Below are 57,671 nucleotides of genomic sequence, written 5' to 3' on the forward strand. Positions count from 1 at the left end.
TGGCCCGACGGACGCCGCTTAACGCCGGAACAGACCGAACTCTGCCTGGAAGCAGTCATGCGTTTCGAAGCAGAGAACAACGTGCCGGAAGAGAACCGCGTAGGCTACCTAGAGCAGCGTACCTGCGGAGCGGCGGCCAGCGGCGCTGGCGTAACGCCTGAAATGGCGGGCTTGGCACGGGATGCCACGCGTGATTGAAGCGGCAGTACCGGGCTTTTCAGTACGGGGCTGTTTAAGCAAAATGGCGGCAGCGCTACCCAGCCGCCAAGACGAACAGGTCGATTACCACTTGCGCGCGGGCGAGCACCGGGTTGCGCTAAACGAGCGCATTGGTGAGCCGCTTAGCTTGCGTTGGACAGGTGCCATAGCCTGTACCCACTGTGGGCGGGCGACCAAGAAGAGCTTTGCCCAGGGCCACTGTTACCCTTGCTTCAAGCGGTTAGCCCAGTGCGATACCTGCATCATGAAGCCGGAAACCTGCCACTTTTTTCAAGGTACCTGCCGTGAGCCGGAGTGGGGCGAGCGGCACTGCTTCCAACCCCACATCGTCTATTTGGCCAACTCCTCTGGGCTCAAGGTCGGCATTACCCGCAAAACCCAAATGCCTACCCGCTGGCTGGATCAAGGCGCGATTCAGGCGCTGCCGATTCTTGAAGTGGATACGCGTCAGCAGTCCGGCTTTGTCGAAATGCTGTTTAAAGAGCAGGTGGCCGACCGCACTAACTGGCGGGCCATGCTCAAAGGCGACGTCGAGATCATGGATTTAAACGCCGAGCGTGACCGTTTGCTGACTTTGCTAGCCGATGGATTGAACCAACTGCGCGAGACTCATGGCGCGGATGCTATCCGTTTGTTGGAACAGCCAGCGCAACACTTTCACTACCCCGTCAGCGTTTTCCCCAAAAAAGTGGTATCGCATAATTTTGATAAACAGCCGCTGGTGGAAGGCGTGCTGCAAGGCATAAAAGGGCAGTATTTGATCCTTGATAGCGGCGTGATTAATCTCCGCAAATTCACGGGTTACGAGATACAAGTGAGTTAAGCGGCTAGCCAGATGAGGGTGTTTTGACTAAGGTTAAGGAGTGATTTGATCCCGCCTTATGCAACGCAAGGAAGCTCCGATGCCCTGGCTTAAACTGCTTCACATTGCCGCGCTAGTGATCTGGTGCGGCTCGCTGCTTTATCTGCCCGCCTTACTCAGCCAGACGCTGCAACTGCGCAAAGACTCTGGTTTTGCCCAGGGCACGCCGCCTATGCCGCGGTTCTTCTATAACTCTATTGCTACTCCAGCTGCCCTGGTGGCGATTGCCTCAGGCACGCTGCTGTTTCTTGTTCATGGTCTGCTGGGTGGCTGGCTGATCTTAAAGCTGGGTGCCGTGGTGGCCATGGTGGCTGCGCACGGCTGTTTTGGCTGGTTAATACTGCGTCTTGAGATGGGCCACTACCGCTGGGTTAAGCCCGCCAACTGGGCCGCGCTGTGTTTAGCCCTGGCAGGCATTCTAAGCGTGCTGGGGTTTGTGTTAGCAAAACCGCTGGATTGGAGCTAACACGATGACATCTAACGTATTGTCGTTAATCCTCCACCTCGACACCCACCGCGTGTTCATACACCAGTTGGCCACCCAGCCAGCCCGCCAGGGCGATCAACGCGGCGGTGACCAGCGAGACGGCCAGCCCCCAGGGCAGAATCGCACTCGGGTCATTAAAACGCAGCAGCCAGTTCAGCGACGCCAACGAGAGCATCACCACCGCGACGATGGCATGGCTCCAGCCGGTAATCAGGCGACGAATGCGCGGTACAGTGACCAGATCGATAATGCCTGCCGTACTGGCAATCCAGCCGCCAAATGCGCCGATGCCTGCCAGCCACAGGCCAGCGCGCAACCAGAAGGGATCGCCACTCAGCAGGTAACCGATATCGCTTGCCACCAGCGCCATCAGGGCTGCGACGGGAAAGTGAATCATCACGGGATGAAGCGGGTGGCCGGCGAGAGAGGCGCGGCTTTTAATCGAGCGCTGACGAGGTTTTGCCATGGTCACTTCCTGTGGGCAGAAACAGCAATTCAAAGGGTAAGGCACACTATTCAACGCTTAACCCTACAGCGGGTCAACTCGCTTGGCATAACGCTGGCGCTCCTGGCTGGACTGTTGCTAACCGGTTGCGCAGGGGATAAGTCTATTCTAGACCCGGCTGGCCAGGCCGCGCGAGACGTGGTGATGATCTGGTGGGTGATGCTGGGGTTTGGCACCGTGGTTCTAGTGCTGGTTACGGCTTTTTGGCTGTATACCTTCAAGCGCAAAGAGGTGGTACGAACGCCTGCGGATGAGCGCAAAATAGCGCGCCGTTGGATTATAGGTGGCGGCATTGTGCTACCAGTGGCGAGCATTACCGCGCTACTGGCCTTCGGGGTGCCCACTGGACAGCGTTTATTGCCGCTGCCGTTAGCAGATCCACCGGAAGTCATCGAAGTTATCGGCCATCAGTGGTGGTGGGAAGTGCGCTACCCGGGGGCGGAAGGGGGTGAGGTGGTGACCTCTAATCAGCTCATTATGCCGGCGGGAGAGCCGGTCGATTTTCATGTTACTGGTGCTGATGTCATTCACGCCTTCTGGGTGCCGCGTCTGGGGGGAAAGATCGATATGGTTCCTGGGCGCGTTAATAAAATCCGCTTGGAAGCGGATGAACCGACGGTATTTGGCGCCCAGTGCGCAGAGTTCTGCGGTGCCCAGCATGCCCAAATGCAGCTCTATGTAGAAGCCGTCGAGCGCGACGAGTACGAGGCTTGGCTGGCCGCGCGCCAGACGGATCAACTGGCGGCGCTAGCGGTAAACGACCAACAGCATGACTCGGCCAGGGAGGCCTTTATGACCCATTGCGCGAGCTGCCACCGGGTAGCAGGACTCTCCTCTGGTAGGGAGGGGCCGGATCTTTCTGATCTTGGCAGCCGCACCAGCCTCGGGGCGGGCATTATGGCTATGGAGAAAGGAGCGATAACCCGCTGGCTTCAGCACCATCAAGACTTAAAGCCGGGCAATAAAATGCCGCCCCACGATGATATTGAGACGGCCACCTTGGAGAGCCTGGGTGCTTGGCTGGAGACGCTCACCCCATGACCACTATCAACCGTGAAGCGACCCCCGAAGGCGATAACATCAAAGGCCCCCATCAACTGCACAGCGACTTGCACGAGATCTGGGGCAACCCACGTGGCTTGCAAGCCCTCACCATTGTTAACCACACCACGCTCGGCCTACGTTTTATGGTTACCGGGATGGTGTTCTTTTTGATTGGTGGCCTGCTGGCCATGCTGGTGCGCACCCAGCTGGCGCTCCCCGATCAAGACTTTATGTCGCCGGATATCTATAACCAAGTCACCACCATGCACGGCACGGTGATGATGTTCCTGTTCGCCATCCCCATGCTGGAAGGGCTGGCGATTTATATGATCCCCAAAATGATCGGTGCCCGGGATCTGGTCTGCCCTCGGCTGACATCGCTGGGGTACTGGTGCTATCTGTTTGGCGGCATCATCCTGTCGTTTAGTTTGGTGTTAGAGATGGCGCCGGACAGCGGCTGGTTTATGTATACCCCGCTTAGCAGCAGCGAGTATTCACCGGGGTTGGGCTCCGATTTTTGGCTGCTAGGCATTACCTTTGTTGAGATCTCCGCGCTGTCTGCCGGGGTCGAGCTGGTGGTCTCGATTCTGCGTACCCGCACCCAGGGCATGGCGCTGCACAAAATGCCGCTGTTTGCCTGGTATATCCTCGCCATGGCGCTGATGATCGTGGTCGGCTTCCCGCCACTGATTCTGGGCAGCATTCTGCTGGAACTTGAGCGTGCGGTGGGAATGCCTTTTTTTGAAGTGGCGGGTGGCGGTGACCCGATTCTTTGGCAGCACCTGTTCTGGTTGTTTGGCCATCCCGAGGTGTACATCATCTTTCTGCCCGCAGCGGGCATAGTCTCCACGCTGATACCGGTGTTCGCTGGCCGTCCGATTGTTGGCTATGGCTGGGTGGTGTTTGCCATTGCCGTGACAGGCTTTATCAGTTTTGGTCTCTGGGTTCACCACATGTTTACCGTGGGCATCCCCCAGTTGGCTCAGGCGTTCTTCTCCGCCGCCAGTATGTTGGTGGCGGTGCCCACAGCGATTCAGGTGTTTGTGTGGCTGGCCACGCTATGGCTGGGTAAGCCCAAGATGAAGCTGCCGATGCTATGGATCATGGGCTTCCTGATTATCTTTGTGTGTGGCGGCCTAACCGGGGTAATGCTGGCGCTAGTGCCGTTTAACTGGCAGGTGCACGATACCCACTTTGTCGTAGCGCATATGCACTATGTGTTGGTGGGCGGAATGTTTTTCCCGCTAATTGCCGGGCTCTACTACTGGCTGCCGCTGTTTTCCGGGCGGATGCCGTCTGAAACGCTGGGTAAATGGGGTTTTTGGCTGACCTTCCTGGGCTTTAACGGCACCTTCCTGATCATGCACTGGACGGGGCTGCTGGGCATGCCGCGGCGGGTTTACTCCTATGAGACGGGCATGGGTTGGGATATTTTCAACCTGCTCTCGTCCATGAGTAGCTTTATCATGTCTGCGGGTATTGCCATGGTGCTGCTCGATTTTGCACTGCACTTCCGTTTCGGCAAACCTGCCAAGCATAACCCCTGGAATGCGGACACCCTTGAGTGGGCTAACAACATGCCGCCCAGCGCCTATAACTTTGTCAGCCTACCCAGCGTCGAGACGCGGCATCCGCTCTGGGATAATCCCGACCTGCCCCGCACCATGGCAGAAGGTCAGCATAGCCTGGCAGTGGCGACTCACGGCCGCCGGGAAATGTGGGGCACCGACCCGATAACGGGCAAAGTGCGCGAGATCATTCACCTGCCGGGTAACTCATGGTGGCCACTGTTTGCTGCCATGGCGCTGGCAGTCGTCTGTATTAGCCTACTAACGCGTCTTTATCCGTTGGCGGGCATTGCGGTGATTATTGCGGGGCTATTTCTGTTGCGCTGGTCTTGGGAGAACGGCGCGCATCCAAAAGCTGCCCCGGATGCCGAGGTAGCACCCGGCGATCCGCCGCTGCACTCGCGTACCATGGATGGGCCCGGCCTATGGGCCATGTCAATCACGCTGCTCGCCAATGGCTCGTTCTTCCTCTCGTATCTATTTGGTTGGTTTTACCTGTGGACGGTGTCCCCCGAGTGGCGGATGCCCGAGACTTCACCGCTCTCCTTGGTGGGGCTGATTCTTGCCGGGGTGGCGCTAGCCGCTGGCGCGGCAATTCTCGAAAAACTGGTGGGCGGTTTGCGCCAGGGTAAGGATACTGGCTTGGCAATCGGCATGTATTGCATCAGTGCCCTAGGCTTTGTGCAGGTAGCGATAACGCTATGGGTGCTGTTGAGTGCAGACCTGGCGGTTACCGAGACCTCCCATGATGCAATCATTATGGTCGGGCTGGCCTATGCTCTGCTACACGGCGGTTTAGGCGCCGTGCTTGTTCTGCTCCAGGGCCTGCGGGTGGGCTATGGCTATGTGGGTGCCCATGCGCCTTTCGAGCCCGCCGTGGTTGCCCAGTGGTGGCGCTATAACCTGGTGACCTTCTGGATACTCGTGGGCGCGCTTGCCGTGTTGCCTCGTGTAATAGGGAGCTAAGCTAATGTCCATCACGATGCAGCGTTTACATCTTACCCATCCGTTACATTTTGTCATTGGCTTAACGCTATGGTGTATCTGGTTCGTCGCCGTTTACGGCGGGCATGCGGTCGCGTGCGCAGTCGCGCCGCCTGCTCCCGAGCAAGGGGTTTTTAATTTAGTGAATGCCATGCTGCTTGTGGTCAGTATCGCGGCGATTGCGTTACTGGCAGCGTTAACGGTGGGCTGTTGCCGCATGGCCAAACGCCATGAAGGGCGGCTGCGCTTTAATGCTTCGGTGTCCGCCGGGCTGTATCTTTTCTCTACCTTGGGCGTTGTGTTTGCGGCAATGCCGATTATGGGCATTCCGCCTTGCCTGTAAGCGATGCCCTTAGCAAAGAGGATGAGCAGCTCTATACCCTACACGGTATGTGGTGCACCAGCTGTGCCCTAGCCGTGGAGGGCTCGCTTAAGCGTCTTGAAGGTGTGCGTGAGGTTAGCGTGCACTACCCAAGCGCAACGCTTTGCATTAGCGGCACGCCTGCTGCTACCCAGCTCTCAACACTTGCCGCAAAGGTTAAGCGCCTGGGCTATCGGCTGACAGAGCTTGAACCGGTGGGGGACGCCCATGCGCGTTTAGAAGCGGAGAGCCGCTACCTAACGCTTAGGCTGATGGTCGGCTCGTTGTTTGGCATGTGGACGATGCTGGCTTCACTATTGATATATGCGGGTGCATTGCCTTCGGAGCGGGTTGAATTGGTGTTGGCGTGGGTGTCGGGGGCATTTTCACTGCCCGTAGTGCTGTTCGCAGGCATGCCGTTTTACCGGGCTGGGTGGCGCACGCTGCTGGCCAAGCGCCCGGGTATGGACGTGCTGGTTAGCCTGGGTGTTATCGGCGCGGTGATGGTTTCGGTATGGCTGCTATGGCGCGGCTCTGCAGAGGTCTACTTCGACACGGCGGTAATGCTAATTGTGCTTTTACTCGTTGGGCGGCTGGTGGAAACGCTGTGCCGCCATCGGGGGGTAAAAGCATTGGATACCCTGACGCTGCCAGATGTGAATATAACGGTTTGGCAAGAGAAAGCCTGGACATCGCTGCCCGTAGATCACGTGAACGCGGGAATGCGCGTTGAGCTAGCGCCCGGCGAGTTGGTAGCACTTGACGGCATCCTTGAAGAGCCAGGCTGGGTCGACACCGCCTCACTGACTGGCGAAAGCCTGCCGCGGCACTTTAATGCAGGGCAGGCGATATACGCGGGCTGCCGCTATCTGGGTACCACGCCCATCGTCATGCAGGTCAGCGCTGGAGTGGGCAAACGTCGACTGGATCGGCTGTGTGATGAAATGCGCCGCTATCAGGCCAAAAAAGGCGAATTGCAGAAGCTCGCTGACCGCTTTGCCGCCTGGCTAAGCCCGCTAGCGCTGGTGCTCGCGTTACTGACACTGCCCGCTACGCTGTTATTGGGGCTGGGCTGGGAAGATGCCTTTGTGCGCGCGCTTTCGGTGTTAGTTGTGGCATGCCCCTGCGCGGTGGGGCTTGCCGTGCCGCTGGCAAGTCTGGCGGGTAGCGGCCAGGCCATGCAGCAAAGCGTGGCACTGCGCGACCCGGCAGCGCTTGAAACTCTGGCGCGCATTCGCTCGGTCGCGCTGGATAAAACCGGCACCCTAACCACCGGTAGCCATGCAGTGCTTCACTGGCAGGCGCGGGAGGGTATTGATCAGCAAGCCCTACAACGCATGCTTAGTGCCGCCGTTGCGGGTAGCGAACATCCCTTGGCACAAGCGCTAGCACGCTGGGCAAGTAGCCTCGGCGATCAACAATCGGAACCGTGCGAAGAGATCAATGAAGTGCCTGGGGAAGGGCGCCGAGTGAAGTTAAGTAGCGGCGAATGGCTGTCGGTGGGCAGCGCTAGCTGGATGGCTCGCCAGCGCATCGTTCTGCCTGACCAAGCGGAAGACGTAGCGCTGGCTTTTGCTTCTCAAGTGATGGTAGCCGATGAGGCGGGCTGGTTAGCGACGTTCTATCTCTCCGATCAACCGGTGGACGACGCCGAGCCCAGCGTAAAACATCTGTTAGCGTCCGGGTATGTGGTGGCGATGATCAGCGGTGACCGGCAGGGCGCGGTGAGTTGGCTAGGCGAGCGGGTGGGGCTTGCCCGTGAAGCTTGCTATGCCCAACGCTCGCCGGAAGCCAAGGCGCGGCTATTGCAAGGGTTGCCATCGCCGACACTCTACGTAGGGGATGGCTTAAACGATACCTTAAGCCTGGCCGCGGCAGATGTTGGCATTGCTCCGTTGAATGCCAGCGAAGCTGCCCGAGAAGGGGCTTCCGCACAGTTAATGACACCTGGAATAGGTGGGGTCGTAAAACTGCTTGGCATTGCCAAACGCACCCGGCGCATTATGGTGCAGAACCTGTTCTTTTCGGCGCTCTATAACACCTTGGCACTCGGGCTAGTGTTGCTGATGGCCATACCGCCGTTGGTCGCAGTGCTTGCCATGGCGGCTAGCTCGTTAACAGTGACCCTTAATGCTGCGAGACTAGCGTGGGCTGAACCGGATGAAGAGGATTAAGGTAAGTTGCATTAAAGCGAATAGCCAAGCGTCTGTTTAAGCCGTTCGGCATTTGTCGCTACCCAGCTTGGATCTATCGCGCCCCAGTCACGTATTTGGTAGCGGCCAATGTTGTGGCGCTCGCCGTCATCTTTAGTAAATACACACTCGATATCCAGCTCGGCCAGGGAGGCGATCGTATCCTGGGCGGTGCGCCGCGGCATGCCGGTGGCCTCAATTAATGCAGGCACGCTGGCGATACCTTGTTCGATCAAATGGGCGACATATAAGCGGCGGTAAAAACTCGATTTGGTTTTGCTAAGCACGGGCATTCGGCTTCCTTTGCAGCTAATGGATGCATGTGCCGCTTAGCTTAAATGAATAAATCCTGCTGCGCTCGTGGCGGGCGAAAATCTCGGGTGTTCAAACCCTGCTCTGTGCGATCCTGCAACTTCCACTGGCGGCTGGCACGGGCAAAGCGCTGGGCGATTAAATCCGCAAAGGCACCCTCACCGCGAAAGCGTTTACCAAACTTGGCATCGTACGCCTTACCGCCGCGACACTGGCGCATTAGGCTCATCACTTTAGCGGCGCGTTCCGGGTAGTGGGCTTCTAACCAGGCTTCAAAAAGTGGTGCCACTTCGTAGGGCAAGCGCAGCAACATCCAGGCGGCGGTGCGTGCCCCTGCGCGGCTGGCGGCTTCCAAAAGGTTTTCGATTTCATGATCCGTCAGCCCTGGGATAACCGGCGAAATCAGCGTGCCCACGGGAATGCCCGCGGTGTTCAGTTCACGAATAGCTCGTAAGCGTGCTTGAGGCGACGCTGCGCGTGGCTCTAGTGTGCGTTTCAAATTGGCATCCAGGCTGGTCAAACTGACAAATACGCGTACCAAGCGGTGTTCGGCCATCTCCGCGAGTAGCTCTAAATCGCGCAGCACCAGGGTGCTTTTAGTCACCAGCGTTACCGGATGGCGGCACTCCAACAGCAGCTCAAGCAACCGCCGAGTGGTTTGGTGTTTGGCTTCAAGCGGTTGGTAGCAGTCGGTGTTGCCGGAAAGATTGATGGGGCGGCACACATAGTTGGGATGACAAAGCTCTTCGGTTAAAAGCTCCACTAATCCGCTGCGGGCAATCAATTTGGTTTCAAAATCCAGCCCTGGCGATAAATCCCAGTAGGCGTGGGAGGGGCGGGCGTAGCAATAAACGCAGCCGTGCTCACAGCCGCGGTAGGGGTTCAGCGAGCGGTCGAAAGGTAAATCCGGTGATTTATTCCAGGAGAGCGCGCTTTTGCTCACCTCCTCACGTACTTCGGTGGCGATAGTGGTGGATGTTTCCTCCCGCCACCAACCGTCGTCTTCTGCCACGCTACGGCTGGGCGCAAAACGGTTGTGCGGATCGTAAGTTGCCCCGCGACCTTTACGCACGGCTGACACATAAGACGCTTGTTCGGGAGTCGTCATTGGCCACCTCACCTCTAAACGCTATTGATGCATGTATATGGTTATATATACAGTATATGGAGTTTGTAAAAAGACGCAAGGAGAGGGGTAGGGGCTTAAATGCTAAATTCGGGGGATGAACAGATGCTCCGTTATTCAATACTCTTAACGAGTGCGCTGGCGCCCGTACTGCGCCTGTATCGAAAGAGGCGGTTTGACCTATGGAGCTGCAACCACTTTTTGAGCTAATGGCATCCTATAACCAGTGGATGAACGTCAAGGTATACGATGCTGCAAGCAAGCTGACGACCGCTGAACTTATCGAAGAGCGTGACGCATTCTTCGGCTCAATTTTCGGCACGCTTAATCACCTCGCGGTTGCCGACACCATTTGGCTCAAGCGGTTTGCAACGCACCCTTCTTCAACAGCAAGAACGCTTGCGGTAATGATTGACCTTCCTACGCCACAGCGACTGGATCAAGTGATGTTTGATGACTTGGAGGGCTTAAAAGCGCATCGCCGATGGCTCGATACCGTGATTATTAACTGGGTGGGCGCGCTAACGGAGGACGATTTGAGCACCACGTTGAGTTATCACAATACAAAAGGAGTAGCCTCAAAACGGTGTTTTTCGAGCCTGATTTTTCACTTCTTCAATCACCAGACCCATCACCGCGGACAAGTATCTACGCTGCTCTCGCAAGCCGGTGTGGATATTGGCGTCACCGATCTGCTGGCGCTGATTCCGGATGAGATGGAAATGTGATGATTGTTTTTGTCTCCTATAAGATACAATGCTATTCTACCTTCAGGGTGTAATTTAAGAGGTGCTCATGCCAGAGATTGATGCTCTGCTAGGGCTTTCATTTTGTATGTATTTTTTTGATAACAAGCAGCACAAGCTTCCCCACCTGCACGTGAAATATGGTGGCTATGAATTGATCATCGCTATTGAGTCAGGTGAGTGCTTAGAAGGATATTTGCCCAATAAGCAACGTAAACGGGCTGAAAACCACATTGCTGAGCATCGTGAGCAGCTAATGCATATGTGGCATAAAGCAGTAAATGGTAAAAACCCAGGCAAGTTAGGTGACATATGTTAAAAATCATTGATGTGGATTTGATTGGGCCATACAAGCTTGAGCTGGTTTATAGCGATGGTTTTCATGGTGTTGCTGATCTAACAGGCTATTTTAGCAAGGCACCCTTTTCAGAGATTAAAGACTTCCAAAAGTTTTCACTAACCGCGGATGGGTCGCTCAATTGGCGTGGTAACGAGCTTTCTGCGGCCACTTTGCGTGCAGTGACAAAGGGCGTGCAGAGAACAGCAGCTACTAACTTCAACGTGCAGGAAATGGAAGACGTTATTAAGCAAGCCTCTTGGGACTCTATGCAGGAAGGGCGTCCTGACATTTTACAGGCTGCTATTCGTTCCTATGTGGAGCAGTTTGGGCATAGCCAGGTCATTGCCAAAGCAGGTATCAAAAGCCGTACCAGTGCTTATCGTTCTTTAAAGCCACAAACCACACCCAATTTCGCCACCTTGGTTCAATTGGGGCATGCAGTCATCGAATTAGCTAAAGAAAATATCAGCGGACGTTCTGAAACACAGCTATAGATTCAGGAAACTAAATGACACCTTTCTCCATCCTACTGATACGTGTATTGGCAATTTACCTCGCGCTTAATCCTCTTCTGTCAGTGTCACCGGTTCTGTTTAGCCCGGGCTCGGAAGAGTCAATAAACGAATGGCTGCCTATGTTGATAGCTGGGGTGCTAATACCCATGGCGGCGGGCGTTGTACTCTGGTTTTTCGCGCGAGCGTTGGCTAATAAAATCCATGGTGGCTCTGCCGCAGAGCCAAGCGTAAAAATTAGTGAGACAGGCTTAGTGCGAGCAGGCAGCTTTCTGATAGGCATCTATCTATTCGTTCATCACATAGGCACAACGATCAGTCAGTGGGCCTGGGGTGGTGTTATTGCCTATGGCTCGCTGCCCGTTATCGTGATCAGCGTAGGATTGATAGTAGGAGCTAACTCTATGGGTAAACTATATAAGAAGATTAAGTACGCAGGTGTTGATTCATAGCCGACGTTAAATATCCATTGCAGTGGTGCAGCCTTATCTCTATTGACGGTTTAGTTTGCTACGCTTTAGCGGCACTGCTGGCAAGCGTCCGGAGTGTAAACAGGTTAACGAGTGCTAAATGATCAAGCTAGAAAAACTTAATGCAGCGGATATTGCCGAGGTACGCAACATCGCGGTGCGCGATGATCAGCTGAAATTTGTGGGCACCGCTAAGGAGTTTCTCGCTGATAGCAATGAGGCTACGCACCTGCATGTGATTAAACACAATGACCAGGCGGTAGGATGCTTCAAAATCGATATAGCCTATGCTGATGGTTATGACTTTTGTACGGAAGGTAGCATAGGCCTACGCGCATTTATTATTGACGCCAAGCAGCAGGGCAAAGGTCTTGGTACGCTGGCGGTAAAAGCATTGTTTCCCTACCTAAAAGAGAACTATGCGAATTACCCTCGAATCTATCTGACGGTGAACACCGAGAACCCCGCAGCTTACACCTGTTACCAAAAGGCGGGCTTACATGAAACAGGTGAGCAATACTTGGGCGGGGCTGCAGGGCCTCAACATATTATGTATTGGGATATTCAGAGATCTAACCGTCGCTTCTAGCACTGGTCAGTTTGTACTGGCAATTTGGCTAGAGGTTTCGGTCATCGCATACCAATCCTATTCTGTCTACCTTTAGTAGCTAAAAATTCCCGGTTACATATTGGGAATTTCGCTTAGAGGCTAATCGATAAGTAACTCTCTCGTAAGAGGCCGCATTACATATTAGCTAATTTAGTTTAGTGACATGTGTGATAAGCGCTGCTAAAGTGCCTACTTTTTATTACGAAAAGTCGGAGAGGGATTTCATGGCGATTATCGGAATAGACTTGGGAACCACCAATAGTGCTTGTGGTGTGATGACAGATGACGGGGTCAAACTGATTCCTAATCGTCTAGGAGATCTCCTAACACCTTCCGTAGTCGGATTGGATGAAAAGGGATCAATACTTGTTGGTCGGCATGCCAAAGAGCGACTAATTCATCATGCGGATTCAACTGTAGCTTCATTCAAACGCCTAATGGGTGCTGAGCACAAAATCAAGCTGGGAAAGAAACAACTTTTTTCACCTGTGGAACTTTCAGCATTGGTTTTGAAATCGCTTAAGGAGGATGCTGAAACGTGGTTGGGTGAGCCAGTTGAGGAGGCGGTGATTAGCGTACCTGCCTATTTCAATGATAATCAGCGTCAAGCAACACGACAGGCAGGGGAGTTGGTTGGGCTTAAAGTGGAACGACTCATCAATGAACCTACGGCTGCATCACTTGCCTATGGTTTAGATGACCAACTGGAAGGAACCTTTTTAGTACTGGATATGGGCGGTGGTACCTTTGATGTCTCATTAATTGAGTATTTCGATGGTGTGATGGAAGTGCATGCCAGCGCTGGCGATAACTTCCTCGGAGGTGAAGACTTTGTCGAGGCAATGATTAGTGAAGTGCTGCGCGAGAACGAGATTGAGCGTAAACAGCTTTTCGCCCATCAGTTGCAAACGCTTTACATGCAGATGGAAACGGTCAAGCGCCGGATCAGTCAGCAGCCAGATCAGACGTTGAATATTCAGCTGGGTGAAAGCTCAATAGAATGGCGCTGTACTTCAGAGTGGTTCGAAAAAACATGTACACCATTATTATTGCGGGTGAAGCGGCCAATAGAACAGACGCTGCGCGATGCAAAAATTTCAGCGGGTCAGATAGATAATGTGATACTGGTAGGTGGTTCAACGCGATTGTCACACTTCCGCTCTATTGTTGGTCGCATGTTCGGGCGCCTACCTTCCTGCCATCTTGACCCTGACACTGTGGTTGCTCTGGGTGCTGCTATTCAAGCTGGGTTGAAATCACGCCACCAGGCCCTAGATGAGGTCGTGTTGACGGATGTCTGCCCGTATACTCTTGGCACAGGTATTCTTAATCATGATAATCCTGCCGATGGGCTTAAGTATTTCCCGATTATCGAACGTAACAGCACCGTGCCTATTAGTATTGTTCGCCAAATATGTACTGCCTATGACAACCAAGAGGAGTTAAGCGCTAAAATATATCAGGGTGAGCATCGGCTAGTTGACCGCAACGTATATCTTGGCGAGCTTGTTGTGTCTGTTCCCAAAGGTCCTCGGGGGAAAGAAGTACTCGATATTCGCTTTAGTTACGATATGAATGGGCTGCTGGAAGTAGATGCTACCGTGGTTTCCACGGGAAAGACCTATAGCAAAGTGATCGAGTTTAGCCCCGGGTCACTGTCAGAGGAGCAAAAATCAGCTTCTCGCGAAAAGCTTGCTGGCTTAAAGTTTCACCCGCGTGAAGACGAAAGAAACAGCACGATTTTAGCGCGAGCAGAGCGCTTGTATGAATCAAATTTAGGATCTAAAAGAGAAGCGATAGCCGATTTGATTGGGCAGTTTGAACGTGTATTGGATGGACAGAATCCTCATGAGATTCACAAGGCTAGAGAGAACGTCGATAGACTCCTTGACTCTTTGGACGGTGAGGATTGGTTATAATGAATGTGTGGGAGACCCTGGGGATCACATCTGATAGCGATATTAAGACGATAAAGCGCGCATACGCCAAGCTTTTGAAGAAAAACCGTCCAGACGAACATCCTGCCGAATTTCAGCAGTTGCACGCAGCTTACCGCCACGCTCTGGATTTAGTTGAGAGACAACAGAGTCAAAAAAAATCTGAGGTAAGCGAGTTCGCGTTAACGGCTACTGATGCTGAGATCACTGAGACTCAAACAGACAAGCACCTAACGAAATCGATTTGTGTCAGCTCAGAATGGCGCGATCAGGAAGAGGCTCAGTCTCCGGAGATAGAGGAGGCTGTGCTCACATCAAAACGCGAAATAGCTGCGGCAAGAGATCAAGAGTTTGAAAGGTTAATGGCGGGAATTGATAAGCTGCTGTTAGATCCTCACGCATCTTGCCACCGTGACCGGTGGCAATTCCTTGGCAACTCTTCATGGTTACTAGAGAACGAATTCAATCATGAGCTTGGGCTTGAGGTGTTTGACCGTGTGACTGAGTTGAGCTCTATCCAGATTGATGCTGACCAGGATGATCGTTGTGTCCTTCCTCAAGATGTTTTGACCTTTTTGAACGAAATTTTTAGCTGGGATCAGGAAAAAAGATACTTGGTTAACGAATTTGGCCTGGAAAAAACTAACATGATTTTTAATGTGTTAGATATGCAGCCAACTTCAGAAGGTATAGCCGACAGTGTGCGTGGCGGAAGTATCATTATCCAGGAAAAAGCGTTTGTAGGAGATCAATTTCAATGGGTGACTGAGGTGTCCTTGGTCAGAAAATTAGCAGCAATAGCGTTGGACTTGGTTGTATTCGCGGTAGTTGCTTTTGTCGTTTCAAAAAATATTATATTTGGTGACTCGCAAGAACATGCATCATTTATTGAGAGCTATATGTATGACGTAAAGACTCAGCTGTCTTTATTAATTGGCTATCCGCTTTTGTCATGGGTGATGAAGTGGTCCACTCCCGGAAAATGGCTCTTGGGTTATCAGGTGTTTGGCGGGAAAACATGCCAGCTCGATATGCAGAGAGGGATTGGGCTTATGATAGCGTTTCTTTTGCTGATCATGTGGCTAAGTTTCATAGTGCATTTTTTTATTGGTTAATGGCTGTTTTGCCTAACCATTTAGGTGCCAGGAGTTATTGTTTTTGATTATGATAAAATAAGAGTTTTTTAGTTTTTAAACTCTAAGATTATTTTGATGGTGTAAGGGTGAGGTGGATGACTAATTTTAAATATATAAAGCTGTTTGTTATATGTGGGGTTCCAGTGTTTATGCATTGGAGCCTCAGTATGGTGCTTCTGTTGCTAGTGCTGTATTCAGCTGCAGATGTTTCGATGTTGATCGCTGCGATTTCATTTTTCACAATAATGTTTTTTCATGAACTGGGCCATATGTGGTTTGCTGCTAAGCTAGGCCTTAAGTCGTTAAAGATAAAGCTTTATTTGTTTCATGGTCGGTTTTGTTTTGAAGAATCTAACAATGAATACCATACCTGCTTGGTTGCATGGGGCGGAGTTGTCGTTCAGGCGATAATTTTTATACCATGTATAGTTATATTTAGCCTTTATAGCGATGTGCTGCCCTGGTTCGTGAATCTTCCTCTGGTTATATTAGGCTATATAAATGCATTGATAGCAGTGTTTAACTTGATTCCTGCTAAAGGGTTAGATGGGAGAAGGTGCTGGAAATCTATTTCTCTATACTTTAGGTATGGTAGGTCAAAGGCTAGTCGGCATAAAAATCGTAAGAAGCATCTTAGGTCTATAAAATGAATGTGTTTTATAACTATATTATACTGTGGTGTTTTTATGTTTCGGATATCAAATATTATTGAATTAAATGTGATGTTTTTCTTTGTCAATATTTATAGGGGGGTAGTTGATGTTTGAGTTTGCATTGGTGAGTGTTTCTATATTTGGCTTTGGGGATTGGTATTGTAGTCCTGAACCAAGCTATGAAGGTGGTATAAGAGAGTCAATACACACTCATGTGGTGACGCATGAAGATCTTAGCTATGATGAGTCAATCATTCTTCAGTATCAAATGGAAGATGCTGACAGGACTCAATCACAGCTAAGAGTATTTGTTTCGGGCGAAAAAAATGTGATTGGAAATGATTTTACAGTACACCCCCAAGAAATAAAAATTTCTGTTGATTTTGATAAAATTGAAATGTTTACACCTGAGTTTTTACAGGTGGCTCAAGATTTTTATTTAGAAGATTCGGGGGTAATTGAAGTGGTGGATGTCAACGAGCAAGAAATGAAGCTTCGATCTAAAGAAGCGGGAAATGAGATTGTTTGCCAATCTAGTCCTGGATTTAATCAGTAAGAACACTCCTCAGGTTTATCGCGCATGGAGTATTTTCCTAAAAGTACATAACCTCGAAAAAGCGTCGTCGGATAGTAGGGCACAGGACACCCCTCTGCTGACCGGCCGTTATCTCAGCGTGATAAAGCGCTGGTTAAATCGATCTACTCAATGAAATCGCTTTGAGCTTGTTAACCTATTACGAACCTCACAAGCTGATATTTTTCGCCAGTATAATTAGACATTAAGATAAAAAAAGCAATAAAATGAACAACAGAGCGTAGCAGAGACGTGTACACAAAGCTTCTCTGTTCTGTAGGATTCTTTTTATGTGAGTGAGGTGTTGATAAATGCATATTATTCTTGGGGCTCTAGGATCCATAGCAACGATACTTTGGGTTCTGTATCGGTTCGCAGAACTAGGGGTTGATCTCGGTGGCTTAAACCCGTTCCTTTGGAGGCGCCGACGACGTTGGAGAAAGCAGTATGACGCTAATCCTATTTACTCTATTGAGAAGCCCATTGAAGCCGCCGCATTAGCGTTAACTGCAACCGCGAAAGTGAATGGCGAGATATCGTCTGAAGAGAAGCGCGAGCTACTTGCGATATTCGAAAATGAATTTCATGTTAGTAAGCGTGAGGCTGTCGACCTGCTGGCATCTAGCACTTTCCTGATCGGGCGTGGAGATGAAATTAGAAACTCACTGGAAAAAGTGTTGGCACCGAGCGTACCCAATTTCACTTCAGAGCAAGCAGAATCAGTATTGAATCTGGCGAATAAAATTGCGAAAACGGGTGGGGAGCCCACCGCTGTTCAAATAGAGTTTATATCAAGCTTACATAAGCACTTGATGCCAGAGTCAGGTGAAAAGGCGAAATGGAGTTGAAGGCTAAAATATTTCTTTGGGCAGCTATGTGTTAAAAATGCATTGAAGAGGCGACTAAGTTCACACATCAAAAACGCCTTGGTTTGCTCAAACCAAGGCGTTTGTTTTTCTCCCGTTTAACAAACTAGCCTAGCGCTTCTTCTTGGCAGGCTTCTTTCCGGCACTGGTCGGGGCGCTCTCCTTCTCGCCGCTACCGCCATTAGGGAAGTGGGCACGAACCAGTTCCAGCAGTCCTTGCGTTGAGGTGTCGAAGTCGGCGGCGTTGGTGTCGATACGCTCGCTGATTTCACCGGCGATGCGCTTGCCCAGCTGTACGCCCCACTGGTCAAAGGAGTTGATGTTCCAGATCACCCCTTGCACAAACACCTTGTGCTCATAGAGCGCAATCAATGCACCCAGGTTTTTCGGCGTTAGTTCGTCCAGCAGCAGGGTACTGGAAGGGCGGTTGCCGGGGCAGCTGTAGGGGTCGTGCTGGCTGAGCTCTTTGCTATCCCCCTGGCTGCCTTCCATAAAGGCGTTGGCCTGGGCGAGCATATTGGTTAGCAGGGCGAAGTGGTGATCTTCCACGCCGGGCTCGGGCTTGAGCGAGGCGATAAAGTCGATAGGTACGTAGCGGGTGCCCTGGTGCAGCAGTTGGAAGAAGGCGTGCTGGCCGTTGGAGCCGGTTTGGCCCCATACAATCGGGCCTGTTTTGTAGTTCACTGGGTGGCCAAAAATATCCACGGACTTACCGTTAGACTCCATATCCAACTGCTGTAGGAAAGAGGGCAGTTGGTTCAGCGCCTGATCGTAGGGGACGATGGCTTGGGTTTCGGCACCTACAAAGTTGATGTACCAAATGCCTATTAGCGCCATCAACACGGGCATGTTCTCGGAGAAAGGCGCGTTGATGAAATGGTTATCCATCTCGTGGGCGCCTTCCAACAGCTCGATAAAGCCTTCAAAACCGATCGACAGCGCAATCGGTAGGCCGATAGACGACCACATGGAGTAGCGACCGCCCACCCAAGCCCAGAACTCGAACACGTTCTCTTCGCGAATGCCGAACTCCATCGCCGCTTTGCGGTTGGTGGAGGCGGCGATAAAGTGTGCGCCCACGTCTGCGTCTTCGCCAGCGTTCTCTAGGAACCAGCGCCGGGCTGTTTTTGCGTTGAGCAGCGTTTCCTGGGTCGAGAAGGTTTTGGTGGAGACGATAAATAGCGTGGTGGCGGGGTCAAGGCGCGAGAGCACCTTCTGAATATGAGTGCCGTCCACGTTGGAAACGAAGTGGAAATGCAGCTCCGGGTGGCGGTATTTGAGCAGCGCGCGCACCGCCATATTGGGGCCTAAATCCGAGCCGCCAATACCGATATTGACCACGTCCTTAATGCGCTGACCGTTGTAGCCTTTCCACTCGCCGCTGCGCACCGCTTCAGAGAACACCTTGATTTGCTCGCGGGTGCGGGTGATTTCCGGCATCACGTCTTCGCCGTCTACATGGATCGGTTCATCGCTCAAATTGCGCAGAGCGGTGTGTAGTACCGGGCGGTTTTCAGTGACGTTGATAATGTCGCCGGAGAACATCTGCGCGCGGCGCTGAACCAGCGCGGAGTGGTCGGCCAGCTCGAGCAGTTTGGCGAGCACCTCATCGGAGACGTGGTGCTTGGAGTAGTCCAGAAACAGACCGCCTACCCGTAGGCTCATTTTCTCAAAGCGCTGCGGGTCATTGGTGAAGTAGTCACGAATGCGGTCGTTGGCGGTTTTGTCGCGCAGGCGGTCAAGCGCCTGCCAGGTAACGCTGCGGGTGAGTTGAAACATAGGGCGATCCATTTGTTATAAGTGAATGTGGTAACCAAATGCGAAAAGTGGCGTTATGTAAAAATACTACATAAAAAATGACAAAGAGTAGAGGGTATAGCGGCTGTAGAAAGAGATTAAATGCGTAAAGCTACGTGCTTAAAAGGGCAGGCATGTTCGCCTGCCCTCACTTTTGGCTAAAAGCTGTTTAAGTGGCAACGGCGACTTGGGCCGCGCCGCGCTTGATAAACGCATAGCCTAAACCTGTCACCAACGAGCCCGCTATAATGGCGCCAAGGTAGAGTAGCGCCGGGGTAATGGCGTTGGGGATCAGGAGTACAAAGATGCCGCCGTGAGGCGCCATGAGCTTAGCGCCCACTAACATAGAGAGGGCGCCGGTGAGGGCACCGCCCACCATGCAGGCGGGGATCACCCGCAGCGGGTCTTTGGCCGCAAAGGGGATCGCGCCTTCACTGATAAAGCATAGGCCAAGTACAAACGATGCTTTACCTGCTTCGCGCTCCGGTGCAGAGAACTTGTTGCGCGCCACAAAGCTGGCAATCCCCATACCAATGGCGGGCACCATGCCCGCGGCCATAATCGCCGCCATGGGGCCGTAGGTTTCTGAAGCGAGCAGACCCACGCCAAAGGTGTAAGCGGCTTTGTTGACCGGGCCACCCAGGTCAAAGCACATCATCGCGCCCAGCAGAATGCCTAGTAGCACCGCATTGGTGGAGCCCATGGATTCCAGGAAGCTGGTCAGGGCATTGAGAAGCGCCGCGACCGGTTCGCCAATCACGTAGATCATCGTCAGGCCGGTGACCAAGCTGGCGACCAGCGGAATGATCAGAATCGGTTTGAGGGATTCAACGCTGGAAGGCAGTTTGACGTAGCGCGTCACCGCCAGCGCCACGTAGCCTGCCAGGAAACCAGCCAAAATACCGCCGATAAAGCCGGAGCCGATATTAGCCGCCAGCATACCGCCAATCATACCCGGCGCGATACCGGGGCGGTCGGCGATGGAGTAGGCGATGTAGCCTGCCAACACGGGAATCATCAGCGCGAAGGCGGTGCCGCCACCAATCTGCATCAGTGCGGCGGCCAGAGTGCCTTCCTGCTCGAAGGCTTCAATGCCAAACACAAAGGAGAGCGCTATCAGCAAACCGCCCGCCACCACCATTGGCAGCATAAAAGAAACGCCGGTAAGCAGATGCTTATAAACGCCTTTCTCCTTGACGCTCTTATTGGCGCTGCCCGCGCTGCTGTTGCCGCTTTCTATAGCCGCCTCGCTGAGCGCGGCTTCAAGGGTGGGGCGCGGCTTTTTCAGCGCGTTGCCGGTCGAGGTGCGGTAGATGCGTTTGCCTGCGAACCGCGCTGGATCAACGTCGATATCGCAAGCCAGTACGACCACATCGGCATTGGCGATCTCTTCTTCCGTCAGCTGATTTTGGGCGCCTACCGAGCCTTGGGTTTCCACACGAATGGCGTGGCCCATGGCTTTGCCTGCCTCCGCGAGCGCTTCGGCGGCCATAAAGGTGTGGGCTACGCCGGTGGGGCAGGCGGTAACGGCAACGATTTTCTTGCCACCCGTTTCACTTGGCGTTGCGGCTGTTGCCGTAGCAGCTGGGGCGCTATAAATAGGCGCTTCACGCTTGGCCTGGGCGAGAAAGCCACTGGGGTCGGGGAGGGCGCTGGCAATCGGCGCTTGGAATAGCCGCTTGCCTTCAAAGCGCTCTGGGGCAGGCACGTGATCAGCGGCGACCACGATCAAATCGGCATTGGCGATCTGCTCGGCGGTGGCGGCTTGGAGCGGCGCGACTTCACCATGCATTTCTACATGCGCCGACCAGCCTTGGCGCTGGGCGGCTTGTTCCAGGCGCTTAGCCGCGAGGAAGGTGGTCGCCATGCCGCTGGGGCAGGCGGTAATCAGAATAATATTCATAGCGTGGCTCCCTCGGTGATGGTGTCATCAAGACGCCGTATCCGGGTGTGTTGTTGGAGTGAATCGAAATCGGCTGCATGGGGATCGCCCACGCCGACGTGGCGAACGGCCTCGGCAGACAACGCCGTGGCGAAGCGAAGGGTGTGCTCGGGGGCGTGGCCGCTAAGCAGGCCATGCAACATGCCAGCGACAAAGGTGTCCCCGGCGCAGACGGTATTGGTGGCGGTGACCCTGGGCGGTGTGGCGTGCCAGACGCCTTGGGCGCTCACCCACAGCACTCCTTCGGCACCCGCTGAAATCAGCGTATGGGCGATGCCGCTTTCATGCAGCCGCTTGGCCGCATTCAGGCGCGCATCGGAAGACGTCATCTCTTTGCCCGCCCACTCTGCCAGTTCGTTTTCATTAGGCTTAACACCGGCGGGGTGAGTCGCTATGGCCGCATTGAGTGCCGGGCCGCTGGTATCCACCCATAGCGGCACGCCGCTGGCGTTCAAATGGTTTAACAGTCGGCTGAAATCGTCAAGGGAGAACCCAGGGGGCAGACTGCCCGCCACAACGATGGCTTGTGGAGGCGTTGCACTGGTCAGCTCGGCATCCAACTTATGAGTCAGCGCTTGCAAATGCTCTGCGTCGATCGGCATGCCGGGGCCGTTAATGTCGGTAACGCGACCGCTCTGTTCCGCAATTTTGGCATTTATGCGGGTTTCGCCAGGCACCCGCACAAAGGCATCGGTTAAGGCGTACTTGGCAAAGGCCAATTGGAAAGGCGCGTCATTATCGGCGCCTAAAAAACCGCTGACGGTAACGTCGTGGCCTAGCCCTGCCAATACGCGGGCAACATTGACCCCTTTGCCCGCAGCTTCTAATTGCGCGCTGGTGGGGCGGTTGACACTGCCCAGCACCAGCGCGTCGAGATTAAACGCCAAATCCAGCGCTGGGTTGAGGGTAATACACAGCACACGGGCCATTAGCGCGCCTCCAGCGCATCGCGCACTTCATCGCTGGTCGCTTGGGAAAGCGCGAGTTGAGCGCTGGCCTGGGCATCTGCAAAATCAAATTCGCGCAGGCGAGCCTTGACCAGCGGAATCTGCCGTGCGCTGACGGAAAGTTCGTCTACGCCAAGGCCGACCAACACTGGAATGGCCACGGCGTCAGAGGCTAACTCGCCGCACACGCCGACCCATTTACCTTGGGTGTGGGCAGCCGCCACGGTCATCTGAATCAAACGCAGCACCGCAGGGTGCAAACCATCGGCCTGGGCGGAAAGCTCCGGGTGGCCGCGGTCGATGGCCAGGGTGTACTGGGTTAGGTCGTTGGTGCCGACTGAGAAGAAGTCCACCTCGGCGGCTAGGCTTGGGGCTAACAGCGCGCTAGAGGGGATTTCAATCATCACTCCAAGCTGTACGTCGGTGGCGCGCTGGGAAGTCGGAATCTCCTGGAGTAGGCGATCATAGATGAGTTTGACCGCGCGGAACTCGGCAATGTCTTTGACCATCGGCAGCATAATACGCAGAGGGCTGTCTTTGCCGGCCATCAACAGCGCGCGCAGCTGGGTTTCGAGCACTTCGGGCTGGGTCAGAGCCAGGCGAATACCGCGCAGGCCCAGGAAGGGGTTGTCTTCCTGAGGCACCGGCCAGTAGGGCAGCGGTTTGTCGCCACCCACATCTAGCGTGCGGGCGACCAGCGGGCGGCCATCGAGGGCGTCAATCGCCTGGCGGTACTCGCTAACCTGAGTGGCTAAATCCGGGGCGCTGGCGTGGGCCATAAACAGGAATTCGGTACGTAGCAGGCCAACGGCCTCGGCGCCGCGCTCCACCGCATCGGCGGCGTGGGCGGTGTTGCCCAGATTAGCAGCGACTTCGACACGGTGCCCGTCGCGGGTTTGGGCGATCTCAAAGCGGGTTTCCCAGGCATCGGCTTCGCGCTGTTGGAGGTCGAGCAACTGCTGTTCGGCGCGCTGCAGGCGCTCTTCGGAAGGCTGCGATGTGACTCGGCCGCGTTCGCCGTCCAAAATCATCATGCTGGCGTTGTTGAGTGCCATTATTGCCTGGCCAGCGCCGACGACCGCAGGGATGCCTAGCGCGCGGGCCAGAATAGCGCTATGCGCCGTGGCGCCGCCGCGAACGGTGAGCAGGCCGCGCACACGGGAAGTATCCAGACGGGCCACATCGGAAGGGCCGATATCGTCCATGACCAGAATGTAGGGGTGATCCGGCGGTTCCGGAAGTGTTACGTCGCACAGCACGCCTAGCACTCGTCGGCCTACGTCGCGCAAATCGGCGGCGCGTTCGGCCAACAGGCGATCGGCGAGCATTTCCTGGGCGTGGGCGGCGGTTTCAATGGCTTCCCACCAGCCTGCTTCGGCTGAGCGGCCTTCACGAATGGCATCCACTGCCGCATGATGGAGTTCGGGGTCGTCGAGCATCTCTTCGTGCATGGAGAGGATATCGGCGACTTCGCCACCGGGGGCCTTGCGCACCAAGCTTTCCAGTTGGGCGGCACCCTCTTTTAGCGCGCTGTTCAAACGGCTGATTTCGTGTTCAGCGTCGCTGGCGTGTTCGGCGTAGTCGAATTGCATCGGGCGAATGACAAACACCGGCGCAATGGCCAAACCGGGGGAGGCGGCCACGCCCGCGTGGGGCGTGTCAGCCGCGAGGGGCTCGATATCCGCTTGGGCCGTGCTCGCTTGCGGGGTGCTGTCAAAGCCACCGTCAAAGGGCATTACTTTTTCTCCCAGACCCGATTCAACGGCTTCAGCAACGGCCTCAAGCGCTGCGCTCGCCTGCTCGCCTTCGGCTGAAAGTACCAGCCACTGGCCGCGCCGAGCGCCCAGGCCGATCACTTTGGTCAGGCTGGCGGCGGAAACCGGGGTGGCGCTGCCTTCTTCCAGGCGTGCCTGAATCGGCATGGCCTGGGCGCGAGCAACTTGCACCAACTGCTTGGCGGGGCGGGCGTGCAGGCCGTGGGGGTTAAGCACACGCACCCGGCGGGTCTGGGTGCTGGCGGTCTCGCCTGCCAGGGTGGCCAGTAGTTGAGCGCTGGTTTTGCCCACTAAGCTTTGGCTTTCGCCGTTGTCTAATACCTCCATTAGCTGTTCTAAAAGCGTTCGGTGGGCATCGCCGTGGGCGGCCAGGCAGAACAACGCATGCACTGGATGACCAGCGCTTTCCAGGCTCTGCTCCGCTGGCGTAGCGACCCCCAGCGCGGGCTGGTTAACGCCCTGGGCGCTGCTTGCCAGCCACAGTCCTTTACCTAACCAAGTTGGCTGTGCCGCGGCGACGGCGGTAATAAAGCGGTTATCGACACAACCGCTTTGGCGTAAGCGGGCGGCCGCGGCTAAAACGAGCTCTTGTGGATCGCGGGCGGGAAAGTTGACGCATAGGGTGTCGGCGTCCAGGCGCGGCTCTAATGCGGGTTTGGAAAGCAGCCGAGCAACATCTGCCGCGGAAGTGGCACTGGCCAACTGCTCTGAAACGCCCTCTTTGTCGAGTACGTGGGTCAGCTGGCGCAGAATATCCAGGTGTTCATCGTTTTGAGCCGCAATCGTTACCAGTACGTGAACCTGCTGGCCGTCGTGCCACTCAACCCCTTGGGGAAACTGCAGTACGCGCACGCCCGTTTGCTTTACATACTGGCGGCTTTCCGGCGTACCGTGGGGTATCGCAATGGCGTTGCCTAAAAACGTTGAGGACTGCGCCTCGCGGGCATGTAGGCCGTCGCGGTACTCGGCCTCAACCAAGCCGGCGTCAACCAGCGCCTCAGCGGCACTGTCGAGCGCGGTTTGCCAGCTGTCGGCGTTGCGGCCTAGCAAGATGTCATTGGGGCCGAGTGTCAACATAGGTGTCTCCGTGTAGAACCATAGTCGTAGCGCATCGAAGTGAGCTAGATGAATCTTCTCATCTGTGTATAGTTGGCTATGCTGAATCGATTCACTGAATGACACAAGGTTTGTGCTTTTAGACTTTGGTCTGGTAGGCGCTAACTTGCTGATAAACTGCTCGATCACACCGAGGGGGAACCGCATGACACTTGCCGATATTGCCCGGCTAGCCGGCGTCTCGCGCACGACCGCTAGTTACGTGATTAATGGCCAGGCCGAGCAGCGACGCATTAGCGCAGCCACCATCGATAAGGTGATGGCAGTGGTGCGCCAACACCGCTACCACATTGACCCCCAGGCGGCTGCGCTGCGCCGGGGCGCAAGCCGCTTGCTGGGGCTTATCGTGCCAGATCTGGAGAACATCAGTTACGCCCGGCTAGCCAAGCGCCTAGAGCGTGGCGCTCGGGAGAAGGGGTATCAGCTGTTGATCGTCAGCTCAGATGACTGCGCAGAGAGTGAACGAACGCTCGCCTTGGCGCTACGTGCCCAGCGCTGCGAAGTATTGATCACCGCCAGTTGCCTGCCTAGCGACGACACTTTTTATGCCGACCTGGTCGATGAGGGCTGGTGCGTGGTGGGCATGGACCGTGGCCTTAATCCGGCCCGTTTTGCCAGTGTGGTGAGTAACGACCAGGAGGCGGCTAAGACGTTGACGCGCTCGGTAATTGGCGAGGCAACACAGCGTGTGGCGTGGTTAGAGGCGATGCCGGATCTGTCGGTGAGTCGCGAACGGCGGGCGGGCTTTCAGGCGGCGCTTAAAGGTACTGCTATTGAGCCGCTTTATCTCACCGGATCGCACTATGAGCGCAGCGAGGGGGCACGTTTAGCAGCACAGCTGTTAGACCAGCAGGGCGGCGCTGATGCGCTGGTGACTGGCTCTTACACACTGATGGAAGGGGTGTTTGATGTGTTCTTGGAACGTGGCGGCTTGCCGGAGAATATTCGTCTGGCCACCTTTGGCGACCACCGGCTGCTGGATTTCCTGCCTCAGCCCGTTAACTCGGCGCTGCAAGATTACGACCGTATCGCCGAGTTAACACTGCGCTGTGCCCTAGCCGCCATGAGCGGTCATTATGAAAGTGGACTGCAGGTTGTGGCTCGCCACCTGCACCGGCGTTAAACCGTGCGTGCCTGGGCCCAGGCGGCTGCATCCGGTATCGACATGTCGTAGCTCTCGCTCAAGTAGGGCGAGGAGAGCAGGAAGTCGGCGCTCGCCGCATTGCAGGCAACCGGCACATTCCACAGCGCCGCTAAACGCAGCAGCGCTTTGACATCCGGGTCGTGGGGCTGGGGTGAGAAAGGATCCCAAAAGAAGATCAGCACATCTAACTGCTGCTCGGCAATCCGTGCGCCAATCTGCTGGTCACCGCCCAAGGGCCCGCTCATTAGGCCCTCGACTTCTAACCCTAACGCGGTCTTAAGCCGCTTAGACGTAGTGCCCGTGCCAATCAGTTCGTGCTGGCTTAGCGTATCCTGCCAGCGGGTTGCCCACTCCAGCATCTCAGTTTTTTTACCATCATGGGCAATCAGCGCAATGCGCTTGCGCGCTTGCAGGGTTCGGATAGCCTGACGGGGCGGTTGTGCGTCACTCATATCGTCACTTTCCTCTTGGTTGTTTTGCTTTTGAAAGGTCGCTAAAGATTAAAGCTCGCTACAGAGGTTAGCCCGTTACTCGCTATCCAAGGCAAGGCTTTTCATCGTGTTGGTGCCGCCATGAGCGTTCATATGGTCGCCACGGGTCAGAATGACATGCTCGCCAGGGTGGATAAATCCCTGTGCCTGCAGGCGCTTCAAGGCCTCTTGGTTGAGATTGGTAGGATCCATGTCGGTGGTGTCGAAAGGTATTGAGACAACGCCGCGATAGAGCGCCATGCGCCGTTGGGCGATAGGGTTATGGGCTAAGCCGACAATGGGCAGGCCGGAGCGAATCCGCGAAGCGATTAAAGGCGTATAGCCGGTTGCTGTCATGCAGGCGATGGCGCTGACGCCGGATAGATGGTTCGCCGCATACATTGCTGATAGCGCAATGGTTTCATCGATACGCTCGAAGCCTTCATGAATGCGGTGGCCTGACTCCTGGGCCATGCGTTCACGCTCGGCACCCAGGCAAACGCGATCCATCGCTTCAATGGTTTCCACCGGATAATCACCCGCGGCGGTCTCTGCTGACAGCATCACTGCATCGGTGGCGTCGAGCACCGCGTTGGCCACGTCAAAGACTTCGGCGCGGGTAGGTAGCGGCGACTCAATCATCGACTCCATCATCTGAGTAGCGGTGATTACCGCACGATTAAGAGTGCGAGCATGTTTAATAATGCGCTTCTGGGTGCCAATCAACGCCGCGTCGCCAATCTCAACGCCCAGGTCGCCCCTGGCCACCATGACGGCCTCTGAGGCTTCGATAATGCCATCCAGGGTGGCGTCGTCGGCAACCGCCTCAGCGCGTTCGAGCTTAGCCACCAGGCCAATCTCTTTACCGGCTTCGCCAAGCAGTTCGCGGGCTTCCTGCATATCCGCGGCGTTGCGTGGGAAGGAGACCGCTAGATAGTCAACGCCGATCTCGATAGCGGTTTTCAGGTCGGCCTTATCTTTCTCCGTGAGGGCAGGCGCGGATAGACCGCCGCCCTGTTTGTTAATGCCTTTATTGTTGGAGAGCTTGCCGCCCACGTGAACCCGGGTGTGGACTTCCTGTCCAATCACACGAGTGACATCCAAAACCAAACGGCCGTCGTCGAGCAATAGGCGGTCGCCTTCAATGACATCCTCAGGCAGGGTTTGGTAGTCGCAGCCAACGCGCTCTGCGGTACCGCTGTTGGCGTCCAGCGCCATGTCCAAGACAAATGGCTGGCCGACATCGAGTTTGACGGCGCCTCCAATAAAGCGCGCAATACGAATTTTCGGCCCCTGTAGGTCGCCCAGCGCCGCAACGCTGCGACCAAGTCGCTCGGCGATCTCGCGCACCTCGCCTAAGCGGCGGCGGTGGTCATCTGCCGAGCCGTGGGAGAAGTTAAGCCGCACCACATCCACACCGGCTTTGAGCATCGCTTCCAGCACGCCGGGGCGATCGCTGGCGGGGCCGAGGGTGGCAACGATTTTAGTGCGCCGTAGCGGGGTATGTAAGTTGGTAGCGGTGTTCGGAAGAGGGGCAGTAGACGTCTGGGCTGCTGTGTTCGAGGTAGCATTTGTCACGAGAGCGCTCTCCTTATACAAGGGTATTGTTGGCAATTTAGTATTGGACTACGATAGCGTTTATATAGTAATTTTACTACATATTGGATTTCTACTAGCCTTTTGGGGCGGTTAAAACGCTATTTATCGGCCTCATGACGCTTAAATACGTATTTTTAGTAATTTTTTTACTAAAAGTACTTTTCATCATTATTGGTCAATTGAGGAGCTATCATGACAATAAGAGTTGCGATTAACGGATTTGGCCGTATTGGCCGCAACGTGTTGCGCGCCCTTTACGAAAACAGCTACCGTGACCGCGTTCAGGTGGTTGCCATTAACGATCTAGGCGATCCCTCGCTAAATTCCCACCTGCTGCGTCACGACACCGTGCATGGTCACTTTCCTTTTAAAGTAGAACATGATGCCGAGAGCATCACGGTGGATGGTGATCGTATCGCCATCTCCTCAGAGCGTGACCCGTCACAGTTGCCTTGGGCATCAATGAATATTGATTTGGTGATGGAGTGCACTGGGTTATTCACCAAGCGTGCGGCGGCGGCTAAGCATATCGAAGCAGGCGCAAAGCGCGTGCTGATTTCTGCTCCTAGTCCTGATGCCGATGCGATGATCGTTTATGGTGTCAATGAAGGTGTGTTGACCGCTGAAGATACCGTTGTCTCTAACGCTTCCTGCACCACCAACTGCTTAGCACCGGTAGCGAAAGCCATAAACGATGTTGTGGGTATCGAAAACGGTTTGATGACCACCGTGCACGCTTACACCAATGATCAAAACCTGTCGGATGTTTACCACACTGACCCCTACCGGGCGCGCAGTGCCACCCACTCGATGATCCCGACTAAAACCGGCGCTGCCGCGGCGGTAGGCATTGTATTGCCGGAGCTGGCGGGTAAGTTCGATGGTCTTGCAGTTCGTGTGCCGGTGATCAACGTTTCGCTGGTGGATCTCACGTTTACCGCCGGACGTGATACCACCAAAGAAGAGATCAACGCCATCGTTGAGAAGGCTGCCGCCAACTCGCCGGTTTTGGCCGTTAATGCCGAGCCGCTGGTGTCTATCGACTTCAACCACGATGCTAACTCGTCGACCTTTGATGCCAACCACACCCGCGTGAATGGCCGCCTGGTTAAAATCATGGCCTGGTACGACAACGAGTGGGGCTTCTCCAACCGTATGCTGGATACCGCACTGGCGATGCAGGCGACGGCTAAATAACGCCTTCCTAAGGGCAGGTATCGCCCAGCAGCAGCTCCGTTTGCAGCAGCTGTTGGGCAAGGGGCACGCGGCCAAGAATCATCTGTGCTGCGATCCGCCCCTTCCCCCCACTATCCTGACGTACCGTGGTTAAGCGCGGTGCGCGGTACTGACCTTCGGCAATACCATCAAAGCCAGTAATGCGTAGCTCTTCCGGTACGCGAATACCGCGCTGTTCGGCGAGCGTTAGCGCCGTCAGCGCAATGCGGTCAGACATGCACAGCAGCAGGTCTGGCCGCTGTTCGATGGGCTGGTCGAGAATCTCGGCAATTACCGGCGAGCACACTTCGAAGGTATTCTCCTCGATATTCCATAGTGGCACCTGTTCTGCATCCATACCTTGCTTATTGAGTGCGTCATGAAAGCCCTCAAGGCGGGCGCGGCTGATCGTGCTGGTGTTGGGCAGCAAGGTATGCTCGGGGGTTACTCGGCCGTTGCAGACCTCTTTGGTTAAGCGCAGGTTGATGATTGCCGGACGTTTGGGCAATAGGCTCAGCGCATGCCGGGCGATTTTATAGCTGGCAGCGGTATCGTCGATATGCACCGTTGGGCAGCCTTCTATATCAAAATCAACGGATACCAAATTACGCTGGGCAGGCAGTTCATCAAGCAGTTTGTTGTTGGGCATTAGCCCATAGACGATAAAGCCATCGGCGATATTGGCCGAGCCCGGTGGTTGGGAGGCGTGGCCGCGACCCGGCAATAGCAGCATCGTATGGCCGTGGGCATCAAGGACTTCGGCGACCCCGGAGAGAAACTCGCTGGCCACGGCGTCGTTCAAGCTGTAGGTAAGGCTTTCGGCAAGAATGACCGCAATGATCCGCGAGCGGCCGGTTCGCAGGCTGCGCGCTTTGGCGTCAGGGCCGCTGTAACCCAACCGTTTAGCCTGTTTGAGTATCCGTTCGCGTAGGGCGGGAGAGAGCTGATCCGGGCGGTTAAAGGCATTGGAAATCGTCGCCGTGGAGACGTTGAGTTCCTGCGCAAGATCCTTGAGTGTCATTCGGCGCTGATCAGTCACAATGTGTCCTTAGCAGGCTATTTTTTAATAATTGAAGGCTTAGCTATTTAAAAGGCGCGTTAGATAAAATCGACCCGCTGGGTGCTGCCTCTCCCCATGATAAGCGAAGGGGAGGTTAGGCACACACAGCGGGTCGGTAATGCGGGTATCTTGGTTGTCTCGTGAGTTAAGCGGCCGCCTGCTGTTCAGCTAATTTCAGCGCCGTACCGTTGTCATCAAACAAGTGGACTTTTTCCCAATCCGCTGCCAGTGATACCTGCTGACCTTCCTTCCACTGGCTGGGTGCTTCGCTGCGGTGAATCAGTAGCGTATCGCCCTGTTTGGGCTCAAGGTAGACGTAAACCTCGTTGCCTAAATACTCGACGTTGACGATATCAAAGCAGTTGCTATCAGTGGGCGCCGCCAAGCATAGATGCTCTGGGCGAATGCCCAGCGTCAACGCTTCACCGCTTTGCCGTTGCTGGGCATCCTGGGGTAGGTCAAGTTCGCCAATCCCCGTGGCCTGCACGCGGCAGCCTCTGGCGTTGCCAGCGAGCAACTCTGCGGGCATAAAGTTCATGGTCGGTGAGCCCATAAACCCGGCAACAAATTTCGTCGCTGGACGCTGATAAAGCTCGTGGGGGCTACCGACCTGCTCGACGTAGCCGCCGTTCAGCACCACGATTTTGTCGGCCAGGGTCATGGCTTCCACCTGGTCGTGGGTGACGTAAATCATGGTGGAGCCAAGACGGTTATGTAGCCGGGCGATCTCGTTACGCATCTGCACCCGCAGTGAGGCGTCCAGGTTGGAAAGCGGCTCATCAAACAGCAGAATACGTGGTTCACGCGCCATGGCTCGACCCATGGCCACCCGCTGGCGCTGGCCGCCGGAAAGCGCCTTGGGTTTACGGTGCAGGAGCTCTTCGAGCTGCAAAATCTTGGCTGTGCTCATGACCCGCTCGTGTACCGTCTCTTTGGCGGTTTTGGCCAGTTTCAGCCCAAACGCCATATTGTCGTAGACGGTCATGTGCGGGTAGAGCGCATAGGATTGAAACACCATGCCCACCCCGCGTTCCCGCGGTGGCAAGTCATTGACCACGGTGTCGTCCATGCGCAGGTCGCCATCGCTAATCGATTCCAAACCAGCGATCAGGCGCAAAAGGGTCGACTTGCCGCAGCCGGAAGGGCCAACGAACACCACAAACTCGCCGTCGCCAATATGTAGATCCACATCGTTAATAATGTGATCGCTGCCAAACACTTTGTTGATCTTGCTAAGCGTTACACTGGCCATGGGTGACTCCTTGCCGACCTCACTGCTTTGCACGCGTTGGGCCGGCCTGTTGTTTTGTATGGTTAAGTATTATCGGCGACGCGCATAAAGGCCGCTTGATACCCTGGCAGCGTCAGGCTGTCACCGTCGCGCTGGGTGGAAAAGCCGTGGCCCTGTAAATCGCTATCTATCGCTAGCGGCAGGCTAACCGTCTGCGCCTCGGCGGTAAGGTTGAAAACGCACAGCAGCTTTTCAGCATCTTTTTGACGGCTAAAGCCGAGCAGCGTTTCGCCTACATCGACCAGCGTTAAGTCGCCGTCGAACAGCGCGGGGTGCTGGCGACGGAAATCCAGCATGCTGCGCAGCGCATTCAGGGTGGAATTAGCATCATCCTGCTGGCGGCTTACCGCCAGGTCGCGGTGGCTGGCCTCCATGGGGAGCCAGGGCTCAACGTTGGAGAAGCCGCCGTGTTCGCTGTCGTTCCAGGGCATTGGCGTGCGGCAACCGTCGCGACCTTTGAACTCCGGCCACAGCACTTTGCCGTAAGGGTCTTGGATGCGTTCAAAGGGGACGTCGGCTTCCGGTAGGCCCAGCTCTTCGCCTTGGTAAAGGCAGACGCTACCGCGTAGCGAGCAGAGCATGGCCAGCGCCACTTTAGGGTAGGCGGTAGGGTGTTCACCTGCGCCCCAGCGGGTGGCGCTGCGTACCACATCGTGGTTAGAGGTTGCCCAGCAGGGCCAGGCATCGCCCGCCAGGCGCTGAAAGCGCTCCAGCACTTCATGAATATAGCGTGCCGAGTGGGGCTTGTTGAGCAGGTCGAAGGTGTACGCCATATGCAGCTTGTCGCCACCGGCGGTGTACTCGGCCATACGCTCAAGCGGGTTATCGTCGCCGATTTCACCCACGGTCGTGGTGCCCGGATATTCATCCATCAGCGCGCGCAGATCTTTCAGAAAGTCGAGATTTTCCGGGCGGCTAAGGTCGTAAACATGGCGCTGCCAGGTATAGGGATTGCTATCAGGCGCGCCCAGGGTTTTGGCTTCGCCTTTGGGAACCGGCGGGTTGTCGCGCAGCTCGGCGTCGTGGAAGTAGAAGTTGACGGTATCCAAGCGGAAACCGTCCACGCCCAACTCCAGCCAGAATCGCATATTATCCAACTGCGCCTGGCGCGCTTCCGGGTTATGGAAGTTTACGTCCGGCTGGCTGGTGAGGAAATTATGCATATAGTACTGCTGGCGCCGTGAATCAAACGTCCACGCCGGGCCACCGAAAATCGACAGCCAGTTGTTGGGTGGCGTGCCGTCCGGCTTTGGGTCGGCCCATACAAACCAGTCGGCCTTGGGGTTGGTACGATCTTGGCGGCTTTCCTGAAACCAGGCGTGTTGATCCGATGTATGGCTAATCACCTGATCGATCATCACCTTAAGCCCCAGCGAGTGGGCCTTTTTCAGCAGTGCTTTAAAGTCCTCCAGGGTGCCGAACATGGGGTCAACATCGCAGTAGTCGCTAATGTCGTAGCCAAAATCGAGCATTGGCGAGGTGAAAAATGGCGACAGCCAGATACCGTCCACGTTCAGAGACGCCACGTAATCGAGTTTTTCAGTGATGCCTTTAAGGTCGCCAATACCGTCGCCACGGCTATCCATAAAGCTGCGCGGGTAAATCTGGTAGATAACGCCGCCGCGCCACCAAAGAGTGTTGTCTTGCATCTTGAAATCCATTGTTGACATAAAAAATCCTTAGCCTTTAACGGCACCGGCGGTAAGGCCTGACACAATGCGGCGCTGGAAGATAATCACTAATACGACCAGCGGCACCGTGACCACCACAGAAGCGGCCATAATCGGCCCCCAGGGCAGTTCGTAGGCGCTGCCGCCTGACAGCAACGCGATGGCGACGGGCACCGTGCGCTGGGTGTCGGTGAGTGTGAAGGTGAGGGCAAACAGAAACTCGTTCCAAGCGGCGATAAATGCCAGCAATCCTGTGGTCGCCATGGCGGGCCACATGAGCGGCAGAAACACTTTTGTGATCGTTACCCAGGGCGTGGCGCCGTCCATAATGGCGGCCTCTTCCAGCTCCATGGGTAGCTGCTTCATAAAAGTGGTCAACACCCAGACGGTGAAGGGCAGGGTGAAGATGGTGTAGCTGAGAATCAGCCCAGCAGGGTTGTTGTAGAGATTGAGTGCACGGATCACCTCAAACAGACCTGAGAGCACCGCCACCTGGGGGAACATCGAGACGCCCAGAATCACCAGCAGCACCGTTGAGCGGCCGCGAAAGCGCACGCGGCCCAGGGCGTATGACGCGGTAATGCCGAGCAGTAGAGCGATGAACACCACGCTAACCGCCACGATGATGGAGTTGAAAATAGCGCGCAGAAAGCTGGTCTGGGTGAAGACGCTGATGTAGTTATCGAAGTTCCAGTTCGACGGCCACAGCTCAACCCGGAACAGGTCGCTCGAGGGTTTTAATGAGGTGACCACCGCGTAGTAGAACGGGAAAACGGCGTACACCATGATCAGCACAATCAGCGCCCAAAACCCGACGCGCTTGGCTACTTTGGCCAACTGACGCGTGTTCATTAGTCACCTCCCAATTGGATTTGTTTACGCCCAACGTAGAGATAAGCCACGGTGGCCAGAGCAATAATTAAGAACAGCAGGGTAGAGGCAGCGCTGCCGTAACCGACATCCTGGAATTCGACCAACTGCTGGCGGGCGTATACCGACATCGACATGGTGCTGGTGGAATTTGAGGTCAGTACGTAGATCACGTCGAACACGCGCAGCGCGTCGAGCAAGCGGAAAATCACCGCTACCATGAGCGCCGGGGTAATTAACGGCAGGGTGACCTTGAAGAACACTCGAATCGGGTGGATGCCGTCTACTTCAGCGGCCTCGTAGCAATCCTTGGGGAGCATTTGCAGGGCAGCAAGCACCAGCAACGCCACGAAGGGGATGGTTTTCCACACATCGACCATAATCACCGCCCACATGGAGTAGGTGGCGTTGGCTGTCCAGGCGATGGGAGCGTCAATCACCCCAAGACCCATCAACATATAGTTGATAATGCCGAACTGGTCGTTGAGCATCCACGCCCACATTTGCGCAGAAACGATGGTGGGAATTGCCCAGGGAATCAGTACCGCAGCGCGAACGATTACGCGGCCCTTAAACTCGGCATTCAAGATCAGCGCGACAATCACCCCGAATACCACTTCCAGGGATACCGACACCACCGAGAAGTAAACGGTGTTCCATACCGACTGCCACCACACCGAGTCGGCCAGTACCCCGTACCAGCGGCCATCGTCATAGACGAGGTAATTCTCGAAGCCAATCAGATTGGCGGCGCCTAAGTCTGACAGTGACGCATCGGTGAAGCTGAGAAAAAAGGTGCGCACCAGCGGCCAACCAGCGACCAGGGTTAACGCAATCAGCATTGGGGCTAAAAACAACCAAGCGGCTTTTACTCGCTGACGGCGAACCTTGGTGCCTCGGCGCTGCTTGGTAGTCAAAGAACGCGCCCCAGTGGGCGCGTCATTTTGCTTGATGGAGGTCGACATGGAGGGGCTCCAGGGTTACCAGTTGCGACGCTTCAGGCGAGCCAATTCGTCTTCAAGGTCAGCGACCGCTTGAGTGCCATCTTTAGTGCCGGAAAGCACATCATGGGAGGTGCTGAAGAAGGCGTTGCTGACCCGGCCATAGGCATCGCCGGTGGGTGCGGAGGGCCGTGCAACAGCGTTAACAAAGGTTTCGTAGAGAGTGCCAAAGAAGGGCACCGCTTCGAGCACTTCGTCGTCCTGGTAGAGGGCGTCGATTGTGGGGTTGTAAGAGGCTTGAATGGCGCGACGCTTCTGCTCTTCTTCTCCAGTCAGGAAGGCAACCAGATCGGCGGCTAACTCAGGGTGTTCGCTGTAACGCGACACGGCTAGGTTCCAGCCGCCCAGGCCAGCGGCGCTATGGCCATTTTCACCACCTGCGGGGAGTTGAGTTACACCTACTTTGCCGCGAACGTCACTGTCTTCGCTTTGCGCCAGCGACCAGGCGTAGGGCCAATTGCGCATAAACACCGCGCCGCCACTTTGGAAGACGCCGCGCGCTTCCTCTTCGGTGTAATTGAGTACGCCGTTGGGCGAGATGTCGCCAATCCAGGAGGCGGCAAGATCCAGTGCCTCGGCAGCGTGTTCGTTGTTAATGCTAATCTCGCCATCAGTTTCCACGATGTTTCCGCCGCCAAAACTGGCCACCCACTCAAGGGCATTAACGGTCAAGCCCTCATAAGCACGTCCCTGGAAGACATACCCCTGCATACTGTCTTTGCCTTCAGCGCGTTCGGCGTCTTTTATCTCGCGGGCAATTTCGGTGAGTTCTTGCCAGGTGGTCGGCGCTTCGTGGCCATATTTTTCTAATAAATCTTCACGGTAATAGAGCACACCCGCATCGGTGAACCACGGCATGGCGACTAAGCGGTCATCAATGGTGTTGTTGGTGACGATGGTGTCAAAGTGGCCGGCGGCGGCGTCTTCGCCCAACACTTCTCGAAGGTCAAGCAAGTGGTTGGCGAGCAGACCAGGCCACACCACGTCGATCTGCATCACATCGATATCGCTGGAGTTAGCCGACAGGATCTGCTGATAAAGTGAAAGACGCTCGGTGGAGGAGTTGGGCGTTGAAACCACGTCGACGCTATGGCCGGTTTTCTCCTCCCAGGCGGCGACGCCCTCCTGGCAAAGCGTTAGCTCCGCGCCTACCGCACCGCAAGAAATAGTCAGTTCTTCAGCCTGGGCCTGGCTTGTCGCGCTCAGCGTGCTGGCCACGGCGATAGCGGTAGTGATTAAAGTCTTTTTCATAACGGCGTACCTCGACGTTTATTGTTGTGGACGATGTTGCATCAAAAACAGCGCTAAACAGCTAGCTAAAGTGCGCTCGATCGCTCTCTTAACTTTTATCTTAATCGATTAAGATAATGCCACTCAGTTAGCCGCTTCGGCTGCAAAAGTTCAATAGCGACTTTTGTCTAACGGGATTATTCAGTTTTCACTAAATAAAATAGTTCCTTAGACATTAGTCGCTAATTAGCAACTAGCCGTTGGCAATAAGCGACTTAATCGATTAAGTTCTGGCTATCTTTCCTTAAGCATCGTGGCGTTTAATGACTGCCGCTACCCGCGCTGGGCGAACTGTGCAAGGGAAGTGTTATCGATATGATCTTAATCGATTTAGACATAAGTTCTTAATAATAGCTGCTAAATAGACAGCTGCTTACCAATAACAATAGGATCCTCAAAACAATGCATAAAATGACATTTAAAACGCCGTTAGCGATTGCGATTGCCGCCGCCAGTTTAGGGATCAGCGGAGTTGCTTCGGCACAGATGACCATGGAACAACGCTTTGCCGAGCTTGAAGCTCGCATTGAAGCGGCGGAACAACGCGCTGATGCCGCCGAGCGCCGTGCCGAGATCGCCGAGCAATCACAATCGACAGCCGTGGCGACAGAGAGCGACGCGGAGATCGAAGAGCGTCTGGCCCGGGTGGAGCGCTACGCCGATGGCGAAGAGGGCTTCTCGTTTAACGTTTACGCCCGCTCAGGTTTGCTGATTGGTGAAGATGGTAAAAGCGAGAACGCCGGGCCTTATTTGACTCCCGCCGGTGGCGAGGGGGGCGCCGTTGGTCGTTTAGGCAATGAGCCCGATACCTACGCCGAAGCGATTTTCAACTATCGCATGCAGTTTGATAATGGCGCCAAAGCGCTTTACCGCACCATGATCGCTGACGGCACGACCTCAAGCAATGACTGGACCGGCGGTGAGTCGGATCTCAACGTGCGCCAGGTATTTGCCGAATTCAGCGACCTGCCCAGCTTCACCGGTGCCTTTGAAAACGCCTCTATCTGGGCGGGTAAACGCTTTGACCGTGATAACTTCGATATCCATTGGCTCGACAGCGACGTAGTCTTCCTGGCGGGTACCGGTGGTGGTATCTACGACATGCAGTTGGCCGACAACTGGAAGTCCAACCTGTCGATTTATGGTCGCAGCTTTGCCGACTACCCGATCGTTGACCGTGAGAACCCCGGGCTCGAAGGCGATACCGACAACTTGATTTTGACCTCTAACAACTACTTCGGTAACTGGCAGTGGATGGTCAACGGTATGTCCGCGGCGGACAACGACGAGCGTGACATTGATGTCGGCCAGACCGCAGCTGATACCGGTTTCCATACCATGATTGCTTACCATGGCGACAGCTTCTTCGGCATGGGCGAGGGCAATTTCAAAGCGGCTGTGTTGCATGGTCAGGGTTTAGGCGCCGAGACCAAAAGTATTGGTTCACGGGGTGATCTTACCGATGACGCCACCGCCACGCGTCTAGCGCTCTACGGCACTACTTATATTGCTCCACAGTGGCGCGTTGCCCCCTCTATTCTGGCTGAAACCAGTGAAGACCGTTATGTCCAGGGCGATAAGTACAACTGGGCAGGGCTTAACGTACGCCTAGCCAACGAGCTAACGCAGAACTTTGAAATGCAGTACGAAGCTGGCTATCAGTGGATGGATCTCGATCCTCAGGGATACAGTGGTCGTAACGCCGTGGATGGTGGCTTCAGCAAGTTCACTATCGCGCCTACCTTCAAGCCGGAAGTTGGTGGCTTCTGGCAGCGGCCTGAGATTCGTCTATTCACTACTTTCAGCGACTGGGATGACGACCTCAACAACTACGGTGCCAGCTCACTGGGCAACGAAGGCTTTACCGGCGGCCAGTGGACCTTCGGCGTTCAGACCGAAGTGTGGTTCTAAATGATGCGAGTTGCTTGATGTAACTGTTTCTTCTCCAATGCACTTTGCCCGCGATACGTCGCGGGCTTTTTTATAGGGCTTTAATCGCATTGGTGAACGGTGAGCAGGGCTACCCAGGGGAGGGCTGATGTCACTTCTTCAAGAGAAACTAAAAGCACCGCTACTGCCGCTTAGCGTGGTAGCCAGACCGCGCCTAAATGACCATTTTGGTTTAAATGAACATGTTCGCTTACTGATGGTGCAGGCCCCTTCGGGGTATGGCAAAACCACGCTGCTGGCCGAGCGACTACCGGCGCTGGAGCAGGAAGCTGCTTGGCTTCGTTTGGATCAGCGAGATGATCAGCCTGCGCGATTTTTAGCCTATTGGCAGGCAGCGCTCAACTCGCTGTTGGATGAAAAAGCGCCACTGTCACCGGTGGCCGAAGAGGCCGACTGCGTTGAGCAGTTAGAGCGCTGGCTTGGCGAGTTGCCCGAGCAGCGCCTATCGTGCCGGTTGGTGGTGGATGAATTTGAACACCTGACGCATCCCGATATTTTAGCTGGGCTGGCCCACTGGCTGCGCCACCAGCCGCCCTGGCTAACCTTAACTCTGGCTAGCCGATCACGTCCCGCTCTGGGGCTAGCCAGCTTACGGTTACGCGGCGAGCTTGAAGAGATCGACCTCAGCGCCCTGGCCTTTGATAGTGAAGAGGCGCAAACCCTGTGCGCAGAGCAGCTCAGCTTTCCACCCACACGAGTAAGCCTGGAGCGCGCGCTGCGCAGAAGCGGTGGCTGGGTCATGGCGCTGAGCTGGCTGGTAGAGCGCACCACCACACGGGCAGGCTTCGACGCCCTGGTTGATCGGTTAAGTGGCGCTCACCCCGACTTTGTCGCCTGGTTTGACGAGTTGCTCTCCTCAGCACTGCCTTTAGAAGAGCGTGAGCTTATGTTGCAACTGGGGGTGCTGGAGCGTTTTTCTCCTGAGCTAATGGCGCGCTTGCTGGAAGGCGAGCGGCTAACACAGCGCTTGGAGGCCTTTGAACAGGCGGGGCTATTTATTGAACGGCCTGATCCCCACGCTCAGTGGTACCGCTTCCAACGGCTGTTTGGTGAGTATCTACGCCACCGCCGTCATGAGCTAAGCCTTGCCACCCAGCGCACGCTCCACCGGCGTGCCAGCCAAGCGTGGCTAGCCTTGAACGATCCGGTGATGGCTCTGCGCCAGGCGATACTCGCCGAAGCCCCTGAAGGCGTGGCCAGTCTACTGACCGCAGAAGGGCCAGCCCTATTGGCAAGGGGTGCCTACGCACTGTTGGCCAAGGGCTTTGCTCTGCTCGGTGAGCCGCGGCTCACCACCAGCCCAGAGCTTGCACTGCTGTATGGCTGGGTTTCCCATGCTCAGTTCCAGTTTGAGATTATCGCACGCGTGATTGGCTGGATTGAAGCGCAGTTGCATGCGCCAGAGTGGCAACTTCTTAGCGCTGAATTCGCTACGCTGCGCGCCCAATTGGCGATTAATCAAGGCGACGCTGAGCGCGCCGCGCCGCTGGCGGAACAGGCACTGGCCGTACCCGCCCGCTATTTAGCTTCAACGCCGCTCTCCGCCACCGCTATATTGAGCGAGGCGCGCTTTGTGCAGGGGTATTTAAACGAGTCGCTGCAGCGAGTTCGTGAGGTAGAGCGCCAATCCCGCCAACATGAAGACCACCAGTTGCTGCTCTGGTCGTTTTGTCATCAATCCGAAGTGCTGGTTGCCCAAGGACGCCTCCAGGCCGCCTACGATATCCAAGAGCGCGCCTTTGCCCACTTGGAGCGGGCTGAGCTTGAGCATCTGCCCGTGGCAGAATTTCTCTACCGCATTCGCAGCCAAGTGCTGTGGGAGTGGCACCGCTTGGATGAAGCTGAACAGGCGGCCTTGAAAGGTATCGCCGTGCTGGATAACCAGGGCGAGCGCTGGACATTACAGTGCCATATTCAACTCGCCAAAGTCGCCCAAAGCCGCGGCGACCAGGCCCAGTGCGCTGACCATATTCGTCGGTTGCGTAAAATTCTTGCCGAAGGGGATTACCATATCGACTGGGTCGCGAACGCCCACGCTACGCTGCTGGCCTGGTGGCACTCCACCCATGATATGGATGCCGTAGAACGCTGGCGCCAGGAAGCGCCGACCCCCATCACCGAAGGGGCTACCAACCACTTTTCCCAGTGCAATGTGCGCAACCACGCCCGTGCGCTCACGCTGCTGGGGCGCTTTGATGAAGCCTGCACGCTATTAGAGGCCCTTGAAGGGCACACCCAGCGATTGGGGCTGGTCACGGACGCTAATCGTAACCAGCTCTGCTTAGCCGCAGCGGCGTGGAATGCAGGAAGAGAGGAGCATGCCCACCAGCATATGCATCAAGCGCTGAGCTTGGCTTCCCGCACCGCACTGGTGGGCAGCTTTCTGCGTTTGGGAAAACCACTAGGGGAGTTGCTCAATAGGTTGCTCTATAGCGGCACCTTGGATGCCTTAGAGCAGGCGAGGGCAGAGCGGTTGCTGGCGCTGGCGGGCCGCCAGAAGGATTTTGGCAGCGCCCGACGCTTAATGCTGGATGAGACGGTGATCGCCGATATTGTTGCCCGGCCCGATGTGCCCGAGCTGATCCGCACCTCGCCGCTCACCCGCCGTGAGTGGCAAATCCTGGGGCTGATTCATGCCGGGCTTTCCAATGAGCAGATCGCCGAGCAGCTGTCGGTGGCACCTACCACCATCAAAACCCATATCCGCAGCCTCTATCAAAAGCAGAATATTCGCCGCCGCGATGAAGCGATCGCTCTGGCCGGGCAGTTGCTGGCGCATATTCAGGGGGAATAAGTAGACAGGCGGGCTACTCCTAACGCCTACGCCCAGAGTCACCCTGGGGGGAGGATTTTATCTTGTGAGCAACCCTGCATCATGCCAAGTAACCAGCAAGAACTATGGCAAGGACTATGACAAGAACTATGGCAAGGACAAAACAATGATGCAGACACCCTCTACTTCCCACTACGTTGGCAGCCAAGGGGCCGACTGGTGGCGCGGCGCAGTGATTTATCAAATCTACCCGCGCAGCTTTATGGACAGCAACGGCGACGGCATTGGCGACTTAAAAGGCGTGATCGACAAGCTCGATTACATCGCCTCGCTTAACGTCGATGCGATTTGGCTTTCGCCGTTCTTTACCTCACCGATGAAAGACTTTGGCTACGACATCAGCAACTATCGCGATGTTGATCCGATGTTTGGCACCCTGGAGGATTTCGACCGTTTAGTTGAGGGTGCCCATGCCAGAGGGCTAAAAGTCACCATCGATCAAGTCATGTCGCACACTGCCGATCAGCATGCCTGGTTTGAAGAAAGCCGCCAAAGTCGCGATAACCCCAAAGCCGACTGGTACGTGTGGGCCGACCCGAAACCCGATGGCGCGCCGCCCACTAACTGGCAATCCGTATTTGGCGGCAGCGCCTGGCAGTGGGACACCCGGCGCTGCCAGTATTACCTGCATAACTTTCTGGTCAGCCAGCCGGATCTAAACTTCCGCACCCCAGCGGTGGTGGATGCCATGCTGGATGAAGTGCGCTTCTGGCTAGAGCGGGGCGTAGATGGCTTCCGGCTGGATGCGGTTAACTTCTGCACCCATGGCGAGCTAAAGGATAACCCGCCGCGCCAGGAAATTACCGAAAGTTTTCTAGGCGTTCGCCCCGACAATCCCTACGGTTACCAGCTCCACCAGTACGACAAAACCCAGCCGGAAAACCTTGCGTTTCTGGAGCGGCTGCGCGCTCTGCTGGATGAGTACCCCGGCACCACCAGCGTGGGCGAAGTCGGCGATGACGACGCGCTGGGCGTGATGGCGGAGTACTCCCAGGGCGGCAAGCGGCTGCACATGTGCTACTCGTTCAACCTGCTCACCGATAAAGCCGACCCCGGCTACTTGCACGAAACGCTAACTGAAATGGAAGCACGTATTGGCGATGGCTGGCCCTGCTGGGCGCTGGGCAATCACGATGTCACACGGCTGGCGACCCGCTGGCAGGCGGAAGGGCAGCTCGATAAGCTGCGCCTTTATATGGTGTTTCTACTCACCCAGCGCGGTAGCGTCTGCCTTTACCAGGGTGAAGAGTTGGGCTTGCCCGAAGCTCAGCTAACGTTTGAACAGTTGGTTGACCCTGCGGGTATTACCTTCTGGCCCGCTTATAAAGGCCGAGACGGCTGCCGAACGCCGCATCCATGGCAGGCGGACGCTCGCCATGCAGGCTTCAGCAGCGCCACACCTTGGCTACCGGTGCCTGATGCTCAGGCTAGCCTCGCCGTTGACCAGCAAGATAACGATACTGAATCATTGTTCAATGCCTACCGTGATTTTTTAGCCTTCCGCCGTACTCAGCCTGCGCTGGTAAAAGGCGATGTGCTCTACCACCCTGTACGTGATGAAGTGCTTTGCCTGGAGCGCACCTACCAACAAACGCGCTTACTGATTGCGCTCAATTTTAGCGGCCAAACGGTTACCCGCGCAGCACCCGAGGGTACTGAAGCCATCGCCGGTGCTCCCATGTGGCTTAACAGTGAGTGGCAAGAGGGCGCGCTGACGCTACCTCAACTGTCCCTTCCTCCCTATGGCGTGGCGATTGCCCGTTGCCCGCAATCCCAGGAGGACGCGCCATGGGACGTTTAACCCTAAGCGGTATTGGTAAATCTTTTGATGGCGTGGAAATCTCCCGGGATATCGATCTCACCATTGAAGACGGCGAGTTTGTAGTCTTTGTTGGCCCCTCCGGCTGCGGAAAGTCCACGCTGCTGCGTATGATTGCCGGCCTGGAAGATATCAGCGAAGGGGATATGCAGCTGGATGGCCAGCGGATCAACGAAATTCCGCCCCAGGAGCGGGACATCGGCATGGTATTCCAATCTTACGCGCTCTACCCGCATATGAGCGTGGCAGAGAACATGGCGTTTGGCCTGAAGCTGGCGCGGACTGACAAGGCGGAGATTCGCCGGCGAGTCCAGCATGCCGCTGAGATGCTGCACCTTACTGAGCTGTTGGAGCGTAAGCCCAAAGACCTCTCCGGTGGCCAGCGTCAGCGGGTAGCTATTGGCCGAACCCTGGTAAAAGAACCAGCAGTGTTTCTATTTGATGAACCGCTCTCTAACCTGGATGCCGCGCTGCGGGTAGATATGCGGGTGCAGATCGCCGCGCTGCATAAACGCTTGAACGCTACCATGATCTACGTAACCCATGATCAGGTAGAGGCGATGACCCTAGCTGACCGCATTGTGTTGCTATCCAAGGGCCGTATTGCCCAGGTGGGTGCGCCGCTGTCGCTTTATCACTTTCCCAATACCTTAGAGGTGGCTGAGTTTATCGGCTCACCGCGGATTAATACCTTCCCAGTGACGGTAGTAGACCCTGGCGATCGCCAAACGGTGGTGCGCCTGGATAGTGGCGACACCCTAGCGGTGGCGGTTAATGGCCAACACCTTCACTCAGGCGAGAGCGCCACACTGGGATTGCGAGCAGAAGACTTTGTCGCCCCCGATCAGGCCGAAGCCACGTTAGGCGCTACCTTGATGGTGGCAGAGAAGCTGGGCTATGAGACCCTCGCTCATTGGCAGGTGGCAGGTATCGACACTCCCTTAACCCAGCGCCTGGACGGCTTAACGCAACTAACCGAAGGTCAAACGGTCGCTTTGGGCTTAGCGGGCCAGCACTGTCATCTTTTTGATCAGCAGGGCAATGCCTGCCCTCGGCAGGTGGTGGTCGATGGGGTTAGCCATTCATGATCTTGGACAAAAGGGCTTGGTGAATTCTGCGCGGTGTCGCCCACATAAGGACGACGTTCATTTTATTGGCCAAGCCCGCGACTACGCTAATTCGGCCAGCATCCAGTGCTTGAATGCCAGCCCGAACGACGGGAGGTGCTGGCATCATGATTGAGCGCAGCATTGGCGTCATGCGTTGACCAGCGTTGCTGACAAAACCGGTGTCGCTCAGCCCTGGGCACAGGGTGGTTACGGTGACATTGTCGCGCTTGAATTCGCGATGTAAGGCTTCACCAAAGCGAAGTACATATGACTTGGCGGCGGAGTACACGGCATAATTCTCAACTCCTTGGTAGGCTAGAATGCTGGCAATTTGCAAAATCTGCCCCCGCTTGCGCGTTCGCATATCCTGACCAAAGACCTGAGTCATCGCCGTGAGGCTGGCGATATCCAGCTGAATCATCGACATCGTGGCGTCCAGCGGGCTGTCCAGAAACGGCCCCTGCAGGCCATGCCCTGCATTATTGATCAGCACGTCCACTTCAACGCTCTGTTCGGTGAGGCGCGCATGAAGGTCGGTGATGGCAGCGATGTTGGACAGGTCAACCTGTTCCACTAGTACGTCGACTTTATATTGCTCGCGCAGAGTGACGGCTAAGGCTTCTAGCCGATCCAGTCGACGTGCGACTAGCACCAGGCGATGGCCGCGTTTTGCGTACTGTTTGGCAAACTCTTCGCCGAAGCCGCTCGACGCGCCGGTAATAAGCACGGTGGATTGGGGGGTAGTCATGGAGTTTTCCTTGAATCAAGGTAATCATCTTGGCGTGCGCTGTAGGCAAGGTTGCTTAACGCACGCCGTCAACGTTTAGGCCAGTGAAGCCAGGTCTTCTGCGGCGAAGCCGCGCAATTCCTGTAGCTGTCCTGTGCGCACTTTGTTAACCCACTGAGGATCTGAGATCAGCACCCGGCCCACGGCGATCAGGTCGAACTCTTCCCGCTCCATTCGCGCATGTAAGCTGTCGAGCGCCGCAGCACCGGAACCGACACCGCCGAAGGCGCCGAAGAAGTCTGAATCCAGTCCCACCGATCCCACACTAATGGTCGCCGCCCCCGTCAATTTCTTCGCCCAGCCAGCAAAGTTCAGGCCTTCGGCACCATCTATTTCTGCGAACTCAGGTTCCCAAAAGCGTCGCTGTGAGCAGTGGAGAATATCGACCCCTGCTTCTACCAGCGGGGCGAGCCACTCGGTCATCTCTTGTGGTGAAGTAGCCAAGCGGGCGCTGTAGTCCTGCTGCTTCCACTGGCTTACGCGCAGAATCAGCGGGAAGTCTGGCCCAACGGCAACACGTACAGCACGCACAATCTCTGCCGCGAACCTTGAGCGCTCGCCGATGGTGGCGCCGCCAAAAGCATCGTTACGGGTATTGGTGCCGGGCCAGAAAAATTGGTCGATCAAATAACCATGGGCACCGTGCAACTCGAGGGTGTCAAAGCCCAAGCGCTTTGCATCCAAGGCAGCACTGGCGAAGGCCGCAACGCTGTCGGCAATATCCTCTTCGCTCATCGCAACGCCGTGTGGAGTGGCCGGGCTCACTAACCCTGAAGGACTTTCCGCTGGGCCGTCGGGCTGCCACCCCTGCGCTTCCTGTGGCACTGGGATTGAGCCGGTATGCCACAGCTGCGGGCCAATCAGGCCACCGACGGCATGCACGGCGTTGGCAACTTCCGCCCAACCGGCCAGGGCAGGCTCGCTATGAAACAGCGGAATGCCTGGCATATTGCGCGCCGCTGGTCGGTTGACCACGGTGCCTTCAGTAAGGATCAAGCCCACACCGCCGATGGCACGACGTCGGTAATATTCCGCTTGTGACGCGCCGGGGATACCGCCTTCGGCCATCGCCCGGGTCATCGGTGCCATGACGATGCGGTTTGGCAGTGTCAGGCCTTTTAAAGTGAAGGGGGTAAATAGAATATCGTTGGACATGGATGTTTCTCCTGGTGAATGAAATCAATAATGATGATCAACATCTAAAAAGTCAATATCTTTGATTATGGTCAACATCAATGTAGGATATGCGTCTGGTTCATAAGCAACCTAGAGGTTCTTAAATGAAGGTCACCAAAGCGCAGGCTCAGGAAAATCGGGCACGCATTGTTGAGACGGCGGCAACGCTGTTTCGCGAGCGGGGCTATGACGGCGTAGGGATTGCTGAATTGATGGCGGCTGCTGGTTTTACCCATGGGGGGTTCTACAAGCACTTTCGCTCTAAGGCTGACCTAATGGCAGAAGCGGCCGCCTGCGGTATGGCACAGCAAGTGGCGAACAGTGGCGACACCGATCTGGTTGAATTTGTCACTCATTACTTGTCCCGTGAACATCGCGATGACCGCGGTGCGGGCTGTACCATGGCTGCTCTCAGTGGTGATGCCGCGCGACAGTCGGGGGATGTCAAAACGATGTTTGCAGACGGTATCGAACGCAGCATTGCTGAATTTCAGCGCCAAGACGCAGCGTCGGGTGGGCTCAGCCAAGACCAAGCGCGGGCAAAAATGATCGCTACCTTTGCGCATGTGGTGGGAGCGCTGGTGATGTCACGTGCCTGCCCAGATGACTCGCCGCTGGCCGATGAGATTCTGCAAGTGTGCTGCGAGCAGATACTTACCGCACACAAATAGAACAAGCCGATTAACAGCATTAGTCCTTAACACGGCCAAGCGCTTGCTATGAATGCGACAGCATTACGGCGTAAGCGCTGAAATATTTTTTAAAAGAGTGCATCCAAAACGTCTCCTCGCGGGTATTCCCTATACAGCTGCTATTGATGGCGGCTGATAACAACCCTTTTAGGAGACTGAAAATGACCATTCATCATCTAACGCGGGCTACCCTGGCCGCCACTCTGATTGCATCCTTCAGTCATGCCGCACTGGCCGAGACGCCTGCGGATGTTCAAGTACCGGACGGCAACACCGTTGCGCTCGAAACCGTCGGCGTTGGTGCAATCACTTATATGTGTGAAATGAACGACGAAGACACCATGGCTTGGGTTTTTAAAGGCCCGCACGCTGCGCTCAATGATAGCGACGGCAGCCAGGTTGGCAGTTACTACGGTCCGCCCGCCACCTGGGAAGCGTTGGATGGTTCAAAAATCACTGGCACTCAGCTAGCCACGGCTGCCAATGGTGATGGCAATATTCCGCTCCAGCTTGTTGAAGCTAATCCTGCTGAAGGAGAAGGCGCAATGTCTGGGGTTAGTTACATTCAGCGCTTGAACACCCAGGGTGGCGTTGCCCCTGATGTGGCCTGCGATATGGATCACAACGGTGCCACTGCTGTCGTTACCTACCAGGCCGATTACATCTTCTGGACAGCTGAATAAGTCAACGTAAGCGCTAATGCCGCTGGGGGCTCGTTTGTCGAGCCCCCAGCGGCTATGCTGTCTTCGAGAACGACGACTGGCGTCGGTGCCGTCAACAGGGAGCTGAAGTTTGACTGACGTGTCTTCAGAGTTTGATTACGCTGCGGCAATAGCCAACTGTGCCCGTGGCGAGCATGACGCCTTGCACCAACTCTACGTTCATGAGGGTGCTCGACTATTAGGTGTTGTGGTAAGAATCGTTAAAGATCGTGGTATGGCAGAAGATATTGTCCACGATGCCTGCCTCAATATTTGGCAACGTGCAGACAGTTTTGACCCTGATAAAGGCTCTGCACGCGCATGGATATTTAGTGTGGCACGCCACTTGGCACTTAATGCCATCCGGTACCGTGACCGGGAAGTCACTTTTGATAGTACTTTTGATAGCAATGATCCGACCGAGTTAGACCACCCAGAACATTTCCAGCACGCGACGGTTGCCGAAGACACCTTTGATTGGCAGACCGGCCAGCGAATGGATAGCTGTTTAGAACAACTTGAACCAGAGCGGCGTAACTGCGTACTTCACGCCTATGTTGATGGTCTTAGCCACGCGCAAATTTCAGCGCATACCGGGGCGCCGCTGGGCACCGTTAAAGCCTGGATCAAACGCAGTTTGCAGCGCCTAAGGGAGTGTATGACATGACTCGCCCCAGTCAGCACGAACCAGAACAAGACGATGATCATGCCTTGGCGGGTGAATACGTGCTGGGTACGCTGTTGCTAGAGCAGCGCAAAGCGCTGGAAGCGCGGTTGCCCAATGAGCCTGAGTTGCAAAAAGCGGTGATGGCGTGGGAGGAGCGTTTCTTACCCTATACCGCTATCGCCGAGCCGGTAACGCCTTCTGATTATTTATGGCCGCGCATTGAGCGCAGCTTAAAAGCACGCGAGACGTCCGTTAAACGGGCTGGATCGGCTATTGCGCAGCCAAGACCCGGTCGCATGCTACACAGCTTGCCACTTTGGCGGAGCGCTGCCGGGTTTGGCTTAGCAGCGGCGTTAATGATGGGTGTGATGCTGGCAAACGAAGTCACCAAGCCGACAATTCCCACTACGCCTGAGTACATGGTGGTGCTACTTGCCCCGCAAACGCAGTCAGCGGGTTGGGTGGTGCAAGCCTCATCGCGGCAGGAAATCGAGCTTATTCCGCTGGGTACGTTCGAAGTGCCTGAAGGTAAAGCGCTAGAGTTCTGGACTAAAGCGGATGAGTGGCAGGCACCGGTATCGCTGGGTTTAGTGGAGCCAGGCCAGCCGATCCGGATGCGCTTAGACCAATTGCCGCCGCTGGAAGATAACCAGCTGTTTGAGCTAACGCTGGAAGACGAAGCCGGTTCGGCCACCGGCTTGCCTACAGGCCCCATTGAGTTTATTGGCCGGGCGGTCGAGATTTAACCTGCGTCAAAGCGGCTGTTTAGCGCGGCTTTAAAAAAATGATAAACCGACTTGGAACAGGCGCTCCACATCGCGAATGCGGCGTTTATCAACCACAAATAGAATCACATGGTCGCCGCTTTCTACCTTGACGTCGCCGTGAGCAATTATTACCTCTTTGCCGCGCACAATCGCACCAATGGTCGTGCCGTCGGGCAGGTCGACCTCGCGAATCGTACGGCCCACCACTTTAGACGACTGCTTATCACCGTGGGCGATAGCCTCTATGGCTTCGGCGGCACCCCGGCGCAGCGAGTGAACGTTAACAATATCGCCGCGGCGTACATGGGTCAGCAAGCTGCCGATGGTGGCCTGCTGGGGCGAGATGGCAATATCGATCTCGCCACCTTGAACCAAGTCGACGTAGGCGGCGTTGTTAATCAGCGTGAGCACTTTCTTGGCGCCTAAGCGCTTGGCGAGCAGCGACGACATGATATTAACCTCGTCGTCGTTGGTCAGCGCACAGAAGATATCGCACTCTTCGATGTTCTCTTCTTCCAGCAAACGCTTGCTGGTGGCGCTGCCATGGAGCACGACGGTGCGATCCAGCCGTTCTGAGAGTGTGGTGCAGCGCTCCAGGCTGTGTTCGATGATTTTGACCTGGTGGCTGTGCTCCAAATGCTCCGCCAGCCGCTCACCGATATTGCCACCCCCGGCAATCACCACTCGACGGAAGTCCCGCTCCACCCGGCGCAGTTCGCTCATCACCGCACGAATATCCCGCCGGGCGGCGAGGAAAAACACTTCATCGTCAGCTTCGATGACCGTATCGCCACGGGGAAGAATTGGTCGATTACGCCGGTAGATCGCCGCCACTCGGGTATCCACGTTGGGCATATGGCGGCGCAGAAAGGCCAAGTCCTGGCCCACCAGCGGGCCGCCGTAGAAGGCTTTTACCGCCACCAGCTGTACCAAACCCCCGGCAAACTCCAATACCTGCAGGGCGCCGGGGTGCTCGATCAGACGGCGCACATGGTCGGTCACTACCTGCTCGGGGCTGATCAGTACATCAATGGGAATGGCTTCGTGGGCAAACAGCCCTTTGCGGGTTAAATACGCCGTGGCGCGCACCCGGGCGATCTTGGTGGGGGTGCGAAACAGCGTATGGGCAACCTGACAGGCGATCATATTGATCTCATCGCTGCTGGTCACGGCAATCAACATATCAGCGTCTTCGCAGCCAGCCTGGCGCAGCACAATCGGGTAAGAGCCCGCCCCAGTAACGGTGCGGATGTCGATTTTGGTGTGCAGCTCACGCAGTTTTTTGGCGTCAGTATCAATGACGGTGATGTCGTTTTCCTCGCGGGCGAGGTGCTCAGCCAGTGTGCCGCCGACCTGGCCGGCGCCGAGAATGATGATTTTCATAGGGTCTTGTCCTCACTGTCGGGCTCAAGAAAGAGTCGGTAACCGATGCCGGGCTCGGTTTGTAATAGGGTCGGTGACTGAGGGTCGTCGCCCAGTTTTTGACGCAGCTTGCTCACCACGATGCGCAAATAGTGAGTATCTTCCTGGTGGGTCGGGCCCCATACCTGGCGCAATAGCTGAGTCTGCGTAACCACACGCCCAGCGGAGGCAACAAGCTTGGCTAGAACGGCGAACTCTTTAGGCGTCAGACGAATAGCCTCGCCGTGCAAGCTCACTTGATAAGCGGCCAGGTCGACCATCAAACCGCCGTGTTGGAAGCGCTGAACGCTTGGGCTGGCGCGTCGCCTTAATAGGGCTCGAATACGGGCCAGCAACTCTTGAATGCCGAAGGGCTTGGTGACGTAGTCGCTTGCACCATTATCTAGAGCACGCACTTTTTCAGTCTCATGACCACGCACTGACACAATGATCACGGGTATCTCGCTGTGCTGGCGGATCGCATCAAGTACCTGCTGACCATCCATATCCGGCAAACCAAGATCCAGCAAAACGATGTCGGCACAAGGCGTGAGGGCCGTCGCATTGAGTTTTTTCAGCCCTTCGCGACCACTGGCCGCCTCAATCACCTGAAAGCCTTGTGAAGTGAGGCTGATACGTAAAAAGTGGCGAATGTGTGGCTCGTCATCAATGACTAGGACGCGCGCTGGATTAGTGGTCATCCTCGGCCTCTTTGCTGGCTGCCGATAGCGGCAGCGTCATGGTAATTCTGGTGCCAGCACCGTCAGGCCCCGGGCTTGCGTGAATTTGACCCGCATGGGCGCCAAGCACCCCCCGACAAATTGCCAGTCCCAGGCCGCTACCGTGCAGGCTGCGGTCTCCTTCGTTACCGGTGACAAACATATCGAACACGCGCTCGCGCAGGGCTGCGGGTATGCCAGGGCCTTGGTCGCTAACCGAAAACTGCAGGACGGGATGATCTCCGCCGCTGTTTTCATCGCTACACTGGGCTTCAATAGTGATACGGCCATTGAGGGGTGAGAAGCGCGCCGCGTTTTCAAGTACGTTGACCAACGCTTGCTCGATCAGGGCGGGGTTAACGTAAAGTAGCGGTAAATTATTAGGCCAGTTTTTGGCTACCTGAAAGCCTTCAAGGGCACTGCCTAAGCGCTTTAGCGCTGAGGTGACTAAATCATCAAAGGCTACCCAGTCACGCTCAATTCTCATGTCGCCATGGCCTAATCGGGTCATATCCAACAAATTTTGAATGTAGCGGTTTAGGCGTTCGCTTTCGCTTAGCACACCATCTAATAACGCAAATCGATCCTGCTGGCTAAGCTGTGCATCCAGTGTGCGCAGTGAGCTGGCTGCACCAATAATCGACGCTAGTGGAGTACGCAGGTCGTGGGAAACCGACGATAGCAGCGCTGAGCGCAATCTCTCCTGCTCTTCAGCCAAGCGAGCGGCGCTAAGCTCCAGCAGGCGTTGGCGGCTGTCACCAGCGAGCTTGCCAACTACCAATGCGACTAATAGAAAGAAAAGCAGCGTTAGCAGTTGCTCTTGCTCCTCAACGGCTAATGAAAAGTGCGGAACGGTGAAGCAAAAATTAAATGTCAGAAAGCCCAGTGCAGCACTGAGCAGCGCCGCGTAGCTCCCCGCTAACACGGCGCTGGCGAGAACCGCGGTAAGAAAAATCAGCGAAAGATTGGCTAAGGCTAACCAGGTATACAGCCCCCAGGCGATCAACAGCGCGACAAACGTACTCGCCAGCGCGATCACAATTTCTGACAGCAGGGGTAAGCGCAGTTGAACCGCAAACTGCTCAGCAGGTTTGAACATCGATTTTCTAAGTGTCATGACACGATTGCCCTTCAAAATGATTGGCTAGCGCCGCCAGAACATCGGAGTGAGCAGCACCACGACGGTGAGTATTTCTAATCGGCCCATCAGCATGCCAATGCATAACAGCCACTTCGCCGCGTCGGGTAGCGAGGCAAAGTTACCTGCGGGGCCGATGATATCGCCTAACCCCGGCCCCACATTAGTGACCGCCGTAGCGGCTCCGGAAAGGGCGGTGACTAAGTCCAATCCCAAGGCTGAAAGGCTTAGCGCCAGAGCTGCTATGGTGATAAAGAAGAAGAAAGAGAAGGCCACCACGCTGCGCGAAATATCGCTGGTGACCGGCTGCTGGTTATAGCGCGTAGTAAACACGCCATTGGCATGGATGAGATACCGCAACTGGTTAAGCAGCATCAAAGAGGCAATTTGAAACCGGAATATCTTCATCCCGCCACTGGTTGAACCGCTGCAACCGCCGACAAAGGTAAGGTAGAAAAAAGCCACCACCGGCAGCGACCCCCACTGGGTGTAGTCATCAGACGCATAGCCCGTGGTGGTCACCACTGAAATGATGTTAAAGGTGACGTGGGTAAGCGATTCAAACCAATTGTCGCCCTGGATGATGCGCCAGACACTGAGTAACAAAACCGCCGCCATCAGAAGCTTTAACAGCCCGAGTACCTGCTGATCTTTCCATAGCGCACTGTGCGATCCGCGTAAAAAACGGATATACAGCACAAAGGGAAGCGCGCCGCTGAGCATAAAAAAGCTGGCCATCCAGAGTAACCACGGCTGCTCGCTATAGGCGCCAAAGGAGGCATCAGAATTGGCAAAACCGCCGGTGGAAAGCGAGGTCATGCCGTGTACGGTGGCGTCCAGTAGCGTCATGCCGCCAAACCAATAGCTGCCAATGGCGACGAGTGTAAGACTGACATAGATCGTTAGCGTCGCTTTAGCGATACCGCCAGTGCGTGGCATGACTTTATCCGACCAGTCAGATGACTCAGTATGAAACAAACGCATACCGCCGACTTTAAGAAACGGCAAAATGGCAATGCCCATCACGATAATGCCGATGCCGCCCATCCACTGCATCAGCCCTCGCCATAGCTTCAAGCCATCGGAAAAGTGCTCAATGCCGACCAGAATGGTAGACCCCGTCGTGGTAATCGCCGATACCGATTCAAACACCGCATTGGTAAAGGTTAACTGAGGCGCACCAAGCACTAGTGGCAGACTGGCAAAACCGCTGATAGTGACCCAGCTGGCGGTGGTAAGAATAAACATCTGCCAAGGCTTTAGTTCCAGCGCTGCGCGATAGGTGAATAGCCAAGTCAGCGTCGCGGCGCCAAGTATCATCAAAATGGATATACCGAAGGCGAGCGCGTCAGGGTCTTGCTCGATCAGCAGCACAATGAAAGGCACCAGCATAAACAGCGCAAGCACAATCCAGAGAATCGAAATGATTTTAAAAACAGGCGCCCAGTGCCGATACACATCTCTGCTGCGATAAAACCATGGTGTGAATGGAGTCATATGCCCAGCTCGCCATTGAGTATTCTTAATATCCGCTATGACACCATGAGCTTGTATAAAAAGTCTGTAAAAAAGCCGATTAAAATAAAAACTCCCAGCGAGTTGCTGGGAGCGGAGGAGTGCCTAGTAAGGAGCTATTTTGGTGAATTCAGGATTTAACTGTTGGTATATTTAACTGCGTTTACCCTTTCACACCCCCTGCCGTTAAACCACCAATAATCCAGCGCTGGCAGATCAAAAACGCTACGGTAATCGGTAGGCCGGAAAGCACGGCGGCAGCGGCAAAGTTGCCCCAGCGCTGGTTGTGGTCGGCAAGATACTGCTGAGCCCCGACAGCCAGGGTGAGTTTGTGCTCATCCACCAGCAACACCGAGGCCATGGGGTACTCCATAATGCTCATCACAAACGCCAGAATGAATACGACCATCAATATGGGGATGGAAAGCGGCAGCAAAATATAACGAAACGCCTGCCAAGTACTGGCTCCATCGACCATTGCGGCCTCTTCAAGCGACCCATCGATTGATTCGAAGTAGCCTTTGATTGTCCAGATATGCAGGGCCACTGCGCCCAAGGAAGCCACAATTAACGCGCCGTGAGTATTAATGCCTAACCAGCCCACAAACTGTCCTAGTCGATCAAATAGCGCGTAGAGTGCCACCAGCGAAAGCACTGCAGGGAACATCTGGAAAATCAGCATGCCTTTCAACAGCGGCTCCTTGCCCTTAAAGCGCATGCGGGCAAAGGCGTAGGCACTGGTGGTTGCTAACATAAGAATCAATACTGACGATACCACCGCCACTTTGATCGAGTTCCATAGCCACAGCAGCACCGGGAAGGGCGGCTGGACAATGCTGCCGTCTGGCCGCTCCCAGGGAATACCCAGCGCCAGCGACCAGTGCTCTAACGAGAAGCGCTCGGGTATCAAACTGCCCGAGGCAAAGTTGCCCTCACGGAACGAAATTGAAATTACCAGCAGCAGCGGAAACACGATCAGCGACACAAAGCCAATCAATGCCAAGTGTGCTCCCAGGCGGCGGGCGCCAATCGAGCGGGGTTGAACCATCGCCATGAGAAACCTCCTAAACCTTAACCTTGGAAAGGCGCAAATTAAGCAGCGACATGCCCGCCACCAATAAGAAAATAAGCGTGGCGATAGCGGCTGCCAGCCCAAAGTTCTGTCCGGCATCCTGAAAAGCGATGCGATAGGTGTAACTGACTAATAGGTCGGTGGTACCCGCAGGGGTACTCGCGCCAAGAATATCCGGGTTGCCCCCAGTGAGTAGCGCAATCAGCACAAAGTTATTGAAGTTAAACGCAAATGCAGCAATCAGTAGTGGTGTGAGCGGTTTGATAATCAGCGGCAGCGTAATCTTGAACAGGTTGGTGAGCGGGCCGCCGCCGTCTACTGCAGAGGCTTCGTAGAGATCCTGAGGTATCGCCTGGATTAACCCCATGCAGAGCAGCAACATATAGGGGTAACCCAGCCAAGTGTTGACGATCAGCAGCATGGAGCGTGCGAGCCACGGGTCAGTAAACCATTCAGGACGAATGCCAAACAGTGTATCTAAAATCATATTCACTTCGCCGAAGTGCTGATTAAACATGCCCTTGAAAATCAGTATCGAGATAAACGCAGGGACAGCGTAGGGCAGTATCAGCAGCGTGCGATAAATGGCTTTGCCTTTGAGCTGATCCCACTGCAACAGCGATGCCAGTACAAAACCGACGGCCAAGGTAAAGACCACCGTTAGCGCAGCGAAAGCAAACGTCCATACAAAAATCTGCATAAACGGCCCGCGAATATCAGGGTCGGTAAAAATCTTTGCGTAGTGGGTAAAGCCGACGTTTACCGGCCACCCCGGGGTAATCTGTTCGCCGTTGTCGGCGACAAAGAAACCGGTGGTTTGATCAGGTATCAGCACGCGGTCTTCGCGGCGGTCATAGAGCGAACCATCATCGCGGGTTTCGTAGCGGTTCACCATGGGGGCAAACTGGCGCAATCCCGCCATACGCAGCTCAGTACCCTCGGGTGTTAGTAGTCGAAGCCCTTGCAGCGAATCACGTGCCTGAATAATGGCACGCATGCCCAGGGGATCCTGAGCAGGTGTTGCATCGACAGATTGAATACCGATTTGGCGGGTTTCCTGGTTGGCAAGGTTGAGCGGAGAGGAAACAAAACGTTGAACCTTGTTTTCATGATCGTTTTCTCCGTCGCTCTGCAAATACAGTCGCACCAGCTCACCTTCCTGGTAGAGCGTTAGATCAAACGCCTTACCTTCCGCCTGATAAGTTTGGCTTAACAGCTGGCCGCGCACGCGCTCTTCAGAGAGCAGGTTGCTAGAGCTGTAGTTACTAAAGCTAATGCCAATGGTGTAAAGCAGCGGGAAAATAACAAACACCCCAAGTCCTGCGACGGCAGGAAAAATATAGCGATGGCTCATTAACGTGCGTTTGGTAAATACAACGGCTAACGAACCACCCAGCACTAAAAAGAGCAGGGCAAACATCCACTGGCCGTTAAGGTGAAATGCCATCACCAGCCATAAAAGCGCAATCACCAGAACAGCGATCACGCAGCGCAGGGCCCAGCGGGTGTAGCGTTCGGAGAGGTGACGAGAGCGGTGACGGGGAAGGCCGCGAGACGCGTTGGTGGTATACATGATGACTTCCTGAAAGCTGCTCGGCAGTCTGCGCCACCGAACAGTAAAGGCACAAAAAGAGCGTGGTAAGGAAAGAGGGTGGTAAAGATAGCGCTACTGGCGCATGCGCCGTGCCGCCGCATCCAACGCTTCTTGAGGCGATTGACGCCCGCTGCCGATGTTTTGCAGTGCCGGTTCCATGGCCGCCCAAAAGGCGCCCATCTCAGGAATATTGGGCATGGGCATGCCTACTTCCGCATTTTCCAGCGTGGCAGCAATGTTGGGATTGTCGGCAAGCTCAGCCTGATAGTTGATATGGGCTACCGCGCCCAGCGAGCCGTCGCTATTAAAGGTGCGCATGCCCGCTTCGCTGAGCAGGTAGTTCTCTAAAAACTCAACGGCGAGAAAGTCGTTCGGCGTGGCGGAGTTGATCATTGCTGTCATCACACCAAACATCGGTTTCGCTCGCTCGTCGCCCACCTTAGGCAGTAGTGCGACGCCGTAATCAATCCCGCTACGCTCCAGATTAGGCCACGCCCAGGGGCCGCTGATCATGGTGGCGACTTCACCCTGGTTAAAGCGGGTATCCATCAGGTTGTAGTCGGTGCCGCGGGGCAGTACATCGCTTTCGATCAGCTCAACCAGCAGCTCTGCTCCCTGTAAGGCCCCGGCGTTGTTGACACCAATATCGCTAACGTCATAACCGCTGTCGGTCTGTTTGAACGGGTAGCCGCCGTTGGCTGCCAGCAGTGTCCAGCCGTAGTATGGTTCGCTGTAATCAAACAGGATGGCCTTTTTGCCCTCTTGGGAAAGCGTCTGGTCTAGTTCCATTAGCTCGGCAAAGCTCTCCGGTGGTGTGTCCACCAGTGCTTTGTTGTAAATGAGCCCGAGGGATTCGACTGAAATTGGGTAGCCGTAGGTTTCGCCATTCCAAAGTGCAGCCTCCCAGGTAAAATCGTAAAACGCCGCGCGGAAAGTGTCACTAGGCGCTACCTGTTTTAATAGGCCGCTTTGTGCCCACTCGCCCATGCGGTCGTGGGCCCAAATCACGATATCTGGCCCCTGGCCACTGCCCGCCGCCT

General features: G+C 55.4%; 50 protein-coding genes (2 of these 50 cut by a window edge). 26 read left to right on the forward strand and 24 right to left on the reverse strand.

Annotation, left to right across the window (positions count from 1 at the left end; genetic code table 11):
• The 3 genes from A6R74_RS04400 to A6R74_RS04410 form a co-directional block, all read left to right on the forward strand.
• Nucleotides 1-198, forward strand: the 3' portion of a protein-coding gene (locus A6R74_RS04400) for a YeaC family protein (protein ID WP_064233250.1). It extends 87 nt beyond the left edge of the window; the window shows 198 of its 285 coding nt (coding positions 88-285); the start codon falls outside the window, past its left edge; its stop codon occupies nucleotides 196-198.
• Between the two features lie 43 nt (nucleotides 199-241).
• Nucleotides 242-1,042 (forward strand): DUF2797 domain-containing protein, encoded by an 801-nt coding sequence (locus tag A6R74_RS04405; protein ID WP_240488173.1) that lies wholly within the window; start codon nucleotides 242-244, stop codon nucleotides 1,040-1,042.
• 79 nt (nucleotides 1,043-1,121) lie between these two features.
• Nucleotides 1,122-1,547, forward strand: a complete 426-nt coding sequence (locus A6R74_RS04410) for a CopD family protein (protein WP_064233252.1) — start codon at nucleotides 1,122-1,124, stop codon at nucleotides 1,545-1,547.
• 25 nt (nucleotides 1,548-1,572) lie between these two features.
• Here A6R74_RS04410 and A6R74_RS04415 read toward each other — a convergent pair whose 3' ends face one another.
• Nucleotides 1,573-2,034 carry a DUF2231 domain-containing protein gene (locus A6R74_RS04415; protein ID WP_064233564.1) on the reverse strand — a complete coding sequence of 154 codons (462 nt, stop codon included), beginning with the start codon at nucleotides 2,032-2,034 and terminating at the stop codon, nucleotides 1,573-1,575.
• Nucleotides 2,035-2,043: 9 nt separating this feature from the next.
• On the opposite strand from A6R74_RS04415, the gene coxB reads away from it, so the two are divergent.
• From coxB to A6R74_RS04435, 4 genes are read left to right on the forward strand one after another with little or no spacing between them, the layout of a single operon-like run.
• Entirely contained in the window at nucleotides 2,044-3,114 is a 1,071-nt protein-coding gene (gene coxB, locus A6R74_RS04420; RefSeq protein WP_064233565.1) for a cytochrome c oxidase subunit II, read from the forward strand.
• Complete coding sequence (gene ctaD, locus A6R74_RS04425) at nucleotides 3,111-5,651, forward strand: cytochrome c oxidase subunit I (protein WP_064233253.1); 2,541 nt, start codon at nucleotides 3,111-3,113, stop codon at nucleotides 5,649-5,651. Before coxB ends, ctaD begins: the two co-directional genes overlap by 4 nt.
• A 4-nt stretch (nucleotides 5,652-5,655) precedes the next feature.
• Nucleotides 5,656-6,012, forward strand: a complete 357-nt coding sequence (locus A6R74_RS04430) for a hypothetical protein (protein WP_082906596.1) — start codon at nucleotides 5,656-5,658, stop codon at nucleotides 6,010-6,012.
• A 47-nt stretch (nucleotides 6,013-6,059) separates the two neighbouring features.
• A complete protein-coding gene (locus tag A6R74_RS04435) occupies nucleotides 6,060-8,204 on the forward strand; it encodes a heavy metal translocating P-type ATPase (protein WP_064233567.1) in 2,145 nt (714 codons plus the stop codon).
• Between the two features lie 11 nt (nucleotides 8,205-8,215).
• Here the strand turns inward: A6R74_RS04435 and A6R74_RS04440 are convergent, their stop codons facing one another.
• Together A6R74_RS04440 and A6R74_RS04445 are read right to left on the reverse strand one after the other, a co-directional pair.
• The gene (locus tag A6R74_RS04440) at nucleotides 8,216-8,515 is read right to left on the reverse strand and encodes a winged helix-turn-helix domain-containing protein (RefSeq protein WP_064233254.1); all 300 of its coding nucleotides are present in this window, start codon (nucleotides 8,513-8,515) and stop codon (nucleotides 8,216-8,218) included.
• A gap of 41 nt (nucleotides 8,516-8,556) precedes the next feature.
• On the reverse strand, nucleotides 8,557-9,642 hold the full coding sequence (locus tag A6R74_RS04445; RefSeq protein WP_064233255.1) for a PA0069 family radical SAM protein: 1,086 nt from the start codon (nucleotides 9,640-9,642) through the stop codon (nucleotides 8,557-8,559).
• 200 nt (nucleotides 9,643-9,842) lie between these two features.
• Here A6R74_RS04445 and A6R74_RS04450 point away from each other — a divergent pair, with 200 nt between their 5' ends.
• The 9 genes from A6R74_RS04450 (at nucleotide 9,843) to A6R74_RS04495 (ending at nucleotide 17,486) form a co-directional block, all read left to right on the forward strand.
• Nucleotides 9,843-10,388, forward strand: a complete 546-nt coding sequence (locus A6R74_RS04450) for a DinB family protein (RefSeq protein ID WP_064233256.1) — start codon at nucleotides 9,843-9,845, stop codon at nucleotides 10,386-10,388.
• A 67-nt stretch (nucleotides 10,389-10,455) separates the two neighbouring features.
• Complete coding sequence (gene dhiT / locus A6R74_RS04455) at nucleotides 10,456-10,725, forward strand: type II toxin-antitoxin system toxin DhiT (protein WP_064233257.1); 270 nt, start codon at nucleotides 10,456-10,458, stop codon at nucleotides 10,723-10,725.
• The gene (dhiA, locus tag A6R74_RS04460; RefSeq protein ID WP_064233258.1) at nucleotides 10,719-11,240 is read left to right on the forward strand and encodes a type II toxin-antitoxin system antitoxin DhiA; all 522 of its coding nucleotides are present in this window, start codon (nucleotides 10,719-10,721) and stop codon (nucleotides 11,238-11,240) included. Before dhiT ends, dhiA begins: the two co-directional genes overlap by 7 nt.
• A gap of 14 nt (nucleotides 11,241-11,254) precedes the next feature.
• Nucleotides 11,255-11,710, forward strand: coding sequence for a hypothetical protein (locus A6R74_RS04465; protein ID WP_064233259.1), 456 nt, complete (start codon nucleotides 11,255-11,257; stop codon nucleotides 11,708-11,710).
• Between the two features lie 118 nt (nucleotides 11,711-11,828).
• Entirely contained in the window at nucleotides 11,829-12,317 is a 489-nt protein-coding gene (locus A6R74_RS04470; RefSeq protein WP_064233260.1) for a GNAT family N-acetyltransferase, read from the forward strand.
• 245 nt (nucleotides 12,318-12,562) lie between these two features.
• Nucleotides 12,563-14,257, forward strand: coding sequence for a molecular chaperone HscC (locus A6R74_RS04475; protein WP_064233261.1), 1,695 nt, complete (start codon nucleotides 12,563-12,565; stop codon nucleotides 14,255-14,257).
• Nucleotides 14,257-15,390: an RDD family protein gene (locus tag A6R74_RS04480; RefSeq protein WP_064233262.1), complete on the forward strand. Its 1,134-nt coding sequence runs from the start codon at nucleotides 14,257-14,259 to the stop codon at nucleotides 15,388-15,390. The genes A6R74_RS04475 and A6R74_RS04480 overlap by 1 nt, the downstream gene beginning before the upstream one ends.
• A 780-nt stretch (nucleotides 15,391-16,170) precedes the next feature.
• On the forward strand, nucleotides 16,171-16,620 hold the full coding sequence (locus A6R74_RS04490; protein WP_125410284.1) for a hypothetical protein: 450 nt from the start codon (nucleotides 16,171-16,173) through the stop codon (nucleotides 16,618-16,620).
• 329 nt (nucleotides 16,621-16,949) lie between these two features.
• Nucleotides 16,950-17,486: a hypothetical protein gene (locus A6R74_RS04495; protein WP_064233265.1), complete on the forward strand. Its 537-nt coding sequence runs from the start codon at nucleotides 16,950-16,952 to the stop codon at nucleotides 17,484-17,486.
• Between the two features lie 129 nt (nucleotides 17,487-17,615).
• On the opposite strand, the gene pgi is transcribed toward A6R74_RS04495, so the two are convergent.
• From pgi to ptsP, 4 genes are all read right to left on the reverse strand, one after another.
• The gene (gene pgi, locus A6R74_RS04500) at nucleotides 17,616-19,283 is read right to left on the reverse strand and encodes a glucose-6-phosphate isomerase (protein WP_064233266.1); all 1,668 of its coding nucleotides are present in this window, start codon (nucleotides 19,281-19,283) and stop codon (nucleotides 17,616-17,618) included.
• Between the two features lie 187 nt (nucleotides 19,284-19,470).
• Entirely contained in the window at nucleotides 19,471-21,204 is a 1,734-nt protein-coding gene (locus A6R74_RS04505) for a PTS fructose-like transporter subunit IIB (protein ID WP_064233267.1), read from the reverse strand.
• Nucleotides 21,201-22,172: a 1-phosphofructokinase gene (gene pfkB / locus A6R74_RS04510; RefSeq protein WP_064233268.1), complete on the reverse strand. Its 972-nt coding sequence runs from the start codon at nucleotides 22,170-22,172 to the stop codon at nucleotides 21,201-21,203. The genes A6R74_RS04505 and pfkB overlap by 4 nt, the downstream gene beginning before the upstream one ends.
• Nucleotides 22,172-25,042, reverse strand: a complete 2,871-nt coding sequence (gene ptsP, locus A6R74_RS04515) for a phosphoenolpyruvate--protein phosphotransferase (protein WP_064233269.1) — start codon at nucleotides 25,040-25,042, stop codon at nucleotides 22,172-22,174. Before ptsP ends, pfkB begins: the two co-directional genes overlap by 1 nt.
• 184 nt (nucleotides 25,043-25,226) lie before the next feature.
• Between ptsP and cra the strand changes: the two genes are divergently transcribed.
• Nucleotides 25,227-26,204: a catabolite repressor/activator gene (gene cra, locus A6R74_RS04520; RefSeq protein WP_064233270.1), complete on the forward strand. Its 978-nt coding sequence runs from the start codon at nucleotides 25,227-25,229 to the stop codon at nucleotides 26,202-26,204.
• Here cra and A6R74_RS04525 read toward each other — a convergent pair.
• Both A6R74_RS04525 and pyk read right to left on the reverse strand, forming a co-directional pair.
• The gene (locus tag A6R74_RS04525) at nucleotides 26,201-26,677 is read right to left on the reverse strand and encodes a methylglyoxal synthase (RefSeq protein WP_064233271.1); all 477 of its coding nucleotides are present in this window, start codon (nucleotides 26,675-26,677) and stop codon (nucleotides 26,201-26,203) included. The genes cra and A6R74_RS04525 overlap by 4 nt on opposite strands.
• Before the next feature lie 75 nt (nucleotides 26,678-26,752).
• Nucleotides 26,753-28,273, reverse strand: coding sequence for a pyruvate kinase (gene pyk / locus A6R74_RS04530; RefSeq protein ID WP_064233272.1), 1,521 nt, complete (start codon nucleotides 28,271-28,273; stop codon nucleotides 26,753-26,755).
• Nucleotides 28,274-28,486: 213 nt separating this feature from the next.
• On the opposite strand from pyk, the gene gap reads away from it, so the two are divergent.
• Nucleotides 28,487-29,491, forward strand: a complete 1,005-nt coding sequence (gene gap / locus A6R74_RS04535) for a type I glyceraldehyde-3-phosphate dehydrogenase (protein WP_064233273.1) — start codon at nucleotides 28,487-28,489, stop codon at nucleotides 29,489-29,491.
• 7 nt (nucleotides 29,492-29,498) lie between these two features.
• Here gap and A6R74_RS04540 read toward each other — a convergent pair whose 3' ends face one another.
• From A6R74_RS04540 to A6R74_RS04565, 6 genes are all read right to left on the reverse strand, one after another.
• Entirely contained in the window at nucleotides 29,499-30,548 is a 1,050-nt protein-coding gene (locus A6R74_RS04540; protein ID WP_240488163.1) for a LacI family DNA-binding transcriptional regulator, read from the reverse strand.
• Nucleotides 30,549-30,714: 166 nt separating this feature from the next.
• A complete protein-coding gene (locus tag A6R74_RS04545) occupies nucleotides 30,715-31,821 on the reverse strand; it encodes an ABC transporter ATP-binding protein (protein WP_064233274.1) in 1,107 nt (368 codons plus the stop codon).
• Between the two features lie 62 nt (nucleotides 31,822-31,883).
• Nucleotides 31,884-33,509, reverse strand: a complete 1,626-nt coding sequence (locus A6R74_RS04550; RefSeq protein WP_064233569.1) for an alpha-glucosidase family protein — start codon at nucleotides 33,507-33,509, stop codon at nucleotides 31,884-31,886.
• Nucleotides 33,510-33,539: 30 nt separating this feature from the next.
• Entirely contained in the window at nucleotides 33,540-34,382 is an 843-nt protein-coding gene (locus tag A6R74_RS04555; protein WP_064233275.1) for a carbohydrate ABC transporter permease, read from the reverse strand.
• Nucleotides 34,382-35,365 carry a carbohydrate ABC transporter permease gene (locus tag A6R74_RS04560; protein ID WP_064233276.1) on the reverse strand — a complete coding sequence of 328 codons (984 nt, stop codon included), beginning with the start codon at nucleotides 35,363-35,365 and terminating at the stop codon, nucleotides 34,382-34,384. Before A6R74_RS04560 ends, A6R74_RS04555 begins: the two co-directional genes overlap by 1 nt.
• Nucleotides 35,366-35,380: 15 nt before the next feature.
• Nucleotides 35,381-36,652: an ABC transporter substrate-binding protein gene (locus A6R74_RS04565; RefSeq protein ID WP_064233277.1), complete on the reverse strand. Its 1,272-nt coding sequence runs from the start codon at nucleotides 36,650-36,652 to the stop codon at nucleotides 35,381-35,383.
• Between the two features lie 441 nt (nucleotides 36,653-37,093).
• On the opposite strand from A6R74_RS04565, the gene A6R74_RS04570 reads away from it, so the two are divergent.
• The 4 genes from A6R74_RS04570 to ugpC all read left to right on the forward strand — a co-directional run bounded on the left by A6R74_RS04570 (nucleotide 37,094) and on the right by ugpC (nucleotide 44,381).
• Nucleotides 37,094-38,602 (forward strand): carbohydrate porin, encoded by a 1,509-nt coding sequence (locus A6R74_RS04570; protein ID WP_064233278.1) that lies wholly within the window; start codon nucleotides 37,094-37,096, stop codon nucleotides 38,600-38,602.
• A gap of 127 nt (nucleotides 38,603-38,729) precedes the next feature.
• Nucleotides 38,730-41,435, forward strand: coding sequence for an HTH-type transcriptional regulator MalT (gene malT, locus A6R74_RS04575; protein WP_064233279.1), 2,706 nt, complete (start codon nucleotides 38,730-38,732; stop codon nucleotides 41,433-41,435).
• A gap of 145 nt (nucleotides 41,436-41,580) precedes the next feature.
• Nucleotides 41,581-43,275, forward strand: coding sequence for an alpha-glucosidase (locus tag A6R74_RS04580; RefSeq protein ID WP_064233280.1), 1,695 nt, complete (start codon nucleotides 41,581-41,583; stop codon nucleotides 43,273-43,275).
• Nucleotides 43,263-44,381, forward strand: a complete 1,119-nt coding sequence (ugpC, locus tag A6R74_RS04585) for a sn-glycerol-3-phosphate ABC transporter ATP-binding protein UgpC (protein ID WP_064233281.1) — start codon at nucleotides 43,263-43,265, stop codon at nucleotides 44,379-44,381. The genes A6R74_RS04580 and ugpC overlap by 13 nt, the downstream gene beginning before the upstream one ends.
• Here the strand turns inward: ugpC and A6R74_RS04590 are convergent.
• Together A6R74_RS04590 and A6R74_RS04595 are read right to left on the reverse strand one after the other, a co-directional pair.
• Nucleotides 44,368-45,150: an SDR family NAD(P)-dependent oxidoreductase gene (locus A6R74_RS04590; protein ID WP_064233282.1), complete on the reverse strand. Its 783-nt coding sequence runs from the start codon at nucleotides 45,148-45,150 to the stop codon at nucleotides 44,368-44,370. The genes ugpC and A6R74_RS04590 overlap by 14 nt on opposite strands.
• Before the next feature lie 75 nt (nucleotides 45,151-45,225).
• Entirely contained in the window at nucleotides 45,226-46,344 is a 1,119-nt protein-coding gene (locus A6R74_RS04595; protein WP_064233283.1) for an NADH:flavin oxidoreductase, read from the reverse strand.
• Between the two features lie 125 nt (nucleotides 46,345-46,469).
• Between A6R74_RS04595 and A6R74_RS04600 the strand changes: the two genes are divergently transcribed.
• From A6R74_RS04600 to A6R74_RS04615, 4 genes are all read left to right on the forward strand, one after another.
• The gene (locus A6R74_RS04600) at nucleotides 46,470-47,036 is read left to right on the forward strand and encodes a TetR/AcrR family transcriptional regulator (protein WP_064233284.1); all 567 of its coding nucleotides are present in this window, start codon (nucleotides 46,470-46,472) and stop codon (nucleotides 47,034-47,036) included.
• 182 nt (nucleotides 47,037-47,218) lie between these two features.
• The gene (locus A6R74_RS04605) at nucleotides 47,219-47,740 is read left to right on the forward strand and encodes a DUF3455 domain-containing protein (RefSeq protein WP_064233285.1); all 522 of its coding nucleotides are present in this window, start codon (nucleotides 47,219-47,221) and stop codon (nucleotides 47,738-47,740) included.
• A gap of 118 nt (nucleotides 47,741-47,858) precedes the next feature.
• The gene (locus tag A6R74_RS04610) at nucleotides 47,859-48,425 is read left to right on the forward strand and encodes a sigma-70 family RNA polymerase sigma factor (RefSeq protein ID WP_240488174.1); all 567 of its coding nucleotides are present in this window, start codon (nucleotides 47,859-47,861) and stop codon (nucleotides 48,423-48,425) included.
• Nucleotides 48,422-49,171 (forward strand): anti-sigma factor, encoded by a 750-nt coding sequence (locus tag A6R74_RS04615; RefSeq protein ID WP_064233287.1) that lies wholly within the window; start codon nucleotides 48,422-48,424, stop codon nucleotides 49,169-49,171. The genes A6R74_RS04610 and A6R74_RS04615 overlap by 4 nt, the downstream gene beginning before the upstream one ends.
• Nucleotides 49,172-49,201: 30 nt before the next feature.
• Here A6R74_RS04615 and trkA read toward each other — a convergent pair whose 3' ends face one another.
• The 7 genes from trkA to malE form a co-directional block, all read right to left on the reverse strand.
• Nucleotides 49,202-50,575, reverse strand: a complete 1,374-nt coding sequence (gene trkA / locus A6R74_RS04620) for a Trk system potassium transporter TrkA (protein WP_064233288.1) — start codon at nucleotides 50,573-50,575, stop codon at nucleotides 49,202-49,204.
• Complete coding sequence (locus A6R74_RS04625; RefSeq protein WP_064233289.1) at nucleotides 50,572-51,294, reverse strand: response regulator; 723 nt, start codon at nucleotides 51,292-51,294, stop codon at nucleotides 50,572-50,574. Before A6R74_RS04625 ends, trkA begins: the two co-directional genes overlap by 4 nt.
• Entirely contained in the window at nucleotides 51,284-52,429 is a 1,146-nt protein-coding gene (locus tag A6R74_RS04630; RefSeq protein ID WP_064233290.1) for a sensor histidine kinase, read from the reverse strand. The genes A6R74_RS04625 and A6R74_RS04630 overlap by 11 nt, the downstream gene beginning before the upstream one ends.
• Nucleotides 52,430-52,456: 27 nt before the next feature.
• Nucleotides 52,457-53,947: a TrkH family potassium uptake protein gene (locus A6R74_RS04635; protein ID WP_064233291.1), complete on the reverse strand. Its 1,491-nt coding sequence runs from the start codon at nucleotides 53,945-53,947 to the stop codon at nucleotides 52,457-52,459.
• 181 nt (nucleotides 53,948-54,128) lie between these two features.
• The gene (gene malG / locus A6R74_RS04640) at nucleotides 54,129-55,019 is read right to left on the reverse strand and encodes a maltose ABC transporter permease MalG (RefSeq protein WP_064233292.1); all 891 of its coding nucleotides are present in this window, start codon (nucleotides 55,017-55,019) and stop codon (nucleotides 54,129-54,131) included.
• 10 nt (nucleotides 55,020-55,029) lie between these two features.
• Nucleotides 55,030-56,610, reverse strand: coding sequence for a maltose ABC transporter permease MalF (malF, locus tag A6R74_RS04645; RefSeq protein ID WP_064233293.1), 1,581 nt, complete (start codon nucleotides 56,608-56,610; stop codon nucleotides 55,030-55,032).
• A 93-nt stretch (nucleotides 56,611-56,703) separates the two neighbouring features.
• Nucleotides 56,704-57,671: the 3' portion of a maltose/maltodextrin ABC transporter substrate-binding protein MalE gene (gene malE, locus A6R74_RS04650; RefSeq protein ID WP_064233294.1), read on the reverse strand. It continues 220 nt past the right edge of the window; the window shows 968 of its 1,188 coding nt (coding positions 221-1,188); its start codon lies off the right edge, out of view — the gene reads right to left on this strand; the stop codon is at nucleotides 56,704-56,706.

The sequence above is a fragment of the Halomonas sp. ALS9 genome (genome assembly GCF_001651035.1).
GTDB lineage: Bacteria > Pseudomonadota > Gammaproteobacteria > Pseudomonadales > Halomonadaceae > Vreelandella.

Bases quoted from the DNA above. Each gene is read 5' to 3' on its own strand.
- A6R74_RS04605 (WP_064233285.1), top strand. From the start codon at position 47,219: ATGACCATTCATCATCTAACGCGGGCTACCCTGGCCGCCACTCTGATT.
- A6R74_RS04525 (WP_064233271.1), bottom strand. From the start codon at position 26,677: ATGAGTGACGCACAACCGCCCCGTCAGGCTATCCGAACCCTGCAAGCG.
- cra (WP_064233270.1), top strand. From the start codon at position 25,227: ATGACACTTGCCGATATTGCCCGGCTAGCCGGCGTCTCGCGCACGACC.
- A6R74_RS04465 (WP_064233259.1), top strand. From the start codon at position 11,255: ATGACACCTTTCTCCATCCTACTGATACGTGTATTGGCAATTTACCTC.
- A6R74_RS04545 (WP_064233274.1), bottom strand. From the start codon at position 31,821: ATGGCCAGTGTAACGCTTAGCAAGATCAACAAAGTGTTTGGCAGCGAT.
- A6R74_RS04505 (WP_064233267.1), bottom strand. From the start codon at position 21,204: ATGAATATTATTCTGATTACCGCCTGCCCCAGCGGCATGGCGACCACC.
- A6R74_RS04565 (WP_064233277.1), bottom strand. From the start codon at position 36,652: ATGAAAAAGACTTTAATCACTACCGCTATCGCCGTGGCCAGCACGCTG.
- A6R74_RS04560 (WP_064233276.1), bottom strand. From the start codon at position 35,365: ATGTCGACCTCCATCAAGCAAAATGACGCGCCCACTGGGGCGCGTTCT.
- A6R74_RS04470 (WP_064233260.1), top strand. From the start codon at position 11,829: ATGATCAAGCTAGAAAAACTTAATGCAGCGGATATTGCCGAGGTACGC.
- A6R74_RS04595 (WP_064233283.1), bottom strand. From the start codon at position 46,344: ATGTCCAACGATATTCTATTTACCCCCTTCACTTTAAAAGGCCTGACA.
- A6R74_RS04445 (WP_064233255.1), bottom strand. From the start codon at position 9,642: ATGACGACTCCCGAACAAGCGTCTTATGTGTCAGCCGTGCGTAAAGGT.
- A6R74_RS04480 (WP_064233262.1), top strand. From the start codon at position 14,257: ATGAATGTGTGGGAGACCCTGGGGATCACATCTGATAGCGATATTAAG.
- A6R74_RS04600 (WP_064233284.1), top strand. From the start codon at position 46,470: ATGAAGGTCACCAAAGCGCAGGCTCAGGAAAATCGGGCACGCATTGTT.
- A6R74_RS04590 (WP_064233282.1), bottom strand. From the start codon at position 45,150: ATGACTACCCCCCAATCCACCGTGCTTATTACCGGCGCGTCGAGCGGC.
- pgi (WP_064233266.1), bottom strand. From the start codon at position 19,283: ATGTTTCAACTCACCCGCAGCGTTACCTGGCAGGCGCTTGACCGCCTG.
- A6R74_RS04635 (WP_064233291.1), bottom strand. From the start codon at position 53,947: ATGACTCCATTCACACCATGGTTTTATCGCAGCAGAGATGTGTATCGG.
- A6R74_RS04625 (WP_064233289.1), bottom strand. From the start codon at position 51,294: ATGACCACTAATCCAGCGCGCGTCCTAGTCATTGATGACGAGCCACAC.
- trkA (WP_064233288.1), bottom strand. From the start codon at position 50,575: ATGAAAATCATCATTCTCGGCGCCGGCCAGGTCGGCGGCACACTGGCT.
- A6R74_RS04435 (WP_064233567.1), top strand. From the start codon at position 6,060: ATGTGGTGCACCAGCTGTGCCCTAGCCGTGGAGGGCTCGCTTAAGCGT.
- A6R74_RS04490 (WP_125410284.1), top strand. From the start codon at position 16,171: ATGTTTGAGTTTGCATTGGTGAGTGTTTCTATATTTGGCTTTGGGGAT.
- A6R74_RS04550 (WP_064233569.1), bottom strand. From the start codon at position 33,509: ATGCAAGACAACACTCTTTGGTGGCGCGGCGGCGTTATCTACCAGATT.
- malG (WP_064233292.1), bottom strand. From the start codon at position 55,019: ATGGCGATGGTTCAACCCCGCTCGATTGGCGCCCGCCGCCTGGGAGCA.
- malF (WP_064233293.1), bottom strand. From the start codon at position 56,610: ATGTATACCACCAACGCGTCTCGCGGCCTTCCCCGTCACCGCTCTCGT.
- A6R74_RS04555 (WP_064233275.1), bottom strand. From the start codon at position 34,382: ATGAACACGCGTCAGTTGGCCAAAGTAGCCAAGCGCGTCGGGTTTTGG.
- A6R74_RS04615 (WP_064233287.1), top strand. From the start codon at position 48,422: ATGACTCGCCCCAGTCAGCACGAACCAGAACAAGACGATGATCATGCC.
- ugpC (WP_064233281.1), top strand. From the start codon at position 43,263: ATGGGACGTTTAACCCTAAGCGGTATTGGTAAATCTTTTGATGGCGTG.
- dhiT (WP_064233257.1), top strand. From the start codon at position 10,456: ATGCCAGAGATTGATGCTCTGCTAGGGCTTTCATTTTGTATGTATTTT.
- dhiA (WP_064233258.1), top strand. From the start codon at position 10,719: ATGTTAAAAATCATTGATGTGGATTTGATTGGGCCATACAAGCTTGAG.
- A6R74_RS04415 (WP_064233564.1), bottom strand. From the start codon at position 2,034: ATGGCAAAACCTCGTCAGCGCTCGATTAAAAGCCGCGCCTCTCTCGCC.
- A6R74_RS04495 (WP_064233265.1), top strand. From the start codon at position 16,950: ATGCATATTATTCTTGGGGCTCTAGGATCCATAGCAACGATACTTTGG.
- A6R74_RS04410 (WP_064233252.1), top strand. From the start codon at position 1,122: ATGCCCTGGCTTAAACTGCTTCACATTGCCGCGCTAGTGATCTGGTGC.
- ptsP (WP_064233269.1), bottom strand. From the start codon at position 25,042: ATGTTGACACTCGGCCCCAATGACATCTTGCTAGGCCGCAACGCCGAC.
- A6R74_RS04630 (WP_064233290.1), bottom strand. From the start codon at position 52,429: ATGACACTTAGAAAATCGATGTTCAAACCTGCTGAGCAGTTTGCGGTT.
- A6R74_RS04580 (WP_064233280.1), top strand. From the start codon at position 41,581: ATGATGCAGACACCCTCTACTTCCCACTACGTTGGCAGCCAAGGGGCC.
- A6R74_RS04440 (WP_064233254.1), bottom strand. From the start codon at position 8,515: ATGCCCGTGCTTAGCAAAACCAAATCGAGTTTTTACCGCCGCTTATAT.
- A6R74_RS04405 (WP_240488173.1), top strand. From the start codon at position 242: ATGGCGGCAGCGCTACCCAGCCGCCAAGACGAACAGGTCGATTACCAC.
- ctaD (WP_064233253.1), top strand. From the start codon at position 3,111: ATGACCACTATCAACCGTGAAGCGACCCCCGAAGGCGATAACATCAAA.
- A6R74_RS04570 (WP_064233278.1), top strand. From the start codon at position 37,094: ATGCATAAAATGACATTTAAAACGCCGTTAGCGATTGCGATTGCCGCC.
- A6R74_RS04430 (WP_082906596.1), top strand. From the start codon at position 5,656: ATGTCCATCACGATGCAGCGTTTACATCTTACCCATCCGTTACATTTT.
- malT (WP_064233279.1), top strand. From the start codon at position 38,730: ATGTCACTTCTTCAAGAGAAACTAAAAGCACCGCTACTGCCGCTTAGC.
- A6R74_RS04475 (WP_064233261.1), top strand. From the start codon at position 12,563: ATGGCGATTATCGGAATAGACTTGGGAACCACCAATAGTGCTTGTGGT.
- A6R74_RS04450 (WP_064233256.1), top strand. From the start codon at position 9,843: ATGGAGCTGCAACCACTTTTTGAGCTAATGGCATCCTATAACCAGTGG.
- gap (WP_064233273.1), top strand. From the start codon at position 28,487: ATGACAATAAGAGTTGCGATTAACGGATTTGGCCGTATTGGCCGCAAC.
- pfkB (WP_064233268.1), bottom strand. From the start codon at position 22,172: ATGGCCCGTGTGCTGTGTATTACCCTCAACCCAGCGCTGGATTTGGCG.